Annotated in this window: 36 protein-coding genes (1 of these 36 running past the window's edge); 14 read left to right on the top strand and 22 right to left on the bottom strand. The window is 70.6% G+C overall.

Going from position 1 to position 41,110, the window contains the following annotated elements:
• Positions 1-200: 200 nt before the first annotated feature.
• Entirely contained in the window at positions 201-1,850 is a 1,650-nt protein-coding gene (locus ACZ45Z_RS25215; RefSeq protein ID WP_468366497.1) for an HAL/PAL/TAL family ammonia-lyase, read from the bottom strand.
• A gap of 1,455 nt (positions 1,851-3,305) precedes the next feature.
• Here ACZ45Z_RS25215 and ACZ45Z_RS25210 point away from each other — a divergent pair.
• Both ACZ45Z_RS25210 and ACZ45Z_RS25205 read left to right on the top strand, forming a co-directional pair.
• Positions 3,306-3,740, top strand: coding sequence for an SMI1/KNR4 family protein (locus tag ACZ45Z_RS25210; protein ID WP_468366532.1), 435 nt, complete (start codon positions 3,306-3,308; stop codon positions 3,738-3,740).
• A 114-nt stretch (positions 3,741-3,854) separates the two neighbouring features.
• Entirely contained in the window at positions 3,855-5,435 is a 1,581-nt protein-coding gene (locus ACZ45Z_RS25205; protein WP_468366495.1) for an SMI1/KNR4 family protein, read from the top strand.
• 161 nt (positions 5,436-5,596) lie between these two features.
• On the opposite strand, the gene ACZ45Z_RS25200 is transcribed toward ACZ45Z_RS25205, so the two are convergent.
• Entirely contained in the window at positions 5,597-6,490 is an 894-nt protein-coding gene (locus tag ACZ45Z_RS25200; RefSeq protein WP_468366493.1) for a LysR family transcriptional regulator, read from the bottom strand.
• A gap of 122 nt (positions 6,491-6,612) precedes the next feature.
• Here ACZ45Z_RS25200 and ACZ45Z_RS25195 point away from each other — a divergent pair, with 122 nt between their 5' ends.
• Together ACZ45Z_RS25195 and ACZ45Z_RS25190 are read left to right on the top strand one after the other, a co-directional pair.
• On the top strand, positions 6,613-7,791 hold the full coding sequence (locus ACZ45Z_RS25195) for an aminotransferase class V-fold PLP-dependent enzyme (RefSeq protein WP_468366490.1): 1,179 nt from the start codon (positions 6,613-6,615) through the stop codon (positions 7,789-7,791).
• 197 nt (positions 7,792-7,988) lie between these two features.
• Positions 7,989-8,594 (top strand): response regulator transcription factor, encoded by a 606-nt coding sequence (locus ACZ45Z_RS25190; RefSeq protein WP_468366529.1) that lies wholly within the window; start codon positions 7,989-7,991, stop codon positions 8,592-8,594.
• Here the strand turns inward: ACZ45Z_RS25190 and ACZ45Z_RS25185 are convergent.
• The 5 genes from ACZ45Z_RS25185 to ACZ45Z_RS25165 all read right to left on the bottom strand — a co-directional run bounded on the left by ACZ45Z_RS25185 (position 8,484) and on the right by ACZ45Z_RS25165 (position 16,169).
• Positions 8,484-10,334, bottom strand: a complete 1,851-nt coding sequence (locus tag ACZ45Z_RS25185; protein WP_468366487.1) for an ATP-binding cassette domain-containing protein — start codon at positions 10,332-10,334, stop codon at positions 8,484-8,486. The two genes, ACZ45Z_RS25190 and ACZ45Z_RS25185, sit on opposite strands and share 111 nt — an antisense overlap.
• An 8-nt stretch (positions 10,335-10,342) precedes the next feature.
• Positions 10,343-12,082: an ATP-binding cassette domain-containing protein gene (locus ACZ45Z_RS25180; RefSeq protein WP_468366485.1), complete on the bottom strand. Its 1,740-nt coding sequence runs from the start codon at positions 12,080-12,082 to the stop codon at positions 10,343-10,345.
• Between the two features lie 112 nt (positions 12,083-12,194).
• Positions 12,195-12,317 carry a SapB/AmfS family lanthipeptide gene (locus ACZ45Z_RS25175; protein ID WP_468366483.1) on the bottom strand — a complete coding sequence of 41 codons (123 nt, stop codon included), beginning with the start codon at positions 12,315-12,317 and terminating at the stop codon, positions 12,195-12,197.
• Between the two features lie 6 nt (positions 12,318-12,323).
• Positions 12,324-14,951: a class III lanthionine synthetase LanKC gene (lanKC, locus tag ACZ45Z_RS25170; RefSeq protein ID WP_468366480.1), complete on the bottom strand. Its 2,628-nt coding sequence runs from the start codon at positions 14,949-14,951 to the stop codon at positions 12,324-12,326.
• Positions 14,952-15,272: 321 nt separating this feature from the next.
• On the bottom strand, positions 15,273-16,169 hold the full coding sequence (locus tag ACZ45Z_RS25165) for a DMT family transporter (RefSeq protein ID WP_468366477.1): 897 nt from the start codon (positions 16,167-16,169) through the stop codon (positions 15,273-15,275).
• On the opposite strand from ACZ45Z_RS25165, the gene ACZ45Z_RS25160 reads away from it, so the two are divergent.
• Positions 16,168-17,652 (top strand): aminotransferase-like domain-containing protein, encoded by a 1,485-nt coding sequence (locus ACZ45Z_RS25160; RefSeq protein WP_468366474.1) that lies wholly within the window; start codon positions 16,168-16,170, stop codon positions 17,650-17,652. The genes ACZ45Z_RS25165 and ACZ45Z_RS25160 overlap by 2 nt on opposite strands.
• Positions 17,653-17,988: 336 nt before the next feature.
• Here ACZ45Z_RS25160 and ACZ45Z_RS25155 read toward each other — a convergent pair whose 3' ends face one another.
• Both ACZ45Z_RS25155 and ACZ45Z_RS25150 read right to left on the bottom strand, forming a co-directional pair.
• Positions 17,989-19,257, bottom strand: coding sequence for an MFS transporter (locus ACZ45Z_RS25155; protein ID WP_468366472.1), 1,269 nt, complete (start codon positions 19,255-19,257; stop codon positions 17,989-17,991).
• Positions 19,254-20,618, bottom strand: a complete 1,365-nt coding sequence (locus ACZ45Z_RS25150) for an MBL fold metallo-hydrolase (protein WP_468366469.1) — start codon at positions 20,616-20,618, stop codon at positions 19,254-19,256. The genes ACZ45Z_RS25155 and ACZ45Z_RS25150 overlap by 4 nt, the downstream gene beginning before the upstream one ends.
• 86 nt (positions 20,619-20,704) lie before the next feature.
• Between ACZ45Z_RS25150 and ACZ45Z_RS25145 the strand changes: the two genes are divergently transcribed.
• Complete coding sequence (locus ACZ45Z_RS25145) at positions 20,705-21,382, top strand: ArsR/SmtB family transcription factor (RefSeq protein ID WP_468366467.1); 678 nt, start codon at positions 20,705-20,707, stop codon at positions 21,380-21,382.
• Between the two features lie 93 nt (positions 21,383-21,475).
• Here the strand turns inward: ACZ45Z_RS25145 and ACZ45Z_RS25140 are convergent, their stop codons facing one another.
• Both ACZ45Z_RS25140 and ACZ45Z_RS25135 read right to left on the bottom strand, forming a co-directional pair.
• On the bottom strand, positions 21,476-22,102 hold the full coding sequence (locus ACZ45Z_RS25140) for a hypothetical protein (protein WP_468366465.1): 627 nt from the start codon (positions 22,100-22,102) through the stop codon (positions 21,476-21,478).
• Entirely contained in the window at positions 22,095-22,427 is a 333-nt protein-coding gene (locus ACZ45Z_RS25135; RefSeq protein WP_468366463.1) for a hypothetical protein, read from the bottom strand. Before ACZ45Z_RS25135 ends, ACZ45Z_RS25140 begins: the two co-directional genes overlap by 8 nt.
• 192 nt (positions 22,428-22,619) lie before the next feature.
• Here ACZ45Z_RS25135 and ACZ45Z_RS25130 point away from each other — a divergent pair, with 192 nt between their 5' ends.
• On the top strand, positions 22,620-23,324 hold the full coding sequence (locus ACZ45Z_RS25130; protein WP_468366460.1) for a bleomycin resistance protein: 705 nt from the start codon (positions 22,620-22,622) through the stop codon (positions 23,322-23,324).
• A 107-nt stretch (positions 23,325-23,431) separates the two neighbouring features.
• Here ACZ45Z_RS25130 and folE read toward each other — a convergent pair whose 3' ends face one another.
• From folE to ACZ45Z_RS25115, 3 genes are all read right to left on the bottom strand, one after another.
• Positions 23,432-24,085 (bottom strand): GTP cyclohydrolase I FolE, encoded by a 654-nt coding sequence (folE, locus tag ACZ45Z_RS25125; RefSeq protein WP_468366458.1) that lies wholly within the window; start codon positions 24,083-24,085, stop codon positions 23,432-23,434.
• 1 nt (position 24,086) lies between these two features.
• On the bottom strand, positions 24,087-24,509 hold the full coding sequence (locus ACZ45Z_RS25120) for a hypothetical protein (RefSeq protein ID WP_468366455.1): 423 nt from the start codon (positions 24,507-24,509) through the stop codon (positions 24,087-24,089).
• Positions 24,510-24,652: 143 nt separating this feature from the next.
• Positions 24,653-25,177 carry a DUF2231 domain-containing protein gene (locus ACZ45Z_RS25115; RefSeq protein ID WP_468366453.1) on the bottom strand — a complete coding sequence of 175 codons (525 nt, stop codon included), beginning with the start codon at positions 25,175-25,177 and terminating at the stop codon, positions 24,653-24,655.
• 124 nt (positions 25,178-25,301) lie between these two features.
• Here ACZ45Z_RS25115 and ACZ45Z_RS25110 point away from each other — a divergent pair, with 124 nt between their 5' ends.
• From ACZ45Z_RS25110 to ACZ45Z_RS25090, 5 genes are all read left to right on the top strand, one after another.
• Positions 25,302-26,114 (top strand): helix-turn-helix transcriptional regulator, encoded by an 813-nt coding sequence (locus tag ACZ45Z_RS25110; protein ID WP_468366450.1) that lies wholly within the window; start codon positions 25,302-25,304, stop codon positions 26,112-26,114.
• Positions 26,115-26,148: 34 nt separating this feature from the next.
• Entirely contained in the window at positions 26,149-27,261 is a 1,113-nt protein-coding gene (gene tal / locus ACZ45Z_RS25105; protein ID WP_468366448.1) for a transaldolase, read from the top strand.
• A gap of 116 nt (positions 27,262-27,377) precedes the next feature.
• The gene (locus ACZ45Z_RS25100; RefSeq protein WP_468366445.1) at positions 27,378-28,628 is read left to right on the top strand and encodes an NAD(P)/FAD-dependent oxidoreductase; all 1,251 of its coding nucleotides are present in this window, start codon (positions 27,378-27,380) and stop codon (positions 28,626-28,628) included.
• A gap of 23 nt (positions 28,629-28,651) precedes the next feature.
• Positions 28,652-30,502 carry a glycoside hydrolase family 15 protein gene (locus ACZ45Z_RS25095; RefSeq protein WP_468366442.1) on the top strand — a complete coding sequence of 617 codons (1,851 nt, stop codon included), beginning with the start codon at positions 28,652-28,654 and terminating at the stop codon, positions 30,500-30,502.
• Positions 30,499-30,972, top strand: coding sequence for a hypothetical protein (locus ACZ45Z_RS25090; RefSeq protein ID WP_468366440.1), 474 nt, complete (start codon positions 30,499-30,501; stop codon positions 30,970-30,972). Before ACZ45Z_RS25095 ends, ACZ45Z_RS25090 begins: the two co-directional genes overlap by 4 nt.
• Positions 30,973-31,032: 60 nt before the next feature.
• Here ACZ45Z_RS25090 and ACZ45Z_RS25085 read toward each other — a convergent pair whose 3' ends face one another.
• The 4 genes from ACZ45Z_RS25085 to ACZ45Z_RS25070 all read right to left on the bottom strand — a co-directional run bounded on the left by ACZ45Z_RS25085 (position 31,033) and on the right by ACZ45Z_RS25070 (position 34,898).
• Complete coding sequence (locus ACZ45Z_RS25085; protein ID WP_468366437.1) at positions 31,033-31,926, bottom strand: S41 family peptidase; 894 nt, start codon at positions 31,924-31,926, stop codon at positions 31,033-31,035.
• 95 nt (positions 31,927-32,021) lie between these two features.
• Positions 32,022-32,465: a hypothetical protein gene (locus ACZ45Z_RS25080; RefSeq protein ID WP_468366434.1), complete on the bottom strand. Its 444-nt coding sequence runs from the start codon at positions 32,463-32,465 to the stop codon at positions 32,022-32,024.
• A gap of 218 nt (positions 32,466-32,683) precedes the next feature.
• Entirely contained in the window at positions 32,684-33,766 is a 1,083-nt protein-coding gene (locus ACZ45Z_RS25075) for a DUF5937 family protein (protein ID WP_468366432.1), read from the bottom strand.
• A 73-nt stretch (positions 33,767-33,839) separates the two neighbouring features.
• Complete coding sequence (locus ACZ45Z_RS25070) at positions 33,840-34,898, bottom strand: RICIN domain-containing protein (RefSeq protein WP_468366430.1); 1,059 nt, start codon at positions 34,896-34,898, stop codon at positions 33,840-33,842.
• A gap of 451 nt (positions 34,899-35,349) precedes the next feature.
• Between ACZ45Z_RS25070 and ACZ45Z_RS25065 the strand changes: the two genes are divergently transcribed.
• On the top strand, positions 35,350-35,868 hold the full coding sequence (locus ACZ45Z_RS25065) for a phospholipase (protein WP_468366427.1): 519 nt from the start codon (positions 35,350-35,352) through the stop codon (positions 35,866-35,868).
• A gap of 313 nt (positions 35,869-36,181) precedes the next feature.
• Here the strand turns inward: ACZ45Z_RS25065 and ACZ45Z_RS25060 are convergent, their stop codons facing one another.
• From ACZ45Z_RS25060 to ACZ45Z_RS25050, 3 genes are all read right to left on the bottom strand, one after another.
• Positions 36,182-36,631 carry an SRPBCC family protein gene (locus ACZ45Z_RS25060; protein WP_468366425.1) on the bottom strand — a complete coding sequence of 150 codons (450 nt, stop codon included), beginning with the start codon at positions 36,629-36,631 and terminating at the stop codon, positions 36,182-36,184.
• A 111-nt stretch (positions 36,632-36,742) separates the two neighbouring features.
• Positions 36,743-37,009: a Kazal-type serine protease inhibitor family protein gene (locus ACZ45Z_RS25055; protein ID WP_468366422.1), complete on the bottom strand. Its 267-nt coding sequence runs from the start codon at positions 37,007-37,009 to the stop codon at positions 36,743-36,745.
• A gap of 354 nt (positions 37,010-37,363) precedes the next feature.
• Complete coding sequence (locus ACZ45Z_RS25050) at positions 37,364-37,948, bottom strand: FAD-dependent oxidoreductase (protein ID WP_468366419.1); 585 nt, start codon at positions 37,946-37,948, stop codon at positions 37,364-37,366.
• 292 nt (positions 37,949-38,240) lie between these two features.
• Between ACZ45Z_RS25050 and ACZ45Z_RS25045 the strand changes: the two genes are divergently transcribed.
• The gene (locus ACZ45Z_RS25045; RefSeq protein ID WP_468366417.1) at positions 38,241-39,062 is read left to right on the top strand and encodes a lipase family protein; all 822 of its coding nucleotides are present in this window, start codon (positions 38,241-38,243) and stop codon (positions 39,060-39,062) included.
• Positions 39,063-39,365: 303 nt separating this feature from the next.
• On the opposite strand, the gene helR is transcribed toward ACZ45Z_RS25045, so the two are convergent.
• A protein-coding gene (helR, locus tag ACZ45Z_RS25040) for an RNA polymerase recycling motor ATPase HelR (RefSeq protein WP_468366414.1) crosses the window boundary here: on the bottom strand, positions 39,366-41,110 show its 3' portion. 418 nt of this gene lie beyond the right edge of the window; the window shows 1,745 of its 2,163 coding nt (coding positions 419-2,163); its start codon lies beyond the right edge, outside the window; its stop codon occupies positions 39,366-39,368.

The raw sequence follows: 41,110 nt of genomic DNA, 5'->3' as shown, positions 1-41,110 counted from the left end.
GTTCCTCTTCCGCAACGAACTGGCCGCTCACTCTTCCTAAGAAGGTCTCAACGGGAGAGTTCTCAGCAGCGCGCGCCCCCGGGGGGCGGGGCCGCGCGGAAAGGTGCGGATGCGGTTGGGTGGTGAGCCCCCGGGCCGGTGCCGTGCGGGGCTGTGGGTGCCGTTGCGACGCCGTTGCGACGCCGCTGTGACGCCGTTTCTCAGCCCCTCGTCGGCTGTAGCTCCCCATGGCTGACCAGCTTCTCGGCGGTTTCGACGTCCGGAGTCATCCAGCGGTCGTCACCGAGTGCCGGTACGTGGTCACGGAAGCGGCGGTGGAGTTCGGCGGTCCCCTTCGCCAGGTGCAGGCCGCCCATCTTGGGAGCGGCGAGGTCGATGCCTTGGGCGGCGAGGAGGAACTGGACGGCCAGGACCGTCTCCGCCCTGGCGAGATTGTCATCGAGGTTGCGGACCGAGGCCATGGCCATCGTGTTGTGGTCCTCCTGACCGAACTTCTCCGGCCTGGAGAGCACCCCGGCGGGCATCGCCCGGCTCTGCATCTCAGGGATCAGCGCGGCGCCCACCGTCTGAACCTGCACCATCCCGGAGTTCAAACCGACCGGCTCGGCCGCGAGGTTGTCCGGCAGGCCGTAGCTCCACTTCGAGGAGATCAGCCGCCCCGACAGTTCATGGCTGAGCACCGCCACGTCGGTGATCTGCGCGTTGAGGGTGTCGAGTGCGTGCCCGATCTGCGCCCCGTCCCAGTTGCCGCCCATCACGAACTCGAAGGCGCCCTCTTCGTTCTCGAACAGCAAGGGGTTGGAGGTCGAGGCGTTCGCCTCGCGCCTGATGATCGTCTCGGCCTCGTCCAGAGTCTGCCGGACCGTGCCGACGATGTGTGGGGCCGCACGCACGGACACGGCGTCCTGCACCCGAGGTCCCTTCTCCCCGAACTGCCGGCGTCCCCGCTCCGTCATCCACCGACTGCCTTCGGTCAGGGCACGCAAGCCGGCCGCTTCCTCCTCCTCGGCCGGCACGCGCCGCTCGGCATGGGTGCGCGCGTCCAGCGATCCGGACTCGGCCCGGGTCGCCTCTAGGAACAAACCGAAAGCACCGTCGAACTGATCCAGAAGCTGCTCCGCCCGATCAACCGACGCCGCGTAGCGAGCGGTCAGCACACCGCTGCCGCTGATCAGCGGCAGCGCCTCGCCCGCCTCCAGCCGGAACGTGGCCGGCAGCCCGGCTTGGCGCAACACCGTCGCGCTCGGGCGGGCGGGGCCTCCCCGCAGCCGGGCGGGCGCGCCGTCTCCGGTGAGCACCAGCCCGGCTGCCGCCATCGGCTGCAGGTCACCGGTTCCCAGCGAACCGACCGCGGGCATCACCGGCGTCACGCCGGCGTTGACCAAGGCCAGCATCCGCTCGGCCATCTCGGGCCGCACCCCCATACGGCCGCGAGCCATGGCGTTGGCCCGCAGCACCAGCGCGAGCCGGGCCACGCCCGCCGACAACTCTTCCCCGACGCCGGCCGCGTGCGAGCGGAGAATCCTGCGCTGGAAGTCACGCTGCTGCGCTTCGGTGAGCGCATGGTCCTTCAGCGGGCCCAAAGCCTGATTCCAGCCATAGACATGCTGTCCACGTTCCAATGCGGCCAGCGCCCCCTCACGGGCCTGGCGCATCCTCGCGGCGGCCGACGGTGCCAGCCGCACCGGCCCGGCCGAGCCGCGTAGCACCGCTCTCATCTGCCCCATCGTCAGATGGCCGCCGTCGAGCGTCACCGTCGCGGACCGGGAAGGCGCCACCGAGTGTGCCACGGCCTGGGCTTGCGCGGGCATCGGCTCCGCGGACCCCGTCAGCAGCACCGCCACGGCCATAAGAGCGGCTCCCCAAACCGCCCGGCGCTTTGTGGAGACTGAGCGGTATGCCCCCGCGGACCTCCAACGGGAATGCGGTGGTCCGGCGATGAGGAAACGTCTGCGCATCCGGCGCGGGAGAAAAGAGTTCACGCCGTGAGCATCGGCACATGCCGCGCATTCCTCAAAAAAGTCCTACCGCTTTTCGGGCAGGCACAGACCGCAGCCGACAAGCACCGTTGCGGGCGGAGTCGCCCGGCCGAGCCCGTCTTCCGTCTTCCCCGCCGAGGAGCCGCCACGGACGGTCCTGACGGCGGCGGGCGGCGGGCGGCGCGTGCCGTCGGCCGCTGAGCTCGGGTGCGCGGTCTGGGAAGGAGGTGTGCGGATCCGCGCACCGGCCCGTGGCCCCGCCCGCGGCGGGGGGCCCGGCGCAGGTCGGCCCCTATCGGCTGCTCGGGCGGCTGGGGACCGGCGGAACGGGCCCGGTTTGTCTGGCGAGTTCGGCCGAAGGGCGGTTGGTGGCGGTCAAGGTGGTCGTCGGCCGCCTGGCCCTGGAACCCGGGCTTCGTGACGGGCTGCGCGACGCGGTGGCCGCCCATCAGGCGGCAGAGGGGGGGCCGCTTGGCTCCCGTCGTTGACGTAGGCGTCGATGGGGGACCCGATGTCGAGGCACCCTGGGTGGCCACCGAGTACCTCGAAGTAACCTCGCTGGAACGGCTGATAGCCCGGAGCGGTCCGCTGGCCGCAGACGACGTAAGGGAGTTGGCCAGGGGGCTCGCCGAGGCTCTCGCCGGGCTGCACGAGGCGGGCGTGATCCACCGTGCTCTCACGCCGTCCCAGGCTGATGACCCGGGCGTGACCGAGGCGTCGGACCGCGCGCCATTACTCCGGCACCGTGATCCGCTCCGCCGGACGCGTACGGTACGAGCACGACGACCTGGGGCGCCTGACCCGCACCACCCGCGGGACCCTCTCCGGGCAGTCCCGCAACTGGTAGGTGAAGACACGGCCCGGCGCTTCGAGGCGATCGTCTCGGACCTGGTCGGCACGCCCACAGAACTCGTCGCGTTCGATGGGAAGTTGACGCCGCTGCGCGGGACCGGTCTGTGACACGCCGGCGGCACGGCCGACTGTCCCCTGCGGTTTCCCGGCCAGTACCACGACGGATCGACCCCCGCGGTCTGCTCGCCAACGAGCCGAGCGACGTCACCTGGGGCGGGCGTGTGCTCTACGGTCCGACGCGCGGCTTGGCGGATCGAACAGAACCGGGGCAACTTCGTGACCATGCGGCTGCCCTTGATCCCCGACCGTCGTGCCCATGGGCCGACCGGGCCGCCGTATCCGCCGTGCACACCGCAGACAACCACGAGGACACCGCATGACGTCGCCCCTCACCCGCCTGACTGACCTGGTCACACCTCCCGGGCCCCCACCGCCCAGGGCTGGGCAACCGCGGAAGAGACCCTTGGAACTCGCCTGCCGGCCGACTACAAGGAACTCGTCGACACCTACGGCGGCAGCTACTGGGACGGCTATCTCTACGTCCTCGAACCAGGCTGCCCCAACAACAACTACGACCTCCTCGACTGGGCGGAGCAGCAGACCGAAGCCCTGGAAGACCTCTGGGAGTTCGAGGAGAAGCCGACCGAGCTCACCGAGGAGGGGACGCGCGTCCTGCCCTGGGCCACCACGGACAACGGGGAATGCCTGTACTGGCTCATCCGACCGGGCCAGGAACCGGCCGAGTGGACCGTCCTGGTCAACGAAGCGCGAGGGCCCCTCTGGGAGCACTTCCCGGTCACCTGCACGCAGTTCCTGGTCGACGTCCTGACCGGCGAGGTGCGCTCCGGGCTGCTCTCGTCGAGTTTCCCGCCCGCCACGCACACGGTGGAGCCGTTGCGCCCGGTCTGACCGGTGCTGGTGCTGGTGCTGGTGCTCCAACCGGCGGCCCCGGATGCCGCCCGGTCTCCCTGTCAGTGGTCGCTGCCATGATGCTCGGCAACATCGACAGCGCGGGAGCAGAGCATGATGGAGCAGGCGGTACGACCCATAGTCGAGGCGATCGTCGCGAAAGCCCCGAGCGGCTGGACGCAGGCGGTGCTGCACAGCCAGGCAGGGCGGGGCGGGACCTCGGTGACCGGCGGCTATGCCGTGGAGAGCGAGCGCTGGAACAGTGGTGTGCCCAACCCCTTCGTGGAACTCATGGCACTGGCCGAGACAGTGCGCACCGACCGCGACTGGGAGCCCGTCAGCCTGGAGATCCGGTGCCGCCCGTCCGGCGAGTACCGGCTCGTCGCCTTCAACGACGCCGTCACCCGGGTGACCGGCACGGACAGCGGCTTCCAAGTGGTCCTGGACCGCGACTACCGGTTGCCCCAGCCCGGCCTGCATCAGGAGCCCGGCACCGCCGCGCCGGCAGGAGACGCCGAGCTGGCCGTGGCCCGCTTCCGCGCCTACCTGGAGCGGCGCGCCGCGATCCTGGGACACCCCGACGAGCTGCCTCCGCCCGCCACGGCCGCCGCAATCGAGGAAGCCGAACGCCGCCTCGGCCGCCGTCTGCCCGCCGACCTGCGGGCGCTCTACACGCTCGCCGACGGCGACGGCATCGGCTACGAGAACCGCTACCTGTTCCAGCACAGTGCCTGGCTGTCGCTGGAAAGCCTCGTCGCCGAGAACACCGAGCGCTCCGTGTGGGGCCCGAGCGAACGGCCCTGGTTCGGCTGGGACCTGGAATGGGACGGAGTCGTCTTCGACACCACCCCCTCCGACACCGTGCGCCGCTGCGGCGGCCACCCCGGCTGGTTGCGCTTCGCCACCAGCGAGGACGGCAACTATCTCTCCGTCGACACGGTCCCGGCCCGGGGTGGCCGCCCCGGCCAGATCATCGGCACCGGCCGCGACTACGACGACGGACCTGCCTACATCGCCGACTCGATCACCTCACTCCTCGGCCACTACGTCGAGCTGCTGGACCAAGGCGCATACGAGAAGGACGGCGAATACCTCTCCCTGCGCGAACCCGCCCGCGCTTCCGCGCCCCGGCAGATCATCGGCGGGATCCCCGACGAGGTCCCGCCCACCCTCCAGGCGATCCACATCAACGACGCCATCGGCCGCGTCGACCTGACCCCGCTCACCGCCGCCCCCACGCTCCGCCGACTGCACCTCAACCGCTCCACCACCGCCGACCTGACGCCGGTGCGCGAACTGCCCGTCGAATCTCTGCGCGTCGCCCTCGACGACGGAGATCTGACCCCGCTCGCAGGCCACCCCCACCTCGCCTCCCTCGACCTGACCACCACCGCCCCGGCCGACCTCTCCCCGCTGCGCACCGTCCCCCACCTGCGCGGCCTCGACCTCTCCGCGGCCGACGTCCCCGACCCGGCCGTCCTGGCCGACCTGAGGGAGCTCCGCTACCTCTCCCTCACCGGACGCCAGTGGACCACCCTGCTGAACGAGGGCAGAGTGCCCCCCGCCCTCACCGCCGCCCGCCTGGCCGAAGCGGACGCGTCCCTCGACGACGCCCTCGCCTGGGCAGCCCGCCTCGGCCTCAACACCGAGAACGCGCTCCGCGTCACCGGCACCCTGAAGACGGTGGGCGGGTGAAACGCACCGCCCCGAAGACGACGCCGGTCGCCGTCACTCGCGTTCCATGCCGGACATGGCCGCGAGCACGGTGAACACGAGGGTGGGGGGGCGTGCCGGCCCGCCGGACGCCGGCGCCAACACGTCCCCGGAGCCGGTGTCGGGTAGAGGTCGTGCGGCGGTTACCCGGTGCGGGCGGGCAGTTCGGCGATCGCGTGGCGGATCGCGGTGAGGAAGGTCTGGATCAGGGGGTGCTCCCCGGCTCCGGCGCGTACGGTCGCGAGCACGGTGCGGGTGTGGCCGGCGGAGCCGTCGAGGACGAGGCCGGGGGTGCGGTCGAACCACAGCATGTCGGGCAGGAAGGCCACCGCGTGGCCCTGCTCGACCAGCCGTACGTGGACCAGCATGTCCGCGGAAACGTAGGCAACGTCCGGCTCGAAGCCGGCGGCGTGGCAGATGGCCGTCGCCCATGCCCGGACGGGCGTGCCGGCGGGTTCCATCACCCAGGGGCGCTCGGCCAGATCGGCGAGCGACCCCACGGGTACGGCGGTTGCCAGTCGCATGGCGTCCTCGCACAGCAGGTGGTGCTCGAACTCGGAGGCGCGGGCCGGCCGCGCATGCCCGGGGAACGTCTCGTCGATCACGAGGTCGAAGTCCCGGGTGAGCAGACCGGGCAGCGAGGTGTCGGGCTCGGCCTGCGTGGCCTGCACCTTCATCCGAGGATGGTGCTCCCTCAGCCAGGTCAACGCGGCGGGCAGCAGTGCGAGCATCGCGGTCTGGAAGGCCGCCACCCTGATCGTCCCGGATACCTCCCGCAGTGAGGCCGCGATCTCCGCCTCGGCGCGCTCCAGTTCCCGCAGCGCCTTCTCCGTTCGGGCGACGAGGATCTCCGCCTGCGGAGTCAGCCGGACGCCCCGGCCTTCCCGCTCCAGCAGCGGCGCGCCGACCTCGGACTCCAGCAGCGTCAGTTGCTGGGAGACGGCCGAGGGGCTGTAGGACATGGCCGAGGCGACAGCGGCCAGCGTGCCGCGGTGCTTCAGCTCCCGCAGGACCTCCAGGCGACGCAGGTTGTACACGCCCCTCCCTCTATCCATCATTTTCTTTGACCTGTCTCCTCCAGAAACATTCACTTTACTGAAGGGAGGTGCTTTGGGACCGTGAAGGCAGGGCAGCACCGCACAGATGGGAAGCAAAGGGCATGGATGTCGAAGCGCTCCGTCAGGACACCCCGGGCACCGCGAACCGGATTCACCTCAACAACGCGGGCGCGGGCCTGCTGTCGCGGCAGACGCTCAAGGCCGTGACCTCCCACCTGGAGCTGGAGGCCGCGATCGGCGGGTATGAGGCCGCGGGCCAGGAGCGGGACCGCATCGACGCGACCTACGGGCACATCGCCCGACTGGTGGGCGGCCGGGCGGACGAGATCGCGCTGTTCGACAACTCCACCCACGCCTGGAACGCCGCGTTCTACTCCATGACGTTCAAGCCGGGCGACCGCATCCTCACCGGGCGGGCCGAGTACGGCAGCAGCGTCCTCGCCTACCTGCAGACGGCCCAGCGCACCGGAGCCGAGGTCGTCGTCGTCCCCAACGACGAGTCCGGCCGGCTCGACACCACCGCCCTGGCGAACCTGATCGACGACCGCACCAAGCTGGTGGGCATCACCCACGTCCCCACCAGCGGCGGCCTGGTCAACCCGGCCGCCGAGATCGGACGCCTCACCCGCGCCGCCGGCGTTCCCTTCCTCCTTGACGCCACCCAGTCCGTCGGCCAGTTCCCCGTGGACGTCGCCGAACTCGGCTGCGACATGCTGACCTCCACCGGCCGCAAGTTCCTGCGCGGCCCACGCGGCACGGGCTTCCTCTGGGTGCGCCCCGAGGCTCTCGCATATCTGGAGCCGCACGTGGCCGAGACAGCCACTGCCACCTGGGACGGCAAGCGCGGCTTCACCTGGCGCGATGGCGCGCGGCGTTTCGAGACATGGGAGGTGAGCTACGCCAACGTGCTGGGGCTGAGCGCCGCCGTCCAGCAAGCCCTGGACGTCGGTATGGACGAGATCGGCCGACGCGCCCTCGCCCTCGGCGCGTCTCTGCGCGACCGGCTGGAGGCCGTGCCCGGCATCACCACCTACGACCTCGGCCGGCAGCGTTGCGCGATCGTCACCTGCAAGGTCGACAACATGGCCACGGCCGCTGTCGCGGACGCCCTCGCCGGACACGGCATCAACGTCAGCACCACCGACCCGATGCAGACCCAGTTCGACACCGAGGACCGGGGCGTCCACCCGCTGGTACGACTCTCGCCGCACTACTACAACACCGAGGCCGAAATCGACCGCGCAGTCGGGGTCCTCGCCGAACTCGCCTCGGCCCGCTAGCCACCCGCGCTCCGACCCGTCGGCGCCGTCGTCGGCCCGTCCGGGCGTCGTCGCGACCCATCTGTCGGGTGGAGCGCGGTTTCGCACAGTTGGCCGGAATGCCGGGATATGCCGTACGGCTGGAGATAATCGCCCGACGGAGCACAACAGGTCAGAGCGAGATGCGCAGGCCGTTCAGCGGCCGGGTGGGAGCGACAGTGATCCGCGTTCTTCTTGTCGAGGACACCGGCCTGATGCGCGGGGCGCTCGCCGCCCTCCTCTCGCGCGAGGACGACATCGACGTCATCGCGGAATCCGGGGGGAACGGTCAGGTGCTCGCCCGGGCGCGGTCCTACCGACCCGACGTGGTGGTCATCGACGTCGATTCCCGGCGGGGCGAGCAGTTGGCCACGGCGCAGGAGCTGTGCGCGCGGCTGCCGGAGTGCAGGACGCTGCTGGTGACCGGCTCGCCGGCGCCCGGCTCCCTGCGGCGGGTGCTGGCGTTGCACGCGCCCGGCCTGGTCGGGAAGAACGCGCCCGCCGAATTGCTGATCGAGGGAATCCGCAGAGTCGTGCGCGGGGAACGGTTCATCGACCCGGAACTCGCGCTGCTCGCGATCGATGCGGCGGAGAACCCGCTGACCGCGCGGGAGCGGGAGGTCCTGCGGCTCGCCGCGGACGGCATGCCGACCCGGGATATCGCCGGCCGGCTCTCACTCTCGGTGGGCACGGTCCGGAATCATCTGACGGCGATCACGAGCAAGGCCGGAGCGCGCAACCGGATCGACGCGATCCGGATCGCGCGTGAGGCCGGTTGGCTCTGACCCCCAGTGGCCGACCAGATCGCGGTAGAGCGCGGAGTCGGCCATCAGTTCCGCATGGGTGCCCAGTCGGGCGCGCGCCCCGTCCAAGACCAGGATCCGGTCGGCGCGCAGAGCCGAGCTGATCCGGTGGGCGCAGACGATCAGGGTGCCCGGACGGCGGGTGAAGGCATCCTCCGCGACCGCCTCAGCCGCCGGGTCGAGGTGGCAGGTCGCCTCGTCCAGCAGCGCCAGGCGCGCGCCCGGGAGGAGTGCGCGGACGAGGGCGATCAGTTGGCGTTCGCCGGCCGACAGCTCGCGTGGGTCGAGCGGCGCGTCGTAGCCGCCCAGGCGCTCCACGAGCGGCCGGGCGCCGATCGCGCGCACCGCCGCGTCCACGTCCGCCTCCGGGGCAGCGGGTGCGAGATAGCTCAGGTTCTCCCCCAGCGTGCCGCTGAAGACATACGCCTCCTGGGGGATCAGTACGCGGTGCCGGGCCAGTTCACCGGGGTCGCGGCCGTCGGTGGCGCCGCCGTCGCCGGTGCCGTGCAGGGTCCGGACGGGCACGCCGCCCAGCCGTACCTCCCCGGCCTGCGGTGCCAGCACCCCGGCGATCAGCGCGGCGAGCGTGGACTTCCCCGCGCCGCTCGGGCCGACCACCGCCAGGTGCTCGCCCGGTTCGAGTACGAGGTCGAGGTCCTGGATCACCGGTTCCGCGGAACGGGCGTAGCCGAAGGTGACGCCGCTGAGCTCGACGGCGGATCCGGGAGACCGCCGTGCCTGGGCGGGGGCGGGGCCGGCGCCCGTGGGGGTCTCCGTCCGCGGCACCTCCGCCGCCTCCGTGATCCGGCCGATGGTGACCAGCAGCCAGAGGCCACTGCCGCCGACGCCCTGGGCCAGGCCCTGCAGGGCCGGTTGCAGTCCCTGCGACACATAGGTGACCGCGCCCAGGATCGCCCCGGCCGTCACGCCGTTGCGCACCAGCCAGGGAGCTCCCACCAGGATGAGGACGAGGGGCACCCAACCGCCGAACCCCAGCGCGGCGGTTCGTACCGCGGTGAACCGCGCCAGGGCCCGGGCCGCCCGCGCGGCGGCGTCGATCCGTTCACCCGTCTGGTCCCGCACGCGCTCCTCGGCGCCACTCGCGACGACGTCCCGCAGCCCGCCGGTCACCGCGCCCGCGGTCTCGGCGATCCGCTCGTCGGCCAGGACGACCGCCCGCTGCCGGGCGGCCATCGCCCGCAGTGCCGCGACGAACATGCCCAAACCCGCCAGGAGCGGCGGCACCACCAGGACGAGCAGGGCGGGATCCAAGGTGGCCAGCCCCAGCAGGACGCTCACGGCGGTGACCGTGAAGGCCTGTACGAACATGATCACGGCGCCGTACGCCTCCCGGGCGATCTCCACATGCTCGGTGAGGCGTGCCACCCCAGCGGTATCGGCGGTCCGGCCCAGCCGTGCGGAGCGGTGCAGCGAGCCGGTCGTCACCAGGGTGACCAGCTCGTCCCGGAAGGGTTCGATGAGCGCCGCCAGTCCCAGGGTCACCTGCCGGGTGCCCCAGGCTCCGATGAGGACGGCGCACGCCAGCAGGGCCAGCCAGGCGAAGCCCAGCGAGGTCCGGCCGGCGAGGAAGCCGTCGTCGACGGCCCGGGCGACCGCGAAACCGCTGAGGAACACCGGTATCGCCTGCACCAGGGACCAGCCCGTGAGCCGGATGAACTCCCGCCGCCGCCGGTGCAGGGAGGAGCGCAGCAGGCTGCCCACCCGGCCCTTCACCGCGTACCCGCCGAGTCCACGGCAGCCTCACGGAGTTCCTCGTCCGAGGGGGGAGCCGCGTGAAACGCTGCCCGGTACTCGGGGTCCGCCCACAGTTCACGGTGCGTCCCCCGCCCCCGCACGCCGCCATCGGCGAGCCACAGGACGAGTTCGGCCCGGGCGGCGGTGGAGGCCCGGTGCGTCACGATGAGGCGTGTGCGGTCGGCCAGTGCGCCGGTGAGCACCTGGCTGATGTGGTGCTCGGTCACGGTGTCGAGGCTGGCGGCGACGTCGTCCAGGATGAGGACCCGACCGGCCTGGGCGAACGCTCGTGCCAACCCGACCCGTTGCGCCTCCCCGCCGGAGATCGGCGCGTCGGTGAGCCGCGTGCGGTAGCCCTCGGGCATCCGCCGGATGAAAGCGTCCGCCCTGGCTGCCGTGGCCTGCGCGGATATCTCCTCCGCGGCGACGCGTCGCGGCCCGAACCCGATCGCGTCGGCGAAGGTCTCGCCGAGCAGCACCGGTCGTTCGAAGCCGTACGCCACCGCCCGCCGCAGCTCGCCGCGCTCCAATCGGCGCAGCGGCACGCCGTCCAGCAGCACGTCGCCCTCGTCCGGGTCGGCGAGGCGCCCGGCCAGCGCGGCCAGCAGCGACTTGCCGGACCCGGAGCGCCCCACGATGGCGACCTGGGCTCCGCCCGGCACGGAAAAGTTGAGGTCCCGCAGGACGGCGCCACCGGCGCCGCGTACGGTCACGTGCCGGAACTCCAGCCGCCCAGGCCCTTCGGGAAGGCGTTCGCGGCCGTACTCCATGGGCGGTTCGGCGAACACTTCCGCGAGCCGCGCCGCCGTCGCGCGGGCGAGGCCGAGCCGGTTCACGGACGACACCACTGAGCTGATCCCGGTGGCTATGGCCACGTAGGCGCCGGCCGCGAGCACCTCGCCCGGTGTGATCCGCCCGTGTGCGAGTTCGAGACCGGCCACCGTGAGCACGGCGACTTCCAGCAGCGGAACGACGAGGTCTTCCCGCGCCGAGACCCGGGCGAGCGCGCGCCACATGCCCAGCCCGTGCCGGTGCAGCTCCGGCAACGGCGCGAGCACGCGTCCCGCCTCGCGTTCCACGGTCCCCGCCGCGGCGATCGTCCGGATTCCGCCCAACGCGTCGACGAGCCGCGCGGCGATCTGGCCCTGCGTGCCGAAGTACCGCTCGTTGATGTCGGAGACGTCGCGGAGGAAGGCGCGGACCAGGAGGACCAGCAGCGGCAGCCCCACGAGGAACGTGAGGCAGAGCCACGGGTCGATGAGCGCCAGGGCGACGATCGCGCCGATCGGGGGGACGAGGTCCATGACGGCCCACACCAGTCCCGACGCGACCTGTCCTGTCCGGGCGGTGTTCCCCACCAGTCGGCTCACCAGGTCTCCCGCGGTGAACCGGCGGGTGGCGCGCGTCCCCAGCGCGAGCAGGTGGGCCAGCAAGGTGTGGCGGAGCCAGGCGACGGACCGGGCCTCGGCCACCTTGGCCACGAGGTCGTCGCCGGCGTCGCAGGCCATCAGGACGAAGATCATCGCAATGCTCAGCGCCAGCCACGCCGTCGAACCGTCGCCGCTGAGCACGGCGTCGACGGTGCGGCCCATGGCGGTGGGCAGCACGAGGTAGATGCAGGCGAGCAGAACGGACGTCACCGCCAGGACGACCACCCAGCCACCGCCGCGCCGTGCTGCTGCCAACAGCAACCGGTCCGCCACGCGTCGGTCCATGGGTTTCTCCCGGTGGTCCCGGCAGTGGCACGCGGTCACCGCGTGCCATTGACGGATCGGTTACCCCCTCACGGGGCGAAGGCGCGCTGGGCGTCCCCGCCCCTGCGGTGTTTCAGCAGAACAGCAGGCTGAAGGTGCTGGTGCCGCCGAAGCAGTGCTTGCTGTTCGCACTGTGGCCCGGACGGTGGTGGCCCTCAGTGCCGATGTCCATCGCTTGCAGGTCGAGGAGCGCCATGCCATTTCACCTCCTTCCGATGAGGTCGGGCGATACGAAGAGGCTTGGCCCTGCCGGGTGTTCAGCCGGCAGTTGCGGGCGGAGGAACGGCAGATATGCCGGGCCGTCGTTCAGCGCGGCGCCGAGGGCGAGCAGTACGCCGGCGCTGCCGGTGGCCAGATCCATGGAGAGCCGCAGCAGCTCCTCGCCCGGGAAGACGAGCCGACCCTGGTGGGTGAGGGCATGCCGCGCCAGTCGGCGGATGTGGGCCGCGACCACGGGGTCCCGCTCGGCGGCCGTACCCGGGGGATGCGGACGGCTGCGGTGCAGAATCATTCCGGCGAGGCCGTCGAAGAGCCCCGGCTCGATGTAGAAGCCCGCCGCGGCCGCCTTGTCGATCGCTGCGGCTGCCTCCACGAACTCGTCGTCCTCGCGGTGCGCGAGGTAGTCCTGGAGGACCAGGCCGATCCCCACGCTGCCGTCCGCGAGGTAGGGCATGGTCCGCCAGCCCTCATTGACTTCCATGACGCCGTCCTCGCGGACCACGCATCGGCGCAGGTCCTGGCGCAGCGCTGTCGCGGCCAGATCGAGGAACTCCGGGTCGCCGGTGCGCTCGTGGAGCCTGAGGAACATCAGCGCGGGCCCCGTCGAGCCTCCCAGAAGCCCCGCGTGCGGGTGCTCGCCGCCGCTGGTCTCCGGGACACCGTCGGCCGGGCCCAGCCGGTCGGCCACCATTCCCGCCACGTCGACGGCGGCGTCGTGGAAGGCGGCATCGCCGGTGACCGTCGCGAAGTGCGCCAGGTTCAGGCCGATGCCCGCCAGGCCGCCCTTCAGGTCGAGGCCCAGTTGCTCCCAGCGCTCGCCCGCGCACATGTCGAGGACCTTCATCGCCTCGCCCCGGTGACCGAGGTGGTCGAGGACGTACGCGATGCCGTGCAGGCCGTCGTAGAAGCCGAGGCGCGTGCCCCGCTCGGGGTGCACGGCCCTGTGCACCAGCCACTCCTCGTGGTCCGGGTGGCGTCCGGCGCCGGTCATGTCGAGCGCGTACAGCACCCCGGCAGCACCGTACGCGACGCCCAAGCCCCCGCCGGGCGAGGCGAACTGCTCGATGTCGCCCGGGAAGAGCCGGTCGTCCCGCTGCGGTGTCGCACTGGCCAGAATGGCGGCGGTCAGGGAGTCACGGGCATCCGCCCAGCCGCGCCGGTCCGGCTCCAGCCGTGGTTCCGCGTCGGCGCCCGCCGACATCCCGCGGCCACCTGTGATGACCCGCACCGCCTCGTCCAGGAACCCACGGGGGACCGGGAACAATCGCGCAGCCTCCCTGGCCAGTTGTCCCGCCTTGGCCTCGTCCAGCGAGAGCAAGCCGTTCAGCGGCAGGAACAGGCGGAGCCTCAGGCACGCCAGGGCGTATCTGTCGATGGCGAAGCCGGTCATGTCTCGCGGGGCGATGAACCCCGCGGCAGCGAGGTTCTGGGGCCGCCTCTCGGCGACATCGGACGCGCCCTCGAAGTCGATCAGCACCACCCGGCCGTCCGGACGGACCAGCATGTTGCGCGGATGCACATCGCCGACGACCAGGCCCCGTTCGTGCACCGCGGCGATCGCCCGCTCCACCCGGCGGTGCGTTTCCACCGCCCAGGAGGTGTAGTCGGCAAGCACGGCGTCGTCCGTCCGCGGCGACGTAAGGGGGTAGCGCTCGACGAAGAGAGTGTCGAGATCCGTCCCCTCGACGAACTCCTCGACCAGGAAGTGGTGGTCCCCCACCACGAAGTGGTCATGCAGCTCGGGTACGCAGTCGAGACCGCTCAGCCGCTCCAGTACCTCCCGTTCGCGGTGCAACCTGGTGACCGCATCCGCACCGTCCGCCGTGAGTCCCGCGTACGGCCGCGCCTCTTTCAGTACGACACGCTCCCCGGTCCGCACGTCCCGACCGGCATACAGGCCGCCGCCGTTCGAGAAATGCAGCGCGCTCTCGAAGCGGTACGGCAGGTCCGCGAGGGTCGCGCTGTCGCGCTCGGCCAGGTGCGGAGCGAGGAATGCGGGCAGGTCCACCCAGTCAGGCACGTGGAAGGACGGGCCGCGCACATCGGGCACCAGTCGCCCGGAACCGTCCTCGATCGCCAGTTCCGCCTCCCCGTCGGAGGAGACGCAGTACCGTTCGGAGAAGGCCCCGTACCTGACGTACAACGGGCCGGTACCCCAGCGCAGGTCGCTGAGGATGTACGGTCCCGGCCGACCGCTCAGAACCGGACCCAGCTCGGTGAGCACACTCTCCAGCTGGGCCTCGTCCACCGGGTAGATGGTGACGAATTTGCCGCTCGACCCCCGGTGTGCGTACTTCGAGTTGGCGATGTGCAGGGCGTCCACGCTGGGGAGGAATTTGAACGAGATCCGGCGCGGAATGCAGTAATCCCAGACCGCGGTGAGGATCTCGGCCGCGTCGTCGAGGCACGCGGAGACGTGGATCTTCCAGCCCTGCTGGGGAAGAGTGACGCCTTGCGGGTTGCAGGCCACCCAGTCGTCTTGCTCGGCACGTACCCAGGAGTCCGGGAGCGGGCATCGGCCCTGTTCGAACCCGTTCTCCCCGCGCGCACGCCTGGGCGTGTCGTAGAAGTCGGGGTCGAGGAGGCAGTACACCTCGTATCGTCTGTCCACCTCCGCCTCCCGCCTCCGGCCTCCGGCCCGGGCTCGCCCGCAGGAAAACCCTGGCCAGGCCACCACAGGCCCGGCGATTCCGGGTCCGAAGTTCCGACCATCTATTGCGACCCTGACAGAGACACCCCTAGGGGACAATCGCCGCATCTCACGCATTCCCCGTGAGAAGCGCACGCCCAAACCGTGAGTTCCTCCTCCGCGCGTGCCGCCTCACGAGCCGCTCGGAGGGGCGCTTCGGTCTCCCGGGCAGGTTGACTCCCGCCCTGGAAGCCCGAACACCCCTCGCCGTGGCGAGGGGTGCCGACGCCGTCAGTGCGGCGGTCAGCCGCGGACGCGCTGGGTAACCGCGATGCAGCCGAGGACGATCAGAGCGGTGACGGCGGCGAAGGGAGAGAGCTCTTCCCCCATCAGCAGCACCGACCACACGAGGGTCATCAGGGGCTGGGCGAGCTGGATCTGGCTCGCCTTGAGCACCCCGATGCCGGCCATACCGCGATACCAGGCGACGAACCCACCGAACTGGGAAACAGCGGCGATGTAGGCCATGCCGACGACCGCCTTGGGGGTCACCTGGACCGGCTCCCAAGGCAGGGCAATAGCCGTGACCAGGGCGGACACCGGCAGTGCGGCGACGACGCCCCAGGCGATGACCTGCCAGCCGGGCAGGTGGGAGGCGAGCCGGCCGCCCTGGGCGTACCCGGCGGCACACACCAGCAGGGCGCCGAAGAGGTACGCGTCACCGAGGGTCGGCAGGCCGTGGCTCTGCTGGAGGGTGAAGGCGGCCACGGTGAGGGCGCCGAGGACGGCGGCCGTCCAGAACGCGCGCGACGGACGCCGGCCGGTCAGGGCGGCCGAGACGGTGGCGGTGGCCAGCGGCAGCATGCCGATGACGACGGCGGAGTGCGCGGTGGTGGAGGTCTGCAGGGCGAGCGTGGACAGCAGCGGGAAGCCGATGACGCAGCCGCCGGCCACCGCGAGCAGTCCCGGCCAGTGCTGTCGGCCGGGCAGCGGCACCCGGGCCCCGGACAAGCAGGCCGCGGCGAGCAGGCCGGCCAGCAGACCGCGCACGCCGGTCGCCGTCCACGGGCCGAAGCCGTCCAGGGCCCACACGGTGGCCGGGAGGCTGAGGGAGAAGGACGCCACGCCCAGCGCGGCCAGGAGAGTCCCGCTGCCGACCGCTATCGCCGAAGTTCGAGTAGCGCTATCTTGTACTGTCATGAAAGACAGTAGCAGTGTGGCGCAATTGACCGCGACCTTGCGAAACGAGCTGAGCCGCTATCCAGAAGGAGAGAAGCTCCCCTCCAGCAGGGCGTTGGTGGCGCGCCATCAGGTCAGTCCGGTGACGGTCTCCCGGGCGATCGCCACCCTCACCGCCGAAGGACTCGTCACCTCCCGGCCCGGCGCCGGCGTGTTCAAGGCCACCGCCCGCCGTGTCGCGGGCGCCCTCGGCGACGTCTCCTGGCAGGAGGTGGCCCTGAGCGCGGATCCGCCGCACTCCGCCGTCGACGCGGGCCCCCGCGGCATGGACGCCGCCGGAGTCCTGGCCACCCTCACCACCCCGCCGCCCGAGGTCATCGACCTCAACGGCGGCTACCCGCACGCGACGCTCCAGCCGGAGCGGGCCCTGGCCGCCGCGCTGGCCCGGGCCGGCCGCAGGCCCGGCACCTGGTCGCGCCCCCCGGTGGAGGGCCTGGCCGAACTGCGGGACTGGTTCGCCCGCGACATCGGCGGGCCGGGCGGCTCCCTCAACGCCTCGGACGTCCTGATCACCGCCGGGGGCCAGAGCGCGCTCACCACCGCCCTACGGGCCCTGGCCGCCCCCGGCTCCCCCATCCTGGTCGAATCCCCCACCTACCCGGGCATGCTCGCCGCCGCCCGCGCCGCCGGACTGCGGCCCGTCCCCGTACCGGTCGACGCCGACGGTGTGCGCACCGACCTGTTGGCCAAGGCGTTCGAAAGCACCCGGGCCCGGGTGTTCGTCTGCCAGCCGCTGTTCCACAACCCCACCGGCACCGTCCTGTCCCCGCAGCGGCGCACCGCCGTGCTCGGCATCGCCCGGGCGGCGGGCGCCTTCGTCGTCGAGGACGACTTCGCCCGCCGCCTGGCGCACGCCGACTCCCCTCCCCAGCCGCTCCCGCTGGCCGCCGACGATCCGGACGGCGTCGTCGTCCACGTCCGCTCGCTGACCAAGGCCGCCTCCCCCAGCCTGCGGATCGGGGCCCTGTCCGCCCGCGGCCCCGTACTGGAGCGGCTGCGCGCGATCCAGGCCGTCGACAGCTTCTTCGTGGCCCGCCCGCTCCAGGAGACCGCCCTCGAACTGGTCGGCTCCCCCGCCTGGGCCAGCCACCTCCGCGCACTCGCCGGCGCTCTGCGCGACCGCCGAAACACCCTGCTCACCGCGCTCGGCAGCGCGCTGCCCTCTCTCCTTCCGCACCGGCCACCGCACGGTGGATACCACCTGTGGCTCCAACTGCCCGACGGCACCGACGAACAGGCCGTCACCGCGAGCGCCCTGCGCCACGGCGTCGCGGTCACCGCCGGCGGCCCCTACTTCACCGCCGAGGCACCCGCCCCCCACCTGCGGCTGAGCTATGTCAGCACGCCCGGCACCGCCCAGTTGGAGGAGGGCATCCACCGCCTCCGCCAGGCACTCCCCGAAATCTCCGCGCTCCCGACGGAACAGAAACCGAACGGGGCGTAAGAACCGGCGTCCCGGCCGCGCTGGCGCCATGGGGCACGTGCATGCCCCGCGGCGCAGGGGGCAGTGGCACACGCGGGATCAGCCCTCCCGTATCCGGGGCGCTCAACGGCCATGTCCGGCAGGGCAGTTCGGTGATCTGAAGGGAGCAGCGGACCAGCATCTTGTGGCAGAGACCGGCGCCTTTCGGTCCGTCCGCGGTCCGGCAGGACACCCACGTGCGGGCGCGGGTACTCGGTACGTGCCGGAGGCGTCGTCGGCACCGTCTGGCGGCCGGAGCCAATCGGCGGGGTGCCGGGGACCGGTGCGGTGGTCAGGCGCGGGGGCCAGGCGCGGGGATCAGGCGCGGGGGTGGGTCTCGTACATGCGTATCGCCACCAGCAGGCCGGAGGCGGCGGTAAGGGCTGCGACGGTCCAGATGGCGGCGGTCAGGCCGTAGGCGTCGGCGAGGAGTCCGGCCAGGAGGGCGCCGACGGCGAAGCCGCCGTCGCGCCACAGGCGGTAGACGCCGACGGCGCGGGCGCGCCAGGCGGGGTGGGCGACGTCGCCGATGACGGCGAGCAGTGTGGGGTAGACGAGGGCGGTGCCGACGCCGAGGAGCACTTGGGCCACGGCCCAGGCGCCGAAGGTGGTGCCGGCCGCGACGAGGGCGATGGCGGTGGCCTGGAGCAGCATTCCGGCGGTGATGAGGTGCTTGCGGCCGATGTGGTCGGACCACCAGCCGGTGAGCATCTGGCCCGCGCCCCAGACGGCGGGATAGAGGGCGGCGAGGATGCCGATCTGGGCGAGGGGCAGGCCGTGGGTGGCGAAGAGCAACGGGAAGATGCCCCAGGCGAGGGCGTCGTTGAGGTTGTTCACCAGGCCGGCTTGGCTGGCCGCGGACAGGGCCTTGTCGCGAAGGCTGGTGAGGCGGGCGATCTGGCCGGTGGTCAGTTCCGCGTCGTGTTCGCCGCCCGCTGGCGCGACATGGCGGGCGGCCTCGAAACGCGCGTGGTCGCGTGTCTCGTGTAGCGCGAGGGTGGACAGGCCCAAGGCCAGGACGAGATAGGCGGCGCCGAGCAGGAACGGTTCGGGGCGCAGCCCGGCGTGCTCGGCTATCGCGCCGGTGGCCATCGCGGTCGCGGCGACGGCGACGTACCCGGCCGCTTCGTTGAATCCCATGGCGAGGCCGCGGCGTTCGGGGCCCACCAGGTCGATCTTCATGATGACGGTGGTGGACCAGGTCAGGCCCTGGTTGATGCCGAGCAGGACGTTGGCGGCGATGATCCAGCCCCATGACGGGCCCCAGGCGAGCATCGCGGGCACGGGCAGGGCGATCAGCCAGCCGGCGATCAGGACCGGCTTGCGGCCGAAGCGGTCCGACCAGGTCCCGGCGAAGAAGTTGGTGACCGCCTTCGTCGCGCCGAACGCCAGGATGTACGTCAGTCCCAACGTGGCGGTGGACAGGTGAAAGACGTCCTCCGCCAACAGCGGCAGCACGGTCCGTTCCTGGCCGAGCATGCCGCCGACCAGGGCGTTGATGAGGACGAGCAGGCTGAACTGGGCCAGGTTCGCCCGCAGCCCCAGACGTATGCCGGAGGTGGTTTCGCCGGTGGCGCGGGTGGTCACGCGGTCTTCTCCAGGGGGCGGCCGGTGGCCTTGGACCAGTCGTGCGGTCCGCCGTCCAGGACGGCGAGATCCTGGTGGCCGGCGCGTCGCAGGAGGCTGGCGGCGGTCATGGCACGCTCACCGTGGCCGCAGGCGACCACGGCGTGCTCCGGTGCCTGGCCGGTGTGTTCGGTGAGGTTGCCGAGTTCGACGTGGACCGCGCCCGCGATGTGCCCGGCGGTGTGTTCGGCCCGCTGCCGGATGTCCAGGACGGGGCGGTCGGCGATGCGGTCGGCGGTGAGCAGCTCGATACGGTCCTGCGCTCCGCCGTCGGCGGTCCAGGCTGCCATGCCACCGTCGAGGTGTCCGGCCAGTCGCTCGTATCCGATCTTCAGCGCCTGCCAGGTGAGTTCGGTGAGGTCCTGACCGGGGCCGGCGACGAACACGAGCGGTGCGTCGTCGGGCAGCAGCCAGCCCAGCCAGGTGGCGAACTGGTCCCGGAGCGGGATGGAGAGGGCTCCGGGGATGTGACCGGCGGCGAAGTCCGCGACAGTACGGACGTCGACGAGTTGAGCGCCCGCACCGAGCAGGCGGCGCACCTCGGCCACGGAGAGCGGGGCGAGTGAGGGCGTCGACCTCAGGACCGCGGGACCGCGACGGTTCGCCTCCCCCAGCCGGTCGAAGTACGCGGGGTAGGAGCCGAGGGTGCCCAGCAGCCGCCGCACGAAGGTGTCCTCGTCCGGCGCGGCGAGCAGGTCGTTGGCCCGTTTCTGGGCGCCGATGGTGGTGGTTCGCTCGGCTCCGGGCGGGGCGGAGCAGAAGGAGCCCGCGCCGTGCGTGGGCCAGACCGCGGTCGCGTCCGGCAGCTCGGCCAGGCGGCGCAGTGAGCGGTACTGGGCGCGGGCCAGCTCCTCCGCGCGGTCGGCGCCGAGCAGGTCCGTACGCGCGGCCGAGCCGACGATCAGCGAGCCTCCGGTGAAGACACCGAGCGCGCGGATGCCGTCCAGGAGGAGGAAGGACAGGTGCTCGTCGGTGTGCCCGGGGGTGGCCAGGGCGCGCAGGGTCAGCCCGCCCAGGTCGGTCTCGTCGCCGTCGGCGAGGGGGGTGTGGGGGAAGGCGCGGTTTCCGGCGGCGGAGGCGAGTACGGCCGCGCCGTCGTCGGCGGCCAGTTGCACGGCGCCGGACAGGAAGTCGGCGTGGAGGTGGGTGTCGCAGGCGAAGGCCACCGTCAGGCCGCGCCGGTCGGCGGCCGTCCGCAGCGCCCGCAGATCGCGGCTCGCGTCCACCGCCAGCGCCCGCCCGTCACCCAGGTCCACGAGGTAGGCGCTGTTGCCCAGACCCTCGTCGACCAGCGGTATCAGGTGATCGTCGGCGAAGCCCATCAGGTCCTCCAGGTAGCACGGTAAGGGCTGTGTGGTCCCAGTACCCGGCCACGTATACACTATTCCATGGATTAGTGGAGGATGCCATGGGAGACGCCACGCGCAAGTCGGCGGTGTACGACGCCTTCGCACGTACCGGCAAAGCACTGAGCAGCGGAAAACGCCTCGAACTGATCGACCTGCTGGCGCAGGGCGAGCGCACCGTCGACGCGCTCGCCAGGGCCGCGGGCCTGAATCTGACCACCGCCTCGGCTCATCTGCAGACCCTGAAGCGGGCCGGTCTCGTGGCCACCCGCCGCGACGGCGTACGCATCCACTACCGGCTGGCCGGCGACGACGTCGCGGCCCTCTACGCCCTGCTGCGCCAGGTCGCCCGAACCCACCAGGCGGACGTCGAGCCCGCCCGCACCGCCTACCTCGGCACGGACGAAGCGGAGGAGGTCGACCGCGAGGAGCTCCTGTCCCGCGCCCGGGCGGGCGGGATCGTCGTCCTCGACGTCCGCCCGGCCGAGGAGTACGCCGCCGGCCACATCCCCGGCGCGCTCTCCATCCCGGTCGACGAACTCGCCGAGCGGATCGCCGAGTTGCCCGACGACGCCGAGATCGTGGCGTACTGCCGGGGCGCCTACTGCGTCCTCGCCCACGACGCCGTACGCCTGCTCAACGCCCGCGGCCGCAAGGCGATCCGACTGACCGACGGAATGCTGGAATGGCGACTGGCCAAAATGCCCGTGGAGAGCGTGGAAAGCGTGGCTGCGTCATGATGTACCGCGGCAAAAAAACCGGCCCGGCCGTGGCGCCCTGCCCAGTCACCAACTCCGGCGCCACGTCTCATCGCGCCATCAGATCACGCCCCATTACGCCGAAGCCCTGCCCTTGCGGTAGCCGGACACAAGGCCAGCGACCAACAGAAACCCCAAAATCGCGGCCAGCCAGAGGGCATCGTCCACTATGGCGATCAGAATCAGCGCGACCAAGACGACAATGCTTGCGATGACGTAGTAGAGCTCGTGTTTGTCCTCCTTACGCTCAACTTCCCTCTTCGCCTGCACATATCGAGGATCAGCAGGGCTCGTCTCAGGGGGGAGCTTTCCGGCACTCAGGATTCGCCGATGGTGACGCGTCGCCTTTCCGGACATGACTCGGGCGCTCTCGCGCCTTTCCTCGTTCCACCTCTCCCGGGGCGTCAGACTCTGCAACCACCTCCTCCTGTCCCGGGTGTAGTGCCGGTAACCGTAGAGCTTGAGGTCGTCCTCTTCCCGTTGACGCTGGATCTGGGCGGAACTGAACCCTTGTCTTGGCGGGGGCTCATGGTATTGCCGTAAACCTTCGGCAATCACATCCGGGGAGACGGATTCGCTGAAGTCGATCCGGTCGGCGTTGTATTGGGGACCGTTGACCTGCTGACCCTGCTGGTTGAAGTTCGCCCCGCGCCCCTGGTCGCGTCCGGAGTGTCCGCGGTCACGGTCGTACGGGCTACCCACCGTGGAACACCCCCACCGCACCGGCGAAGTTGTTCACGATCGCCGCGACCGCGCCCCCCATGGCCAGGAGCCCGGCCAGGCGGCTCCGCGCAGCGCCGGTCTCCCCGGCCTCCAACTCGCCGCGCGCTGCCACCAGCTCGGCGGTCACCTGCTCGCGCGTGGCGACGGGAACCTCCAGATCCTGCACCGCGGCCAGCGCCCGGTCACACTCTCGCGCCACCGTCCGGGCATCGATGGGGCTGCGGTCTCCGTAAGTGACGTTGACGGTGTCACCCATGTACTGGTTGCCGTGCACCGTCTGGTTGCCCTGGTTGAACGTTGCCATACCGGCATGATGCCCCAACTCACCCTTGAACGCAGCGGGGTTGGTGTACGCCGGGCCCACCTTACAGCCCCGGGCCACCGCGACCCTTTACTGCCGTGCGCCGCCCCGTGCCCCCGTACGGCGCCGCGGGCCAGCGGGCGGATCATCGAGATCCCTACTCCCCCCTACTCAACTTTGACTAGAGTCAGCGGCATGAACGAGAAGACCGTTCCGATCCTTCCGTGCCAGACAATCCAGCCCGTCCTCGACTTCTACCTCGCCCTGGGGTTCGAGGTGACCTTCCGGCAGAGGAGCCCCAATCCGTACGCGGTCGTCAGACGAGGCGGTATCGAGCTCCAGTTCTTCGGGATGAAGAAGTACGAGCCGGCCGAGTCGTTCAGCACCTGCTACGTCATGACCGATGACGTCGACGGGCTGCACCAGACGTTCCGGGACGGGCTCAAGGCGGCGCACGGAAGAGTCCCTTCGCGCGGGATTCCTCGTATGGGCCCGCTGAAGGACACCTCGTACGGCGTGCGGCAGTTCCTCATGACGGATCCGGGCGGCAACTGCATCCGCATCGGGCAGGTGACCAGCCAGGACCAGCACCACCGGCCCGCGCCCAAGGAAACCTTCTCCAGGGCCCTGCATCACGCGTCCCTCCTCGCGGACTCGAAGGAGGACCCGGCCGGGGCAGCGAAGATCATCGACCGGGTCCTGCGCCTTGCGGGCGGCGAGCAGCCCACCCCCGTTCAACTGCTCCGCCTCCTCGTGCTGCGCGCGGATGTCGCCGGGCGCCTCGGTGACGACGAGACCGCGACGTCCGCTCTCGCCAAGGCCACCGCGATCCACCTCACAGCCGAGGAACGGGAGACGGCCCGCGACGCCCTTGAGCGTCTTGAGGAGCTGCGGAACTAGAGCCGGCGCCGAAGTCGCGGGTCACAGCCACTCCGGTACGTGGGGGACCTGAGCGCCGACAAGCGACGTAGCGCCGCGGCGGCGGAGTGGCGATCGGCGTAAGCGGATCAGTGTGGCGAGCCGGTCAGCGCGAGGAACTCGCTGCGCGAGCGGGCGTCGGTGCGCAGCAGGCCCAGGAGGGTGGAGGTGATGGTGGTGGCCCCGGTGGCCTGGACGCCTCGCAGGGTCATGCAGGTGTGTTCGGCCTGTATCACCACGCCGACGCCTTTGGGGTCCAACTGGGTCTGGAGCCAGTCGGCGACCTGTTTGGTGAGCCGTTCTTGGACCTGGGGCCGGCAGGCGAAGTGCTCCAGTACGCGGGCGAGCTTGGAGAGGCCCAGGATCCGGTGCCCGGGGAGGTAGCCGATGTGGGCGGTCCCGACGAACGGCAGGAGATGGTGCTCGCAGACCGATCGCAGCGGGATGCCGCGGGCGAGGACGAGCTCGTCGTAGCCCTCGTCGTTGGGGAAGGTGGTCAGGTCGAACGGGCGGGGGCTGAACAGTTCGGCGTAGGCACGGGTCATCCGACCAGGGGTTCCGCGCAGGCTCTCGGAGTCGGTGTTGACGCCCAGGGCTTCGAGGAACTGTCCGGCGGCGAGTTCGGCGGCTGTCAGATCCACGCCTTGCACGTCGTGCACCACCCGAAGAGCGGTGGGCGCCGGTATCGGTGCCGGGGAGGGGTCGGAGGATATGTCCAAAGTGGGGTGGGAGTGCTGCGTCATGTCACTCACCGATCTCGAGCGCGGTGAGCAGGACCAGGACGACGGTCACGACGGCGGCAAGGCCGTGTGCCGCGACCACGGGGAGGGGGAAGTGGCGTTCGGCCGGTACGTGCTGCTCGGCGTCGGCGGGTGCGGCGGCGCGGTCGCGGTAGACGGGGATCCAGCGGGCGACCATCACAAAACCGAGCAGGGCGACGGGCATGAGGAGGCCGAAAGCGGTCCAGGCGAGCGCGTCCCTGTCGGTGATCACGTAGATGATCCATACGACGAGACCGATGGCGGCGAGCGCGAAGTGGCCGAAGATGACGGGGACCGGCAGGTGACTGCCGCCGCCTCGGGCACCGCCGTGTGAGAGCCAGATGCCGAGCATCAAAAAGCCGCCGAGGGCGGTGATCACCCAGGTGATCAGTGCGGCAATGTCCATAGGGAACTCCCTAGCGGTAGGTGCGAAGACGCGTTGTGCGAAGACGTTGCGTGAAGACGCCGGGTGAAGAGGTTGCGTAAGGCGCTGTGCGAAGAGGTTGTGTGGAGGGGGCGGAGCCTGCGTCATCCGGTGCGGTCGCCTGATCACCGGCGGGTGGGGACGAACCCCTCGGCCTGCGTCGCCTCGTCGGCGACCCTGACGCCGTAGCGGTAGGCGAGCTTGCCGCCCAGGAATCCCGAGACGCCGAGCACGGCCAGGGCCGCGGCGTTGAGCGCGAGTTGTCCTGCCTCGACGCTTCCGGACGGCCCGTCCCCCGCGTGGCGCCACAGGAAGTTGCCCGCGTACGCGGCGGTCACCAGCAGGTTCAGCGTCATGTGAAGGAGACCGACCCGGAAGGCCCTGGTGCCGGAGGGGATGGCGAACAGATCCAGGAAGCCGACCATCGCGGCCACCAGGGCGCCGATCACTCCCACCGCGAGCAGCCACATCGCGCCGCGGGCGAGGAAGTCCGGGTCGTCCACGACGTGGGAGGCGATGTCGAAGACGAGGCCGGCCACCCACGCTCCGATCGGCACGGTGACCAGGATCGGATGGAAGGGGTGCCCATAGGGGCCGGCGAGGGCGGCGCTGACCGGCCGCTTCGCCTGCTGCTGCGGTTCGCTGGACATGACTGGCCCTCTCCCTGGGTTTCGCCAATCAGTATTGGACTTATTAACGCCACTGGTCAAGTCGCCGCGCGATGATGGTGCTCTATATGATTACGCCCACCAAAATTGGAGTTACTGTCGATGTATGACCTCTGACCTGACGCCGGCTTCGCTCCCCCCGTCCGCCGCCTCGGGCGTAGAAGCGGTCTCGGTCCTCGCGGACGAGTCGCGCCGCGGGCTGTACGACCTCATACGGCGCGCCCACCGGCCGGTGACACGCGAGGAGGCGGCCGCCGATGCGGGGATCTCGGCCAAACTGGCCGCCTTCCACCTGGACAAACTCGTCGCGGCCGGGCTGCTGAGCTCCCGCTACGACAACCCGGGCGGGATCCGCCGGGTCGGCCGTAAGCCCAAGGTCTACGAGCCGGCCGAGACCGACATCCGCATCAGCATCCCCGAGCGCCGTCCCGACGTCCTCGCGGAGATCCTCGTCGACGCGGTCCTCGACCAGGATGCGGGCGAGGACGCGCGGTCCGCCGCGTTGCGCACGGCCCGCCACCGGGGTGAGGAACTCGGGGCCGCGACACGCGCTTGCGGCCGTCCCGGCCGGTTGGGCCCCGAGCGTTCCCTCACGCTGGCCGAGTCCGTGCTGGAGCGGCACGGCTTCGATCCCGACCGTGCGGCCCCGACCGAGCTGCGACTGCTCAACTGCCCCTTCCACCCGCTGGCCGCCCGCTCGCCCGAGCTGGTGTGCGGCATCAACCACGCCTTCCTCGGCGGTTTCCTCGCGGGGCTGCGGGCCGCCGGGATCGACGCGGTCCTCAGCCCCCGCCCGGGGCGGTGCTGTGTGGAGCTGCGCGCCGCGTCCGACGGTCCCCGCCCGTCCGGGCCGACCGCCGACACGTGCGCGAAGCCGACCTGCGCTCCGCCCGCGGACGCTACGGGCGATACGTCGTAGAAGGCCCGCGTGCACTGACACAAGGGAGAAGATCATGAGCGAGAACCTGGACCGGCTGGCCGCCGAAGGGGTGGCGGTCTGGCTCGATGATCTGAGCCGCGAGCGCCTCGCCGGTGGCGGTCTGGACGACCTGGTGCGCGACCAGCGCGTGGTGGGCATCACCAGCAACCCGACGATCTTCGCCAAGGCGATCCGCTCGGGCGCCCGCTACGACGAGCAGGTCGGCGATCTGGCCCGCCGCGGCGTGCGGGTCGAGGAAGCCGTCAGGCTGCTGACGACATTCGACGTGCGCTGGGCCTGCGACGTACTGCGCCCTGTGTACGAGGCCACCGGCGGGGTGGACGGGCGGGTGTCGATCGAGGTGGACCCGCGCGTCGCGCACGACACCGCGGCGACGATCGCCGAGGCACGTGCCCTGTGGTGGCTGGTGGACCGGCCGAACCTCTTCGTGAAGATCCCCGCCACCCGGAACGGTCTGGAGGCGATCGACACGGCGCTCGCGGAGGGCATCAGCATCAACGTGACCCTGATCTTCTCCCTGGACCGCTACGACCAGGTGCTCCTGGCCTTGCTCGACGGCATGAGCAAGGCACACGCCGCAGGGCGTGATCTGGCGTCCATCGCGTCGGTGGCCTCCTTCTTCGTCAGCCGGGTGGACACCGAGGTCGACAGCCGACTGGACAAGATCGGCACGCCGGAGGCACGGGCCCTGCGCGGCCGAGCCGCGATCGCCAACGCGCGCCTGGCCTACCAGCACTTCGAGCGGTCGTGCGCGGCAGACCGATGGAAGGCCCTGGCCGCCGCCGGTATGCGCCCCCAACGTCCGCTGTGGGCCTCCACCGGCGTGAAGGACCCCTCCTACGACGACACCCGTTACGTCGACGAACTGGTGGCGCCCGGCGTGGTCAACACCATGCCGGAGCAGACCCTCCGCGCGGTCGCGGACCACGGCCGTATCCGGGGCGACACCATCCACGGCACGTATGCGGCATCCCAGCAGGTACTCGATGACCTGGCGGCGGTCGGAGTGTCCTATGAGGACGTGGTGCGGGTACTCGAAGACGAGGGCATCGGTAAGTTCACCGCCTCCGGCGACGAGCTGTTCGAGCAACTGGATACCGAACTGCATGCCAAGCGCGCCGCCTGACGCCGCCAGTCTCCGGACGACCGGGCGCCGCCCCCCGGCAGACAAGCTCCTGCGACCACGATCGCAGACACACCCGGAAACACCTCAACCGCCCACAGCGCAGCAGAGGAGACACCATGGCCGCGAATTCGGCGTTCGTGATCGTCGGAGCGAGTCTGGCCGGTGCGAAGGCCGCGCAGACCCTTCGGGAAGAAGGCTTCGACGGCCCGGTCGTGCTGCTCGGCGAGGAGAGCGAGTACCCCTACGAACGGCCGCCGCTCTCGAAGGGCTACCTGCTGGGCAAGGACGAGCGCGACACGGTCTACGTCCACCCTCCCCAGTGGTACGCCGAGAACGCCGTCGACGTCCGCCTGGGCACCACCGTCACCGCGATCGACCCGGCCGGCCATGACGTCACGCTCGCCGACGGCAGCCGGCTCGGTTACGCGAAGCTGCTCCTGACCACCGGCTCCTCACCGCGCCGTCTGCCGGTGCCCGGAGCGGACCTCGACGGGGTGCTCTACCTGCGCCGGCTCGCCGACAGCGACCGCATCAAGGAAGCCTTCGCGTCCGCGTCCCGGATCGCGGTGATCGGCGCCGGCTGGATCGGACTGGAGACCGCGGCCGCCGCACGCGCCGCCGGTTGCGAGGTCACGGTGCTGGAGACGGCGGAACTGCCCCTGCTGCGCGTGCTGGGCCACGAGGTCGCCCAGGTTTTCGCCGACCTGCACACCGATCACGGGGTCGATCTGCGCTGCGGTGTCCAGGTCGCCGAGATCACCGGTACCGAAGGGCGGGCCAGTGGCGTGCTGCTGGGCGACGGCAGCCGCGTCGACGCCGACGCGGTCGTCGTCGGTGTCGGCATCAGCCCCAACACCGAGCTCGCCGCAGCCGCCGGCCTGGAGGTCGACAACGGCATCCGCGTCGACGCCCACCTGCGGTCCTCACACCCGGACATCTACGCCGCCGGCGACGTCGCCAACGCCTTCCACCCCCTGCTCGCCAAGCCCCTCCGCGTCGAGCACTGGGCCAACGCCCTCCACCAGCCCCGGACCGCGGCCAAGTCGATGCTCGGCCAGGACGCCACGTACGACCGGGTTCCCTACTTCTTCACCGACCAGTACGACCTGGGCATGGAGTACACCGGCTACGTCGAACCCGGCGGCTACGACCAGGTGGTCTTCCGCGGCCGGACCGACACCCGCGAGTTCATCGCCTTCTGGCTCGCCGAGGGCCGCGTACGCGCGGGCATGAACGTCAACGTCTGGGACGTCACCGACGCCCTGCGCGCCCTCGTCACCTCCGGGCGCCGGATCGACCCCGCCCGGCTCGCCGACCCCGACGTACCCCTGAGCGACCTCCTCGACCGACCCGACTCGGCCGGGTGACACCGGAGAAGGTGACTCGCAAGGTGGCAGTCACACCTCCCGGGGCCGGCCGTACACCGCTCGCCGCGGACCCCGCACAGTTGGCACGGGTGGACGGGTACGCGGAGCTACGGGACTACGCCGTCATCGGGGACGGACGCTCCGCCGCGCTGATCGCCCGCGACGGCTCGGTGGACTGGCTGGCCTGGCCGAACCTGGACTCGTCGACGCTGTTCGCCGCCGTGCTCGACCCCGTCCGCGGCGGCAGGTTCCGCCTCCGGCCCGACGTGCCCTACACCACCGACCGCCGCTACCTGCCCGGCACCAACGTGCTGGAGACGACGTTCACCACCGCGGGCGGCAGGGTCCGGCTGACCGACGCGCTGGCCCTCCCCACCACCGCCTCCTTGGCGCCCGGGCGGGAACTGATCCGGCGGATCGACGGCCTCTCGGGCAGCGTTCCCCTGCGCTGGAGCGTCCGGCCCCGCTTCGGCTACGGCGCCCACGTAACCCGCCTGACGCACCGTGCCGGCGTCCCGGTCCTGACCTCAGGTCCGGAAGCGGTCGCGGTCCGCGCCTGGAACGCGGGCGAGCCGCAGCACTCCCCCGACGCCGTCGCATCCGGCTTCCGGGCCGATGCCGGTACCAGTGCCCTGATCGCGCTGGCCTACGCGCACCAAGAACCGTTGGTCCTGCCCACCCGCGCGGAGTGCGAGGCCCGCCTGAACCACACCACCGCCACCTGGCGCCGGTGGAGCGACGACCGCACCTACACCGGACCATGGCGCGAGGCGGTACTGCGTAGCGCCCTCGCCCTCAAACTGCTGGTCTTCGCCCCCTCCGGCGCGGTCGCCGCCGCCGCGACCTGCTCGCTGCCCGAGTCCCTCGGCGGAGAACGCAACTGGGACTACCGCTTCAGTTGGATCCGCGACTCCGCCTTCACCCTGGACGCCTTCCTGAAACTGGGCTGCGCCCCGGAAGCCACCAGCTACTTCTGGTGGCTCATGCACGCCTCCCAGCTCACCCACCCCCGCCTGAACGTCCTCTACCGTCTCAACGGCGGCACCCGGGCACCCGAACGGACACTGCCCCTGGCGGGCCACCGAGGCTCCGCGCCCGTACGCGTCGGCAACGCGGCCGCCGGCCAACTCCAGCTCGACACCTACGGGGAACTGCTCCAGACCGCCTGGCTCTACACCCACGCGGGCCACGACCTCGACGCCGACATCGCCCGCCGACTGGCCGAGACCGCCGACTTCGTCTGCACCGCCTGGCGGCAGCCCGACGCGGGCATCTGGGAGGTCCGCAGCGCCCCCGAACACTTCACCCAGTCCAAGATGATGTGCTGGATCACCCTCGACCGCGCCCTGGACCTGGCGAGGCGGCGACTCATCCCCGACCGGCACGCGGACCGGTGGCGACGCGAACGAGATGCCCTCGCCGATTTCGTCGACACCCGCTGCTTCAGCCCACGGCTCAACAGCTACGTGCGCTCCGCCGGCGGCGACGACCTCGACGCCGGTCTCCTGCTCGGGCTGCTCCACGGCTACCGCCCGCCCGACGACCCGCGCATGCGCGGCACCGTCGCCGCCGTCCAACGGGCCTTGCAGGACGGCCCCTACGTCAACCGCTACCTCGGCACCGACGGCGTCCCCGGAAACGAGGGCGCCTTCCTCGCCTGCTCCTTCTGGCTCGCCGAAGCCCTCGCCCGATGCGGCCGCACCGACGAGGCCGTGACCCTCATGGACCAACTCGTCGCGCTCGCCAACGACGTCGGCCTCTACAGCGAAGAGATCGACCCCCTCACCGGCGCTTTCCTCGGCAACCTGCCCCAGGGCCTGTCCCACCTGGCCCTGATCAGCGCCGCGTGCGCCATCCGGGAGGCCACACGATGAGCATCTGGGCCGCCCTGGCGGGCGGGTTCGCCGGCACCCTGGTACTGACCACCGGCCTGCGCGCGGCCAACGCCTTCGGCCTCACCCGCATTGACCTGCCGTTCCTGCTCGGCACCGCCTTCACCGGCGACCGGACCCGCGCGAAGGCCGTGGGCTACGGCGCGCACTTCATCAACGGCCTGATCTTCGCCCTGCTCTACTACGCCGTCTTCGCCGCCATCGGACACAGCGGCTGGTGGCTGGGCACCGTCTTCGGCCTCGTCCATGGCCTCTTCGCCGCCACCGCGCTGGTCAACATCCTGCTTCCCCTCGTCCACCCGCGCATGGGAACGCCCGAAACCAGCGCCCCCCATGTCGCGTTGCTCGAACCACCCGGCTTCCTCATGCTCAACTACGGCCGCGGCACCCCCATCGTCACGCTCACCGCACACCTCGCCTACGGCACCATCGTCGGCGGGTTCCTCACCTGACTCCTGCCCCGGACGAATCCGGGGCAGGAATCCCGCGAGCACCGCCGGCGCGGGCCGCGCCTATACGCCGAGGCGCCCCAGTGCGGCCTTGAGTGCCGTGTCGAGTGCCCGGTCCGCCGGGACGGGTACGTCGGGGACCACCCCGACGCCTTCCCAGTTGGTGCCGGTGACGCTGTTGATGGTCCGGGCGGCCGGCACGGTCACGAGGATGTGTTCGGTGACCGTGTGGCGGTCCGTCGGATGCGCGCCGCCCCGTGTCGTCTCGCCGACGAGGACGGCCCGCCCGTGCGCCTGGAGGGTGTACGCCACGTCCTCGCCCCCGGAGAACGTGGTCGCGCTGGTGAGCACATAGACCGGGCGGTCCGCATAGCGCGGCGCGGGAAGGTGCGCGGTCGTCCAGAACTGGCGTGTGACGCCGGTGGACCGCTCGTAGATGTCGTTGAGGTGCACCTGGTCGTCGGGGAAGAAGTAACTGCACCACATCGCCGCCCCCTCCGGTGCCCCGCCGCGGCAGGCGCGCAGGTCCAGGATGAGCGCGGAGCTGTCGGCGACCAGTTGCATGGCCGCGCCGATGGCCCGGGCGCCCTCGTCGGCGTACGCGATACGCCGGATGTCGATGAGCCCGATGTTCCCGTCCAAGTGCTCGACGCGGCGGACCCCCTGGTTCTCCGCCTTGAGCAGCGCGAGGAACGCGGCCCGCCCCTCGTCCTCGTCCGCCGGATCCAGCGACTGCGGCTGGTCCACCCACAGGAGCCGCAGATGCTTGTCGGGGCACACCTCCTGAAGGTGAGCGGTCACCGTCTCGCAGAGCACCGGCCCGTCCAGGTCCGCGTACTCCCCTGCCGCGAGACGGCGCCGGATCGCGACACCGATGTCCGCGACCTTCTCGGGAAAGACGTACCCTGCCTCGATCCGGTCCAGGGCCTGCCCGATGATCTGTGCGTTTGTGAGCATGGCGGGCCATGTTAGACCGCTGACGGCCGCGGAACCACCGAATTCCCGCATCGTCGAGTCCACCGAGACAACCCGCTTCAGGTCCTCATCGACACCTACGGGTACGGCCTCTTCCCCACGGACAGCAGCGCGTCCAAGGCCGCGCGGACCTCTGCGACGCGCGACCTCCACTCCTCGCCTCGCAAGGTGGTGAGGTCCCATTTGACAACCGGCTCGGCGCCGCTCACGCAGTAGCCGTAGACCTGCTGGGCCACCTGATCGGTGAGAAGTTCCTCGTAGTGGAACGACCCCTCGAACGCCGCCCAGGCGACTGCCCGCGTGCCCTCGCAGACCCGGCTGAGGGCTGCCCGCGTGAACGCGCGGAGATCGAGCGAGGTGTCCTCGAAATCAAGGTCGTACGACATAAGACCCAGCCGCGCGATGGCCTCCGGCGGCTCCATCAGCTCGAACGGCAGAACGGCGTCGGGAGTGAGCCCAGCGAGACGGAAAGCCTCTTTCGGCAGCGGTGTGGTGCCGGCACCGACGACGAAGACGTTCACCGAGGCCGGACCTCTCCAGCACAGGGCCTCCTCTATACCGCCCGCCGCCATCATCCGCTCCGTTCTGTACGTTTCCGTACGTTCGTGCTGCGCGTCCTGCCGGCCGCTCATTCTCCAGGATCGACGACATTCATGGGTGTACCGGCGCCTCCTTCGTGAACGTCTCAAACAGACACGCGCTTTCCCATCGGCTTCCCACCCGACCCGCTGAACGGTGCCTAGCGCAGCGCGTTCCCCAGCAGGTCGGCGCCGAGGCGGCCGACCAGCTCGATGTCGAGTTCGTGGAAGACGTACCGCCCTTCTCGTCGGGTGTGGGTGAGACCGGCCCTTTTCAGGACACCGAGATGCCGGGACACCTCCGGCGCGGTGAGGCCGTTGGCGTCCGCCAGCTCCTTGGTCGAGTGGGGCCCGCGGGCGAGAGTCCGGCAAAGACGCAGTCGAAGGGGGTGCGCCACGGCTTCCAAGCGCCGCTGGACCGTTGCCAGTGACAGGGTCGGCGGCAGCTCGGAGACCGCGACGGGGTATTGGAGAACCGGCCGGTCGCCGTGGGCGTCCCGCACCACCAGGTGTGGCCATCCAAAGGCCGTGGGCAGGAAGACGAGTCCGGTGCCGGAGCCCTTCACCCAGCCGTCCTGCAGCTTGTCGACCACGATGCGGCTGTGCGCGCTGTCCAGGGTGACGGCGGGGGACACCGCGGCGACGGCCTGCTCCAGGCCGCGTTGCTTGAGGAGTTCGTTTTTATGGCGGGCGTCGGCGGCCAATTGACCGCGGACCCGCTGCCAGACCTCGCCGAAGAAGACCTGGTCGCATTCCTCCAAGAGCCGACGCAGCCAGGCCCGTACCTTCGGCGGGTCTTCCAGCAGCCGATCGACGAACGCCGCTTGTCGCAGGCCGCGCGCGGCCGCGAGCTCCCGGGTCCGCTGCCGGTCCTCCCTACGGTGCAGAGGGGACGGCCTGGGACAGGCGAACGAGGTGGCGCAGGAGATCTCCACCGCGGCGACGATGAACGCATCGTCGTCCAGCCGGTCCCATGCGTCCAGCTCCTCCTTGAGGTCAGCCGCCGCGATACCGGGCAGAAACAGATCCGACCGTGTGGAGCGCCAGAGGATGTCCGCCTCGTACAGCCTGTCGGCCAGGTCCGCAGGGAGGACGCCCCTGGTCTCCGCGGCCCATTCGAGGAGGCCGGGGTGGTGAGACGGCTCGGCCAGGACATGCAGCACCGCTCCCAGTTCGGCAAGCGGAGAAATCGCGAAGGAGACGCGATCCAGGGGTACGTCCGAGACGTCGATCAGCACACTCATCGCTTCAGTGTGCCGCCTGACTTCGGTCCGACGGGGGTGGGCCCGCACGGGCGTGCGGGCCCACCTTCTGGCCTCAGTTGTTGCAGGAGGTGAAGTCCGGGCTGGTCTGCGCCAGATAGATGCTGGACCGGCCTTGGTCGTCGCTCTTCAGCGGAACGGTGACGGTGTCCTTCGCCTTCCACGGGAAACCGTTGGCATCAAAGGTCCACTCACCGGTCACCTTCGTCGCCAGCTCCGACAGCGCCACCCATCCGTAGTGGTGCGACGGCACGGTGATCATCAGGCTGTTGCCGAGTTCCTCACCCAGGTTGTACGTGACCTGACCGGAGAGGGTGAGGCTGACGCTGGTTTGGACGGGGCTCTCGCCTCCCGTGCCGAGGGTCGAGGTGAAGGACACGCCGAGCTGGCTGGACCAGCCGGTGGAGGTGTTCAGGGAGAACGTCCACGGCACCGGCGTCTCGGTGCCGTTGTACCAGACAGGGGAGACGCACTGCTTCGCAAGCGGCTCGGCCGGAGCCTGGGTGCCCTTCGTCCATGAGCAGGTGGCCGCGTCCTTCTGGCAGCGCTTGGACGCGTAGTCCACAGCGGCCTTGAACGCGGCGCCGGTTCCGGAGGAGGGAATCTTCCACTGCTGGGCCTTGCTGCCGTTGCAGCCGTAGGTCTGGGTCCACGCGTCGTTGTACTGCGCGGCCAGGACGACATCAACGCACTTGTTGTCGCCGGCGTTGCGAATCATGAACGTGTCGCCGGCGCCGCTCACCGGTTGGAAGTACCAGCGCTGGCCCGACGATCCGGAACAGGACCGCTGCTTGAGCGGGAGGCCGGCTTCGATGCACTTGCCGGTGTCGTCGTTGCCAAGGGTGAACGATCCGTCGGTGCGCGTGTTGGCGTTCCACTTCTGGTGGTGGCCCGGCGCGGAGTTGGTGACGATGAAGACGCCGTCCCCGGTGTTGCCGTTCTGCACGTCCAGATTCCGGCCGCTGTTGACCGACGTGAAAGTCAGGCCGCTCAGGCCCGAGCCGTCGTCAGCTTGGGCCGTGCCGGTCTGCGCGGCAAGTCCCAGGGTGACGACGAGCGTGGCTATGAGGACGGCGAAGGTTCTGGGTAAGCCACTACGTCTGGGCGGTTTCATACCAGAACAACCCCCTTATCTGTTCGGAGTGTTGGTGGTGCATTCCACCGTGTTCATCACACTATCGCTACTTGTGATCTTGCGGTAGCGCCGACCGCTCCGGACCCGGGGCGAGCACGCCCCGCGCCGACAGCCGAGGAAGGCGGACCGGCCGCAAGCCGCCACTCGCCGCACCCATCCAAGATATGAGGAACAATTAATTCCGCATTGTTGCGGGAACAACGGGGCCGAGGATGAATTCCTGCATGGCTACTCTGGCCGAAAGATGCCGTGTTAACCTTCGTGGGCGGCCAGTTCGGGGGAAGACCGCACGGACGCGCTTTCGGCTTCACGTGGGCGCCGCCTGTGCCTGACCACCTTTCCCCGCTCTCAGCCTGGTCCTTTTACCGGGCCACACGGTCCCGGTCACGGCAGGGAAAAGGAAATACGTGTGAAGAAGTTGGGAATATCATTGGCCGGCGCCGCACTCAGCAGCGCCGTCGTCCTCTCCATGGCCACCCCGGCGCTCGCCGGGCCCGGTCACGCGGATGACTCGGCCAAAGCATCCGTCACCACGGCGAGCCACCAGGTGACGGCGGCGGTCAGCAAGGCGGAGAAGCTCAAGCGACTCAACCAGCTAACCGAAAAGTACGGCATGCCGCTCTGGGAGAACACCCGCATCAAGTGGCAGGACGGGCACGACAAGTACCGGTTCGACTGGGGGACCGACGGCTGCTCCGGCGTCACCGACAACCCGGGCGGGTTCCATTTCTGGGAGTCCTGCGCCCGGCATGACTTCGGCTACCGCAATTACAAGAAGATGCATGAATTCACCCGTGCGCACAAGAAGCGGGCGGACGAGTCCTTCTACTACGACATGCAGACCGTGTGCAAGCGTCAGTGGGGCCCGTACACCCAAGTCCAGCGCAAGGGATGCCTGAAGGTCGCCAAGAAGTACTACGAGGCGGTCAAGGCCCTCGGCCACCTGTGAGCCGTCCCGGGAAATGAATCCGAAGTGGGCGGAACAGACCGCAGGAACACCGCGAAGACGAGGGGATATCGCGTCCAGTGGTTCCCTTCGGTTCGTTCCATGTGGTTCCCTTCGGTTCGCTGTCTTCGTCAGGTGTTCGGATATGCCTGCGCGGGCTGCTGATCACTGATCAGAGGTAAGGGCGGACGTTCGAGCCGCTTATGCCGGCCGTTCCGCCTCAGGGGACGGCGGTGGCCTGACCACCGCCGTCCCCTGAAGCACGCGATGAGGTCGCCGGACCGCACAGCCTCCGGTGTCGGACGGAGCGTGTTCATCACTGGGCGGGGCTCACGTGACGCTCCAGGTCCCGCAGGTCCTTGACCAGCGAGGAGCGGACCTTGCGACCCATCAGCGGCGCGGCCGGACGGTAGGAGCCGGCGGTATCCCCTCGGACGCGGATGCGGGCGAGCGTGCCGTCCGGGTGCGGGGCGAACGTGTAGGTGACGTGCATCGGCATGGGCCCCGCGACCGAGATCATGTCCAACAGCCCCGGCGGCTCGTACGCGGCCACGCGCAGCACATAGTCGATCCGCTTGCCCAGGAAATACGCGGTCCGCGTCACCTCGGCGCCCACTCCGAACCCGCCCCCGTCGGCTTCCCGCGTCAGCGTCGCCTCGCGGATGCCCTGGGTCCACTCGGCGTCATGCCGCCAGTCCATGGCATACGCCGCCACCTGCTCGCACGCGGACGGGATGACCCGTTCCACGGTCTCGTCGATTCCCATACGGTGCCCCGCTCCACGCGCCGACCTGTGCCCAGGTCCAAACAGACGAGATCGCTGTTGGTCGCCTGATCCGCGCTGTCGTGTCAGGCGACGGACGGTTCACCGGCCAGGCTAGGTGGCATTCGGCCGGTCCTGGGCTCCGGAGAAGGGAGCCTGCACCGGTCTGATCACTTCGACGCCCGCCGCCGCGGCGTGACAGGCGTTCCCGTAGGTCTTCCCGTCCGCGCCAACCACCGGGGAGTACTCGTTCGTACAGACCACGTCGGTCGGTGTCACAGGCGCGGCGGTGGAAAGGGCGGGGGCCAGGCCCACGAGGCCGGCTGCCGCGACGGCCGTCACGGCGACGCGGGCAATGGATGTGCCACTGATGAGAGTCATACAGTGAAGATTCCATCCCGCCCCCACCCTCGCGCGCCGTGCGGCACACAATCACCCGGACGCTCTGCCGCGGAGGCCGCTGAGGGCCGGTCCTTGCCGGCCACGTCGCCGGAAGGCGGCGTGGGTCCCGCTGACGCAGGCCGGGGGCCAGGTGAGACCGGGCTCGCGCAGCGGGGCGGGGTGCGCCTGCGCGGGGAGCCGCCCAGCGAGGCGGAGCGATCGAGCCCGTCGCGTTGAGGTCCTCAGCGGCTGTTCCTCGCCCGGGCTTTGCCCGGCCCGGCGCCCGGTGCGGGAAGGTGGTCCAGATAGCGGCGGGCAAGGGCGGCGATGGCGTCGGCGATGGCGTCCCGGTGTTCATAGCCCAGTGCGGCAAGGTCGGGGGGGCAGGACATAGCCCTCCGGCATGGCCGCGTAGACCTCGCTCACGCGGTGCCGGTACGCATACTCCAACGCCTCCGGCCAACTGCCCGTCAGCGGTGGGCGCATCCGGGACTCGGCTGTCAGCGCATGGTGGTGATCGGCGGCTTCTCGGGCGCCGTCTTCGATGCTCCAGTCGGTGATGGGGGCACGGTCTGGGCGCCAGGGTGCGAGCCACTGTGCCGGGCGGTCGTGGAGGATCGCGCCGGCGAGTTCCTGGGCGATCAGCGGGGAGGCGTGCAGGCCGTAGCGATGGGTACCGGTGGCCACCCACAGACCGGGCCGGGCGGTGGGACCGAGCAGCGGGTGACCGTCGAGACCGATCGGCCGGTTGCCGTGGTGGAGCCGGTCAAGAGCCGTGGTGGCCAGACCGTGGTGGAGTTGCCCGAGGGCGGCATCCAGCAGGAAGCGCAGAGCGCCGGCCGTAGGGGCGGATCCAGGCACCAGAGCGGGGGCGGCGGACGCTCCCACGTACCAGGTGAGCATCGAGGAGGTCCAGGCACCGGCCGCGACGACCGCCACCGGGGCGGTATACCTCCCGTCGGCGCGTCCAGGCGGTAGCCGGAGGCCGTCGCGGTCAGGCGTCCGTTGCTGGTGCGGCTCAGGTTGGGCAGCGCGTCCAGGGCGGCGTCCAAGGTCGCCAGCCAGCGTCGGGCGTCGTATCGCGGTCACGCTTTCGGGTGGCCAACGTGCCCGTCGTTGCAGGTCGGTGAGGCTGCGCGGGTACGAGTGGCATCGCGCGTGCGAGGGGTGCTCTGCCGGCCCGGTCGTGCGCGTCCCCTCACCCCGCGCCTCACGCATTGGAGAGACCCCTGTGTCCGTACCCTCGACCATCGACCACCACGCCACCGGATACAGCCTGGCTCAGGCATATTGGATGGCTCAGGCCGCCGATCTGGCGTACAAGGACGAATCCACCATCGAGCAGCAGGCCCGCAAGTGGGGCTTCGACAGCGTGCGCCACCACCACACCCGCTTCACGCCCCCCTTTCCCCTGGAGGACACCCAGGCGTACACGGTCGCCAGCGAGCGAATGATCATCACCGCGTTCCGCGGCACGGAGCCGGCGCAGATCCGCGACTGGCTCTCCGACGCGACCACCCCGCCACGGCCCGGCCCCGCCGGCACGGGCTACATCCACTACGGCTTCGGCCAGGCGCTCGACTCCGTCTTCCCGGCCGTCCGCGACAGCCTGACCGAGCTACGGGACAACGGTCAGAGCATCTGGTTCACCGGCCACAGCCTCGGCGGCGCCCTGGCCATGCTGGCCGGCTGCCGCCTCTACCTGGAGGAGCCACGTCTGCAGGCCGACGGGATCTACACTTTCGGCCAGCCCCGCACCTGCGACCGGCTGCTCGCCTCCGCCTGCAACAAGGGCTTCAAGGACCGGCTGTACCGCTTCGTCAACAACAACGACGTCGTTCCGCAGATGCCGCCGGAGCCCGCCTACACCCACGTCGACACCCTGCGCTACATCGACACGGCAGGCAAGGTCCGCACCTCCATGTCGCTTCTGGGCGGCCTGACAGACCGGGCCAGGGGCATGACCGCCGATCCCTTCGCCCCGGCCAGTGACGGCCTGCGGGACCACTCCATGGGTAGGTATCTCGCCGCCCTGGAAAAGAACCTGGCCTGACCGTCACGGCGCGCCAAGCGCCAGGCGAAAGCGCCCCACATCGTCCGCGTCGGCGGGATGGCCGTCGGCGCGGCGGGCGTAGGGACCACCAGGCGTAGTGCGACGGTGCGGCTCAGCGGTGAGGTGACCGGTTGGGGGCCGAGGTTGCCTGTAGCCATGTAGCCATCACCGACCGGGAGGCGTTCCCTGTCCGTGGTCCCCGCGACGCTGCTGTGCGGTGGCCGCGCCGGAAGGGGCGGCGGCCGGGGCAATCACGTTGCTCCGGCCGACGTCAGGAGCTCGGGAGCTTACTCGGGAGCTCGCTCAGGAGCTTGTGAGAATGACGAGTTGCTGGGTCGCCCGGGTCATCGCGACATAGCGGTCGACCGCTCCTTCGACGCCCTTGCCGAACGTCTCCGGGTCGATGAGGACGACCAGGTCGAACTCCAGCCCCTTCGACAGTTCCGGGGTCAGCGACCGGACACGGGACGTCGCCCGGAACGTGCCGTCATCACCGTCTCCGGCGCCGATGACGCAGGCGATCCCGTCGGCATGCGCGGCGAGCCAGGTGTCGAGGACCGAGTCCAGATCCGCAACGGACCCGTGGACGACGGGCATGCCGCTGCTGCGGATGGAGGTCGGCACATTGGCGTCCGGGAGCTCCGCACGGATGACCAGCTCGGCTTCCGTCATCACCTCTTCCGGCGTGCGGTAGTTGATGCTCAGGGAGGTCACGGTGATCCGGTCGAGCCCCACCCGTTCCAGCCGTTCCTGCCACGACTCCGTGAACCCGTGCCTGGCCTGGGCACGGTCCCCCACAATGGTGAAGCTCCGGGACGGGCAGCGGAGCAGCAGCATCTGCCACTCGGCGTCGGTCAGTTCCTGAGCCTCGTCCACGATGATGTGCGCGAACGGGCCGGCGAGCAGGTCGGGTTCGGTGCCGGGCAGCGCACCCTCGTCGATCAGGGTGTCCTGCAAATCCTGTCCGCGCAGCATCGTCACCGCGCCTTCACCGTCGGCATCGGCCTCCAGCAGGTTGTCGATGACGTCGGCCCTGCGCGCACGTTCGGCGGCGACGGAGGCGTCGTGCCGGCGCTTGCGTCGAGACGCCTCCGGGTCGCCGAGCCGCTGCCGCGCCGCGTCCAGGAGCGGCAGGTCGGACACCGTCCACGCCTGGGCGTCCGCGCGCTGCAGCTTGCGCACGTCATCGGGGCCGAGCCAGGGAGCGCACTTGCGCAGGTAGGCCGGCACCGACCACAGATCTCCGACGAGGTCAGCCGCTTCGAGCATCGGCCAGGCACGGTTGAGGGTCGTGATCAGCTCCCTGTCCTGCAACAGCGACTTCCGGAGCAGTTCGGGCGGGGCGTCGCTGTCGTCCTTGTCCACGAGGATCGTGAGCAGCTCCTCCCGGATCTGGTCACGCGCCTCGTTGTGCGGAGTGCCTGGTTCCACTGCTTCGAACGCCGTCGCCCAGTCGTCGGCGCTCAGCCAGATGTCGGACCAGTGGGTCGAGACCGTCATCCCCTCGGTGGGCGGCTCCTCGTAGATGCCGACCGCCGGCTCGATCGCCTTCACCAGGTCCGCGGACGACTTCAGAAGGGCCACCCCCGGATCGGTCTCGATCGCCGCTCCGGCTCCCTCGGCCACGAGGTCCCGCAGGGTGCAGGTTTGCACGCCCTCCTCACCGAGGCTGGGCAGGACATCGGCTACGTAGGACAGGTAGGGACGGCTCGGACCGACGAACAGCACGCCGCCCCGACGGTGACCGAGGCGGGGGTCGGAGTAGAGGAGGTGGGCGGAGCGGTGCAGAGCGACGACGGTCTTGCCCGTACCCGGACCGCCGTCGACGACGAGAGCGCCGCGGGACCCCGCCCGGATGATGGCGTCCTGGTCGGCCTGGATGGTGGCCAGCACGTCGCGCATCCGCGACGACCGGTTGCCGCCCAGACTGGCGATGAACGCGGACTGGTCGTCGAGCGCGGCGTGCCCCTCAAGCCCGTCGGCGGTGAACACCTCGTCCCAGTAGTCGCTGATCCGGCCGCGGGTCCAGCGATACCTGCGGCGGCTCG

It is taken from the genome of Streptomyces sp. NPDC031210 (assembly GCF_055570395.1).
This window is presented reverse-complemented; position numbering and strand designations above follow the sequence as displayed.

Excerpts from the sequence above, each read along its gene's own strand:
- ACZ45Z_RS25215 (WP_468366497.1), bottom strand. The coding sequence starts at position 1,850 with ATGGCCGTGGCGGTGCTGCTGACGGGGTCCGCGGAGCCGATGCCCGCG.
- ACZ45Z_RS25205 (WP_468366495.1), top strand. The coding sequence starts at position 3,855 with ATGATGGAGCAGGCGGTACGACCCATAGTCGAGGCGATCGTCGCGAAA.
- ACZ45Z_RS25195 (WP_468366490.1), top strand. The coding sequence starts at position 6,613 with ATGGATGTCGAAGCGCTCCGTCAGGACACCCCGGGCACCGCGAACCGG.
- ACZ45Z_RS25180 (WP_468366485.1), bottom strand. The coding sequence starts at position 12,082 with ATGGACCGACGCGTGGCGGACCGGTTGCTGTTGGCAGCAGCACGGCGC.
- ACZ45Z_RS25175 (WP_468366483.1), bottom strand. The coding sequence starts at position 12,317 with ATGGCGCTCCTCGACCTGCAAGCGATGGACATCGGCACTGAGGGCCAC.
- ACZ45Z_RS25160 (WP_468366474.1), top strand. The coding sequence starts at position 16,168 with ATGAAAGACAGTAGCAGTGTGGCGCAATTGACCGCGACCTTGCGAAAC.
- ACZ45Z_RS25165 (WP_468366477.1), bottom strand. The coding sequence starts at position 16,169 with ATGACAGTACAAGATAGCGCTACTCGAACTTCGGCGATAGCGGTCGGC.
- ACZ45Z_RS25150 (WP_468366469.1), bottom strand. The coding sequence starts at position 20,618 with ATGGGCTTCGCCGACGATCACCTGATACCGCTGGTCGACGAGGGTCTG.
- ACZ45Z_RS25145 (WP_468366467.1), top strand. The coding sequence starts at position 20,705 with ATGGGAGACGCCACGCGCAAGTCGGCGGTGTACGACGCCTTCGCACGT.
- ACZ45Z_RS25135 (WP_468366463.1), bottom strand. The coding sequence starts at position 22,427 with ATGGCAACGTTCAACCAGGGCAACCAGACGGTGCACGGCAACCAGTAC.
- ACZ45Z_RS25130 (WP_468366460.1), top strand. The coding sequence starts at position 22,620 with ATGAACGAGAAGACCGTTCCGATCCTTCCGTGCCAGACAATCCAGCCC.
- folE (WP_468366458.1), bottom strand. The coding sequence starts at position 24,085 with ATGACGCAGCACTCCCACCCCACTTTGGACATATCCTCCGACCCCTCC.
- ACZ45Z_RS25120 (WP_468366455.1), bottom strand. The coding sequence starts at position 24,509 with ATGGACATTGCCGCACTGATCACCTGGGTGATCACCGCCCTCGGCGGC.
- ACZ45Z_RS25115 (WP_468366453.1), bottom strand. The coding sequence starts at position 25,177 with ATGTCCAGCGAACCGCAGCAGCAGGCGAAGCGGCCGGTCAGCGCCGCC.
- ACZ45Z_RS25110 (WP_468366450.1), top strand. The coding sequence starts at position 25,302 with ATGACCTCTGACCTGACGCCGGCTTCGCTCCCCCCGTCCGCCGCCTCG.
- tal (WP_468366448.1), top strand. The coding sequence starts at position 26,149 with ATGAGCGAGAACCTGGACCGGCTGGCCGCCGAAGGGGTGGCGGTCTGG.
- ACZ45Z_RS25100 (WP_468366445.1), top strand. The coding sequence starts at position 27,378 with ATGGCCGCGAATTCGGCGTTCGTGATCGTCGGAGCGAGTCTGGCCGGT.
- ACZ45Z_RS25090 (WP_468366440.1), top strand. The coding sequence starts at position 30,499 with ATGAGCATCTGGGCCGCCCTGGCGGGCGGGTTCGCCGGCACCCTGGTA.
- ACZ45Z_RS25085 (WP_468366437.1), bottom strand. The coding sequence starts at position 31,926 with ATGCTCACAAACGCACAGATCATCGGGCAGGCCCTGGACCGGATCGAG.
- ACZ45Z_RS25075 (WP_468366432.1), bottom strand. The coding sequence starts at position 33,766 with ATGAGTGTGCTGATCGACGTCTCGGACGTACCCCTGGATCGCGTCTCC.
- ACZ45Z_RS25070 (WP_468366430.1), bottom strand. The coding sequence starts at position 34,898 with ATGAAACCGCCCAGACGTAGTGGCTTACCCAGAACCTTCGCCGTCCTC.
- ACZ45Z_RS25060 (WP_468366425.1), bottom strand. The coding sequence starts at position 36,631 with ATGGGAATCGACGAGACCGTGGAACGGGTCATCCCGTCCGCGTGCGAG.
- ACZ45Z_RS25055 (WP_468366422.1), bottom strand. The coding sequence starts at position 37,009 with ATGACTCTCATCAGTGGCACATCCATTGCCCGCGTCGCCGTGACGGCC.